This is a genomic window from Mycobacterium sp., from assembly GCF_047975165.1.
In the GTDB taxonomy this organism is placed as follows: domain Bacteria; phylum Actinomycetota; class Actinomycetes; order Mycobacteriales; family Mycobacteriaceae; genus Mycobacterium.
Map to the genome: position 1 here is coordinate 1 of NZ_JBKECZ010000095.1, position 57,671 is coordinate 57,671.

A 57,671-nucleotide genomic window follows, 5' to 3' on the forward strand; every position below is an offset into this window, starting at 1 on the left:
CGCAGGTGTGGCTGGAGAGGGTGCGGAGGCTGGAGAGGCTGCGGAGGCTGGGGAGGCTGGAGAGGATGGAGAGGCTGGAGAGGAGAGGGTCGGCGCAGACGACACCGCCGACGACACCGCCGATGCAGGTGAGGACGCCGCCGACGCCGAAGACACCACCGATACCGAAGGCACCGCCGATACCGACGACACCACCGATACCAAGCGCACCAAGCGCCCCTGGGGCAAATATCTGCGTCGCAGCATTATGCCGCTGCTGTTGGCCGCTTCCCTTGCGGTTTCGGGGTTCCTCGGCTGGCGGCAGTGGCAGGATCATCAGGTCAAACTCGCCGGCCGGGAAGCCCGGCAAGCGGCGATCGACTACGCGCAGGTCTTGACGAGCATCGACTCCAACGATGTCGACGAGAACTTCCGGCAGGTGCTCGACGGTGCCACCGGTGAATTCAAGGACATGTACACCCAGTCCAGCGTGCAACTTCGCCAACTGCTGATCGACAACAAGGCCACCGCGCACGGGGTCGTGGTGGATTCGGCAATCTCCTCGGAATCCAAGGACGAGGTCGTCGTCCTGGTCTTCATCGACCAGACCATCACCAACATGGCCGTGCCCGATCCGCGGATCGACCGCAGCAGGATCAAGATGACCATGCAGAAGGTCGACGGCCGCTGGCGCGCCGGCAAAGTCGAACTGCTCTGAGTCGAATGCCGCCGCCCATGCTCCGCAGAATCATCGGGACAACGCTGTTGGTTGCCGCGACCGGCCTGGCCGGAACGTTCCGCCCACCACTGGCCCACGCGTCCGCCGAGTCGTTCTGCGGCGAACTGGGCGGCGGGTGGGACGGGCAATACTGCCACACCACAGTGACTTCCCAGCGCGACGCCGTGCGGGACATCAAAGTCGCGGTCCCCGGTGACCTGGTCGACAACCCGGCCACCGGCCCGGCGATCCGCGACTACCTGCACACCCTGGTCGACAACTGGCGAAGCGCCAACGCACTGATGGCCGCGGACAGCTACGGCGAAGAGAACTTCGAGGTGTTCCGGCACGGCAACCTGCTCAGCGCGGTATTCCACGAGGACTACCACGCGGACGGGCCCAAACCGAACAACGCCTACCGCACCTTCACCTTCGACATGGCGACCGGACGGCGGGTACAACTGGCCGACCTGGCAAACGGCAACCCACTGGATCAGATCCCGCCCCTGGCACAGCCGTTCATCCAGACCGCACTGGATCAGGCGGCTCCACCGCACGCCCCCGGAACCTACCCATTCGTGATCGAGCGGTGGACTCCCGACAAGGTCTATTCCGGCGGATACCGAGCCTGGGCGTTGACACCCGACGAACTGATCCTCTACATGCCCGACTATCCGGTGGCACATGATCAGCCGGTCAATTTCTCCCCGGGCCTGCGGCAGTGGTTCATCGACGGCGGCGCCGTCGAGGCGCACATCCCGCTGTCGGCACTGGGTTCGGTCCTGCGTCTCTAGCCGCCGGCGCGCTCAACTACGAAGATCAGGTTCGGGCGAACGCCTCCAACCGCGAGCCTCGGCGGTTGATCCTGCGTCCACGGCGTAGCCCACTCGCACTTTTGCGCCATGGGCGCAGAATCAGCGCAACTACCCAACCCCCCGAGGATTCATCCTGCGTCCACGGCGTAGCCCACTCGCACTTTTGCGCCATGGGCGCAGAATCAGCGGGGGGGGTGACCGCACCACCAGCGCAGAGTCAGCGGGGCTGCTCCCCCCGCCCAACGCGTTGCCGACCCACGCTCCTGGTCCTTGGCGTTACCCGCGGTCCTTGGCGTTACCCGCACGCCATTGCGCCCAAGGGATGTTCCAGTCCCCGAGCCCTTCGGTACCCGGCAAGGGGCCGCCCACCGTATTTATGACCTCGACGATGTCGCCGCGCTTGACGTGGTCGTAGAACCACTGGGCGTCGCTCGGACTGACATTGAGGCAGCCGTGACTGGTGTTGTAGTACCCCTGTGCACCGACCGACCACGGTGCGGAATGCACGAAGATGCCGCTGTAGGAGATCTGCGTGGCCCAGTCGACATCGGTCCGATACCCGTTGGGCGAGTTCACCGGAACTCCGTAGGTCGAGGAATCCATGATGATGTGCTGGAAACGCGCTCCGACGGTATAGATGCCATTGTCGGTCGGGGTGCTGTCCTTGCCCATGGATGTCGGCATGGACCGGACGACTTCACCGTTGACGCGTACCGTCACCACCTTGGTCTTGTCGTCGGCGGTCGCGATCAACTCGTCGCCGATGGTGAAGTGCGTGTGGGCGTTGTCCTCGCCGAACATCCCGTTGCCGAGGTCCACACCGTAGGTGTTGACCGCCACATCGACGGCAGTACCGGGTTTCCAGTAATGCTCTGGGCGCCAACGTACTTCATGGTTGTTCAACCAGTAGAAGGCGCCGACGACCGGCGGGTCGGTGGTGATCTTGATGACTTTTTCGGCGGCGACCCGGTCGGCGATGTTCTCATCGAAGGTGATCGCCACGGGTTGGCCGACACCCACCACCTCGCCGTCGCTGGGAACGAGATAGGGCATCGTCATATTCGCCGGCGAACTGGTCTGGAAGGCCATCTGCCGGCTTGCCGCGCCCCCCATCCCCCGCGCCTTGACGTCAACGATGTACCGGCGGTTGTAACCCAGTTGCTCCGAGGTTTGCCAATGCAGGCCGTCCGGACTGAGCTGTCCGACGATCGTCTTGCCGTTGTCGTTGACCATGTTCACCGACGCGAGAACACCGTCGGACACGCTCACCGTAACCGGGGAGTCCACCGTGACACCGACGGCACCGTCCTTGACCGACGCGGTGAGTTTGGGAACCAGCAGATCAGCGAACGGCGTGCCCTTGTTCTCAATTACGTTGGCCGCAACCGGCGCCTTGGCACCGCTGCCGCAGCCAACGACGCACGTCGCCACCAGGGCCATGACCAGCACCGACCATGGCCCACACCTGCGTAGCCTGCGCAACGGCATCATCTAAGGAGCCTTCTCCATCTTGCCCGCTTGTTCCGGTCACGACTGAACCAGGGAATGTTTCCAGCATTGTAGTGGCTCGAGACGCACTCCAATCGCGGGTTCCACGATAAGAGTGCCCCGGCCACCGTTATCTTGCCCACATCCAATCGCCGACCACCTCTGGTAATCCGTCAGAACCTACTGCTATCGTCGGCGGACTGCCTTTGCCGCCCACCGCCCACCGGCCACTGGCCACCGGAGGAAATGTCGATGACCGATGTCGAGCTGACCGAGCTTGAAGCTCGGCGTTCGGCGATCGGCGAGATATTCGCCTGGTTTCGCCGGTATCTGCAGAATCACCCGCTGCTGTCTCTGAACACCGTCGGTGCCCAGTTCGTTCTGGGCGTCCAGGCCATCAAGTATCTGTTCGTCGATATCGCGACCCGCAAGTTCATGGTGGGCGAGTTCATCGAGCAGGCCTGGTTCATGACCAGCACATCGTTCATCCCCACAGTTTTGGTGACCATTCCGATCGGCGTCACCCTGTCGATCCAGTTCAGTTTGCTGGCCGGGCAGGTCGGCGCGGCCTCACTGTCCGGTGCCGCCGACGGCCTGGTGATCATCCGGCAGGGGGCGCCGCTGGTAGCGGCACTCATCATGGCTGCGGCGGTGGGCTCGGCGGTCTGCGCGGACCTCGGAGCCCGTACGATGCGGGAAGAGATCGCGGCCATGGAGGTCATGGGGGTATCGCCGCTGCGACGCATGGTGGTTCCGCGGCTGGCAGCAGTGGTCCTTATCGGGATCGCATTGACCGGTACGACGATGTTCGTCGGCTATCTGGCGGGCTACGCCTTCAATGTGTACATGCAGGACGGTGCTCCCGGGTCGTTCATTGCCACGTTCTCCTCATTCGCGACCGTCGACGATCTCGTGCTGGCGGTGATCAAGGCGGTCGTCTACGGCGTGATCGTGGCGATCGTGGCCTGTCAGAAGGGACTCTCCACCCACGGCGGACCGGCCGGCGTGGCGAACTCGGTGAACGCAGCTGTCGTCGAGTCCGTCCTGCTGTTGATGATTGTGAACGTTCTGATGAGCCAGATGTGGCTCCTCATTTTCCCGAGACAGACCATATAGCCGTGGCTACCACGAACGCGTTGCGACTTCCCAGCAAGAGCCAGCTGCTCGATGCAGCCGGTTCGATGACCACCGGGATCGGCCGTGCCGGCCACATGGTGTATTTCTTCGGCAAGATCCTCACCTCAATTCCCGGCACAGTGAAAAATTTCCGCAAGGAACTGTTGCGCTTGGTGGCGGACATCTCCTGGGGTAACGGCTCGATCGTGGTGGGCGGCGGCACCGTCAACGTCGCAGCGGTGCTGGGGATCACGGCCGGCGCCTTGGTGGCCGTCGAAGGGTACAACGCGCTGAACCTACTCGGCCTTGGGCCGGGGACCGGCCTGATCTCGTCGTTTGCCACCACGCGCGAACTCGCGCCGGTCATGATCGCCATGGCGTTCATCGCCCAGGCGGGCTGCCGGTTCACCGCACAGCTGGGGGCGATGCGGATCAACGAGGAGATCGACGCCATGGAGGTCCTTGGCCTCGATTCCGTCGGCTATCTGGTGGTGACCCGGGTGACGGCGACCATCATCGCGGTCATTCCGCTGTTCCTGACCGCCCTGGGCCTGACCTATCTGTCCTGCCAACTGGTCAGCATGGCGGCCGGCCAGGCCCCGGGCTCCTATCTCCACTATTTTTCGGTGGGCCTCAGCGGTCGCGATGTGGTGTACGCGACGATCAAGGCCGTCGTCTTTGTCTTCATCTCCTCCACGATGCAGTGCTACTACGGGTACTTCGCCACCGGCGGACCAGCCGGCGTCGGGGTTGCCGCCGGTCGCGCGATGCGTTCGAGCGTCACCGTCGTCGTCATCGTCAACATGCTGCTGACCATGGCGTTGTGGGGCGTCAATTCCGGGGCTCGGTTCGGGGGCTAGCAAATGCCAAACTCATACGACTTCGATCCCCGCAGCCCCTCCAATCGGAGCCTTGTCGTCGTGGGTATGTGCTTCGCGGTCATCGCGGCGCTTCTCGGGGTAGCCATGGTGATGAAATCCCAGGGCACGTTCGACAAGCTGGTTAAGGTCGATGTCGAGTTGTTCAACATCGGCGACGGCCTGCCGGAACGCTCGGACGTGAAGTTCCGGGGGGTAATAGTGGGGATGGTGGCCGATGTGACCCCGTCTCGCAACGGGCAGGCCAACGTCGTCCACGTCGATCTCACACCCGAGTACGCAGCCCGCATCCCCAACACCGTCACCGCGCGGGTGGTCCCGGCCAACCTGTTTGCGGTGTCGGCGGTGCAACTGGTCGACAACGGGGAAGCACCGCCGCTACAGACCGGCTCCGTGGTCTACGAGGACAAGACCCTGCCGACAGTGCTGTTCCAGAACGTGTTGGCCAAGCTCCACGAAGTGCTCGACGTGGTAGCGCATCGTCCCGACGACCATACGGTCGGCATACTCGAGGCACTCGGTGACGCGACCGACGGCAAGGGCAAACAGCTCACCGACGCCGGCCACGATCTCAACGAGATATCCGCGCAACTGGACGCGGTGATCGCCAGTGACGACACCGGCCCATCCACGCTGGCAGCGTTGACCGCCGCCGCGGAAGGACTCCGCGACGCGTCCCCCGACCTCTTCGACGCACTGGACAACGCCGTCCGCCCAATGCGGACCTTTGCCGAGAAGCGGGTGGAATTGACCAACTTGCTCTCCGGAGGGCTGAACACCGTCGGCACCCTCGGCGACGCCTTCGACCACCAGACCGACCGGATGGTGACCATCAGCACCCAGCTGGCGCCGGCCCTGGGAGTGCTCGGCGATCACGCCGGCGACATGCACGGCATCGCCACCCGCCTGAAGACATTCGCGAACAAGTTTTACGACAACGCCTGGGATCCCGACCGGAACCTCCTCACCATCAAGATCATCGCCGCACTCACCCCCAGCCGCCGCTACGTCCGCGCCGACTGCCCCCGCTACGGGGACCTGGCAGGCCCCAGCTGTCAAACAGCACCGGAAGGCCCGACGGCACCGGACCTGTACCCGGCGCTGGGATCGATGGACATCACTCCCCCGCCCTACGTGACCGACAACCGCCCCAATGTGACCCCGCCGCGGGAATCCATGCCCGGCAAGCCGCAAGGGCCACCGGCACCTCCCCCGAACCCGCGCCAGCTGCCACCGCTACCACCCGGTGCGGCCCAATTGGGCGGCGGTCCGGGAGAACCGTTGCCGGCCGAAGCCCCACCGCCGGCGCCGGGCCTGGCTTCGGTAGTCGCGCCGGCGGCACAGTTCGGCGGCAACGTAGGGCCCGTCGGCAGCCAGCAGGAAAAGGACCAGCTCGGCCAGATCGTGGGCAGCGGGTCGGCAAATGCCGCCGACGAGCTGTTGCTGGGACCGGTTGTGCGCGGCACCACGGTGCACATCACATGGCCGTCGGAGGACAGTCAAGTCGCGCCGGAGGACGGTCAAGTGGCGTCGGAGGACGGTCAAGTGGCGTCGGAGGACGGTCAATGAGCTACCGCAAGCCACTGATCGGCACCACCCTCTTCCTGATTTTCTCGGTGGCCATCACCTGGATGGTCTTCGGTACCATGCGGCGCGAAATTTCCGGCGCTACGCACTCCTACTCGGCAATGTTCACCGATGTGTCCGGACTCAAGACCGGCGATGACGTCCGTGCGGCCGGGGTCCGGGTCGGCCGGGTGGACGACATCGACCTCGTCGGCAAGTCGGCAAAAGTCACTTTCCGGGTGCAACGCGACCAGACCCTCTACACCGACACCCACGCCTCGGTGACCTACCAGAACATCATCGGCCAGCGCTACCTGGGGCTGTCCCCCGGCTCCGACGGCGACCACAAACCGCTGCACAACAAGGGGCAGATACCCCTGGAACACACCAACCCGTCACTCGACATCAGCTATGTGCTCAACGGATTCGAACCGCTGCTCACCCAATTGGATTCGACGCAGGTGGACAATCTGACCAAGGCGGTGATTCAAGCCTTCCAAGGTGATTCGAGTTCGGTTCTGGTGCTGACAACCCAGGCCTCGACCCTGGCGGAGACCCTGGCCGGCCCGGATCAGGTCTTGGGCGACCTGATCGGCAACCTCGACGAACTGATGGTCAGCCTGGCCAAGCAGAACAACAGCCTGCAGACGATGATCAGCCAAACCCGGGGCGTCATGACCGAACTTGCCGACCGCCGGGGCGAACTGGTCGATTCGGTTGGGTCGATCAACCACACGGTCGGCAGGCTGGGGACGATCGTCGACAACATCACCCCCGACGCGCAACAGTTCGTCAATCGCCAGCCCGGGCTACTCGACTACACCGTGCACGAGGGGCGGCAGCGCATGGGCTATATGGCGGCCAACCTTCCGGGCATGCTCAAGTCCCTCGCCCGTGCCAGCCAGTCCGGGGGCTATCTGGACATCTACGCGTGCGACATCGACTTCGGCCTGTGGCGCGGCCTATTCCACTGGTTCCGGGCGTTCGTCGCCTCGGCAACCCCGGGTGACGGCGTCACTCCGGGCTTCCTCAACAAGATCAAGCACTCACCGGTGTGCAGGTGACCACGATGCTCAAGCGATTCAAGCGCCCCCTCGACTCCTACAACCAGACCTGGCTGGGATTCGTCGGGGTGATCCTCATCGCCGCCATGCTGGGGGCGGTGCTACTGGTGGGCAAGCTCAACCTGGGCACCAGGAGCTACCAGGGCGAGTTCGCGCAATCCGCGCAGCTCGGCAAGGGCAACATGGTGACCATCGCCGGCATTCAGGTGGGCACCGTCGACAGCGTCAAGCTCGCCGGCGATCACGTACAGATCGGGTTCAACGTACGCAAGGACGTACACCTGGGCGCCGACACGCAGGCCTCGATCAAGATGACCACGATCCTGGGATCGCGCTACCTGGCGCTGTATCCCGCCGGAGCCGGCGACCTCGACCACCGTACGATCCGGCTGGCCAACACCGAGGTCCCCTTCGACCTGCAGGAAACCCTCGCCAGTGCGACAAGCACTTTCGGTGCGGTGGACGCCGACCGCATCGTCTCCTCGGTGAAGACGATGACCGACACCCTGCAGGGACTGCCCGAGGCGCTGCCGGCAGCGTTAACCAACCTGGAGTCGCTGGCCGGCGTCATCGCCAGCCGGCGCGGTCAACTCGGGACACTGCTCAACAACGCCGACACCTTGACCACGATGCTGCGCAACCAGCGGGCGGATCTTGGCGCTCTGGTGCTGCAGGGGCGCGATCTGCTCTCCGAGATCGCCACCCGCCGCGCCCAAGTGGAACGGCTGTTCGCCAGCGCCACCACCCTGGTCGACCGAGCGCAGACGATCATGGCCGACGAACCGGCACTCGACAAGCTGCTCTCCGACACCGAAGAGTTCGCCAAGCTGATGTCCGACAACGACGCGTTGCTACGCAGCATTTTGCAGGCGATGCCCATCACCGTGCGCAACCTCGCCAACGCCACCGGCAGCGGCAACTCGATCGACGTCAATCTGCCGGCCGGCATACTCGTCGACTCGTGGATGTGCGCGATCAGCGGGCGGGCCCGACAGTTCAACCTGGTCGAGTACTTCAAGGACTGCGAATGAGCCGACAGGTCAAGATATTGCTCGCGGCGGCAGTGGCCGCCGCCCTGCTGGTCGTCGCCGCGGCCGTCGTGCTGCTTCCCCGATTCGTCCACCGGCACATCGAGGTGACAGCGGAATTCGAGGACACCGTCGGGTTGTACGTCGGCAACGACGTCGACGTGCTGGGAATGCCGGTGGGCAAGGTGACCAGCATCGAAGCCAAGGAAACCTACGTCCAGGTCAAGCTGGCGATCGACTCCGACATCGATATTCCCGCCGATGTGCAGGCCGTGACCATGTCGAACTCCATCCTGACCGACCGTCATGTCGAACTGACCCCGCCCTACCGGGGCGGGCCCAAGCTCAAGAACGGCGACGTACTGGGCTTGGCGCGCACCCGCACCCCGGTCGAGATCGACCGAACCTTCGCCATGATGGACAAACTGGGCAAGGCCCTGCACGGCGACGACCACGGCAAGGGGCCACTCGGCGACCTGGTCAACCTCGGCGGCCAGATCTCCTCAGCCAACAGCGCCAACATCAAGGCGACCCTGAGCAAGCTGTCAGAGGCCCTTCGGGTGGGCTCCGACAAGGGCGCACACAGCAAGAAGAACATCCAGGCGATCGTCGACAGCATGGCCGAATTGACCCAGGCGGCCGCCGACAACGACACCGCCATACGCGAGTTCGGATCCAACCTGCACCAGCTGAGCTCCATCCTGGCCGATGAGGATCTCGGCAGCGGCAGCACCGGGGCCAAACTCAACGAGATCCTAGCCGAGACCTCCCGGCTGCTTGAGGGCCACCGCGAGGGTCTCACCACAACGTTCGTCGATCTGCAGACCGTGACGAACACGATCAACGACAACCAGCGGGAGCTGCAGGAAACACTCGACGTCGCACCGCTGACCGTTGACAACCTGTACAACATCATCGACCCCGTCGGTGGCAGTGCCCGGGTCCACGGGCTCCCCGACAAGTTCATCCTCAACGGTCAGTTCGGCAAGGAATTCTGCAACCTGATGGGGCTCAAACAGTTGGATTGTGCGACTGGGACGCTGCGGGACTACCAACCGGACTTCGGTTTGGGCCGCATGTTCGACCTGATGTCGGACGGGATCAGTGAGATGCCATGACATTCATGCGGACGGTACGGCGCGGATCACGAGGTGCCCTGATTGCCGCCTTGGCGACGGTCCTGGCGGGTTGCGGTGTCGACCTTTCCCTACTGCCGCTACCGGCCCCGGGAGGCAGCGGCAAGACCTACGGGCTGACAGCGGTGTTCTCCAACGCGCTGAACCTACCGTCGAAGGCCAAAGTGCGGCTCCTCGGGGCCGACGTCGGCGAAGTGGAGTCGATCCACGCCAAGGATTTCACCGCGCACGTGTACATGCTTGTTCGCGCCAATGTTCCGCTGCACCAGGGCGCAACCGCCGAACTTCGCCAGGCCACCCCGCTCGGCGACGTCTTCCTGCAGATCCGGCCCTCCCCGAACCAGGACGCCCCACTGCTCCGCGACGGCGACACCATCGGGCTGAAGTCCACCAGTGCCGCGCCGAGCATAGAAGACCTGTTGAGCTCGTTGGCGCTGCTGGTCAATGGTGGCGCCGCGCGCCACCTCATGCAGATCGCCAACGGCGCCGGCCGGGCAGTCGGCGGACGCGGTGAGAAGCTCCGTGAGCTCATGGACGGAACGAAAGCAGTGCTGTCCAAGCTGACGGCCCGCTCGACGCAGTTGGATACGTCGCTGCGCCGCACCTCGGAGTTGGCGGCCACCATGGCCGCACGCCGGCAGACTCTCGACGAATCACTGGTTGCCGCCGCACCGGCCATGTCCGTCATCGCCGACAACACCACTCGGATAGCCGACCTGGCCGACGGCGTGGCCCGTATCACCAACCAGTTGTCCAAGTTCCCATCCATTCAGGGCACCGACAGCCGCAGCACAATGGCCGACATCAACCGTCTGGCCGGCTCCTTCAACGACATCGCCGTCGATCCCGACCTGTCGTTGTACCCGTTCAACCGGGCAATCGGGGTGATCCTGCGCTCCTTCAGCTCCAACGCCCTGCACGGTGTCGGTGAAGTATCGAAGTTGTCGCTGGTACCGTGGCCGGACCTGAACTACCCCGGCGACCCCGGATTCCACTGGCCGGACGGCACCGACTGGCATCTGATGATCGGCAGCATCCGATACGAGTGGAACCTGCTGCTGGACAAGATCTACGGGCCGGCCCGAGGATAACCATGACGCTCAACCCACTGGAACGTGCCGCGCGCGTTTTCGTCGACACGATAAAAGCGCTGGCCGCACGACGAAGCCTGATGTCGATCATCGGCCTGGCGGTCATCCTGCTGATCGCCTTCAGCTACGTCATGATCGGCGGCCTACGGGTCAACCCGGTCCGCAAGATGATGTCGATCCGGGTGATGCTGCCGGAGTCGGGCGGCCTCCTGGTCAACCAGGACGTCACCCTGCGCGGCATACCGATCGGCCGTGTCAGAGAGCTCAACCTCACCAAGGACGCGGTGGAGGCGGTGGTCTCGATCGACGCCCGCAACCGGATTCCATCCGACACCCCGGTTCGGGTGTCGGGCCTGTCGGCGGCAGGCGAGCAATATGTCGACTTCCGTCCCGAGCACGCCAACGGCCCGTACCTGACCGACGGCGCGGTGATCAGCGAACAGCAGACCACGATCCCGATATCGCTGCCGCACATCATCGACGACAGCCGCGGTGCGCTGGCCCAATTGGACAGCGACCAGCTCTCGGCTCTCTTCGGTGAATTGCGCGTGAGTCCCCAGGGGCCGGAAAAGCTCGCGGCGATCTTCGACGGCGCGATCTTCTTGTCCTCCACGATGGCCGGGGTACTCCCGCAAACCGTCAGCCTGCTACGCAACACCCAGGTCGTGTTCGGCACACTCGGTGACGTGGCGCCGGGGCTGCGCCAGACGACGGGCGACCTGGAGAACGTTCTCGGCGGTGTGAACGTTATGGATGGCGGATTCCGCACCCTGGTCGATAGCGGGCCAGGACAGCTCGCCGACGTCGACAACCTGGTCGCCGACAACCGCCAGACCGTTGTGCAGTTGCTCGGGAACCTGACCACGCTTTCGCAGCTGCTGTACCTGCGGGTCCCGGCGCTGGAGAATCTCTGGCGCCCCGACCACGACTCACTGCTCGACCGGCTGACCACCATTGCGCACGACAACGGGATCTGGGCGATCGCAGAGTTCTATCCCAAGTACAGCTGCGACTACAACCTGCCGCATTCCCCGCTCTCGCAACCCGACTACCCGGAGCCGTATCTCTACACGTACTGCAACAACCCCGACCCGTCGGTGCTGATCCGGGGCGCCCGCAACGCACCGCGGCCACCTGGTGACGACACCGCGGGCCCACCGCCGGGATACGACCCGACAGCGCAAACCGACCCGGCACCGCAGATCCCGCCGTACACCTTGCAAACACCGTTTGGTGGGACTCCGATGCCACCGTGGATTCCGGACTAGAGGTAGCGCGGAGACCGGGTGTCCAAGCAAGCATCAGCCAAGAGTATTTTCGACCGCGTCGCCGACCTGGACGAAGCACAGGACGTCCAAGATCGGGAACAATCCGGCGAGGCGGGTGACCCCGACGAATCGGGCGGAGACGACTGCGCACAATCCGGCACGCAGGCCTCCGACGGCCGAGATCCTGACCAGGCCGACGCCAGCGCTGACGCCGACGGCCAGGCCGAGTCCGACGCCGCTCTCGCCGGCACCTCCGGAGAGGATGCCGCCGCAGGGCCGCCGGGGCAGCGGCGGCGGCGCCTGCTGACCGTCGCCGTCGGCACGCTGCTGATCACGGCACTGGGACTGTCGAGCTTCCTGGGCTGGCGACTCATGGCGCTCAGAGACACCGCCGCGGCCGGCCAGGCCGCCATGGAGGCCGCGCGCAACTATGCGGTCGTCTTGACCACTCTGGATACCAAAGACATCGACAAGAACTACCGGGAGGCGCTCGACGGGGCCACCGGGGAGTTCAAGGATCAGTACAGCCAGGGCTCCGCGCAGCTGCGCCAGATCCTGATCGACAACGGTGCCGCGGGCAAGGGCATCGTCATCGACTCGGCGATCAAGTCCGCGACCAAGACCAAAGTCGAGGTGCTACTGTTCGTCGACCAATCGGTCACCAACGCGGTCCGGACCAGCCCGCGAATCGATCGCGACCGGGTGTTGATGACCATGGAACTGATCGACCATCGGTGGTTGGCAAGCAAAGTCGAGATGCTCTAGCGAGCACCGTAAAAGGTATGGGATCTGTGGAAGCGACGGTAGAGACCGACGAAGTTCCCGAGGCGGCCGAGCAGGACAGTGTCGGGGCCGAGCAGGACAGTGTCGGGGCCGAGCAGGACGACTCCGGTACTGATGGCGAGAGTGCCGCCGCCGAGCAGGACGACGCCGGTACTGATGGCGAGAGTGCCGCCGCCGAGCAGGACGACGCCGGCCGGGGGCGCCGGTGGCGTCGCGCCGCTCGGGCCGCCGCTGCTCCGCGCCGCGGGATCAATCACGCGATTCGCGGCGTCGTCGTACTCGCAGCCGGGGCCGTCGTCGCCTGGGCCGGCTACGCCGGCTGGCTGCAGTACCAGCAGCACCGTACCGACATGGCCGCCGCGCAGGCACTGGAGGCCGCAAAGGCATTCGCCGTCACACTCACCAGCACCGACCCCGGGGCGGTCGACAAGAACTTCGACGACATCCTCAACGGCGCAACCGGCGAGTTCAAGGACCAGTATTCCAAGGCCGGTTCAGTGCTGCGAAAAGCGATGATCGACAACAAGGTTGCGACGAAGGGCACCGTCCTGGAATCGGCGGTCAAATCGGCGAATCCCAGAAAGGTCGAGGTGCTGCTGTTCGTCGAGCAGACAGTCACCAACTCCACGACCCCGCAGCCGGGGGTCGACGTCAACGCAATAGCAATCACGATGGACAAAGTCGGCGGCCGATGGCTGGCCGGCAAGGTTGAACTACCCGGACAACGGCGGTGAACACCATGAAGTTGACAACGAATCTGATGGCGACGATAGCCGCGGCGGCCACCGCGGCGACACTGGTGGCGACCGCACCGGTCGCCGGCGCGTCACCGGACCAGTTCTGCGCCGAACTCGGCGGAAACTGGGACGGCACCTCGTGCACGACGGTGGTTGTCTCACACCTCAAGGCCGAGCGGTTGATATCCCTCGACCTACCACAACCGATGCTCGACAACCCCACATCGGGTCCCGTTGTCGGCGGCTTTTACCACAAACTGATGGACGGCTGGCGAAACAGCGGCACGCAGGCACCGCGCGACAGCAGTGCCACCGCCACCTACGAGCTGTTCACCGGGCCCGGCGCTGTACAGTCGCTGGTCGTTCACGAGGACTTCGAGCCGTTCGGCCTCCAGTCCAACAACGCCTACCGGACTTTCGTCTTCGACATGGCCCAGGGGCATCGACTCATGCTGGCCGACCTGTTCAAGCCGGGCGTCGACCCGATCGCCGCGATCGCAGAGGCCGCCGGACCGTTCCTGCCCGCGGCGCTCGATGCCGGAGCCCCGCCGCACGCACCCAACACCAATCCCTACATGATCGGCCAATGGACACCCGGCCCCGACGGCCCAGGCTTCACCGGAGGCTACCGGGCCTTCGCGTTGACCCAGGACGACCTGATCATCCACATGCCCGACGTCCCGTCGGCCCAAGACTCCCAAGCGGCCAATTACGCGTGGTCGATGGACGGCGGAGCGGTCACCCTCCAGGTGCCGCTGGCCGCGCTTGCCGGCCCGCTGCGCCCCGAATACGGCGGCGTGTAAGCGACTTCGCGACGCGGCCCAGCGCCACACGGACGGGCAACAGGCGGCTGGCAGGCGGCGGGAAGGCCGTCGGCGCCGCGTTTCAGCCTGAACTGTAGATCGACCACAAACAGTAACGCTGCGCCGCCAGCAGGTGACTGCGCGCCGCGGTGAGGTCCGCGGTCAGCCAGCGTTGGTCGGAGCCGATCTGAGCGTAGCGATTGTCGTGATCCAGTTTGGAGGCCAGGATGTCAGCCCAGTTCCGCAGGTCCACCGCCGTCGCGGTGCCCAGGTTGTACAACGGCGCGTTGGCCTGACGAATCTGATCTGCGACGCCCGGCGGTGTGAAACCATCCGGTTCGACCTGATCGAAAATGGGTCCGAGCTGATCACCCACCGGAAGGATGGTGTCACAGTCCGGGTCGTGGGCCGCAGCCACCGGCGCCGTCAACAAACACACAATTGCGCCGGCGACCACCTGGGCCACCAGCACACCACGCGCAGCCCTACTAAACATGCCAAGGACTCTACAAGGCCGGGTCCCCCGGTGAAAGAACTCCGCCGGCATCAACCGAGGCGGCGAGGGGAGATTTCCGTCCGCGGCGGGAGTCCTGTTATTGTCGGTAGCCGGCTTCTGGCCGGTGCGGCGCCGTTAGCTCAGTTGGTAGAGCAGCTGACTCTTAATCAGCGGGTCCGGGGTTCGAAACCCTGACGGCGCACAGTCTTCCGAGCGGCCTCCGTCACCGCCGGAGGCATTCTCCAGGCGGCTCACCGCCCGAGGAAACACCCTTCCGGACCACCCGGGACGTCAGCGACGCCTGATCCGGTGCACCGCCACCACGAAGGCGAGCACCGCAGCCCCGGTCAGCGACACCGTCACGATCGGACGGTTGAGTACCTCGATCGCCTTCGCCTTGACGTCATCGGCCAGCCGACGGGGATTGGCACGCTGCGTCAGCGAATCGACGGTCATCGCCAGTTCCTGGCGGGCTTGGTCGATCTCCTGCTTGATGGTGTCGGGATCGCGGTCCGCCACGTATCTGTCCTCCGAGTCAGGCTAGTGCGCTCACGAACTACCCTAGAGCAGCCGGTGCGGGCTCCGACGCCGCGGTGAACTGAAAGGAATCTCACGAATGACCCAGACACCCCGGCTGGCGCCGGGCGATACAGCGCCCGCTTTCCGCCTGCCCGACGCCGACGGCAACCAGGTGTCACTGTCGGACTATCGGGGACGCCGCGTCGTCGTGTACTTCTACCCGGCCGCCTCGACACCCGGCTGCACCAAGCAGGCCTGCGACTTCCGGGACAGCCTGGGCGAACTCAACGGCGCGGGTATCGACGTCGTCGGCATCTCCCCCGACAAACCGGAAAAGCTGGCGAAATTCCGCGACATCGAGAACCTGACGTTCCCGTTGCTGTCCGACCCCGACCGCGCCGTGTTGGCGGCCTACGGGGCCTTCGGCGAGAAAAAGCTGTACGGAAAGACGGTCACCGGAGTGATTCGCTCGACCTTCCTGATCGACGAGCAGGGCAGGATCGCGGTCGCGCAGTACAACGTGAAGGCGACCGGCCACGTCGCCAAGCTGCGCCGCGACCTGTCCGTATAGCCCCCGCGTTGACCCTGCGCTCACGGCGCGGCCTACCCGCACTTCCGCGCCACCGGCGCAGAGTCAACCTTCAGGGGGCCGGGCAGTGGCGTTGACCCTGCGCTCACGGCGCGGCCTACCCGCACTTCCGCGCCACAGGCGCAGAGTCAACACCGATCACGGCTACGGCGTCTCCAGGATCGCTACCGCGGCGGCCATGTCGCCCTCGTGCGTCAGCGACACGTGGATGGTCACCTCGGCCAGATGCCTGGCGATCTCACCGCTCAACCGGACCCGCGGCCGGCCCCACATATCGGTGACCACCTCGATGTCGCGGTGAATGCCCTCCGGCAGCACCGGTCGCTGCGCGAACCGGGAACCCGACCAGGCCTTGATCACGGCCTCCTTGGCCGCCCAGCGGGCGGCCAGGTGCCGCGCCGCGGACGAACTCTTGTCCGAGGCGTCGCGCCGTTCACCCGGGGTGAAGGTTTCGGCGAACACCGTTCCCGGTTGGTCCACCTGCTCGGCGAAATCGGGAATAGCGACGAGATCGATCCCGATTCCGACGATGCCCATGGCTGGCCAGGTTAACCGATGCGCGGACTCAACCCGCGGAGGCCTGGTAGGCGTCATCGCCACCCAGCCGGGCCTCGGGGCTCAGCAGCATCGACGCCTCCTGGGCCTTCTCCGGACCCTCATGGCCGAACCGGCGACCCGGCGGCCGCTGGTACATCGGCTCACCCCCGGCGATGGCCGAGGCCAGCCGGCGTTGGCCGGCCACCAGCCGGGCATCGGCGCGACGCCGGTAATCCTCCCGCTGACCAGGCTCCAGGGAGGCGATGAACGCCTGCGGGTGCACCAGTGCGACCAGCCCCGACACGTGGCCGAATCCCAGGCTGGTCAGCATTGCGGCCTTGAGGGGGAACTTCCCGCCCAGCCGCAGGGTGTCGCGGACCCACACGAAGTGGGTCGAGCCGGCCAATTCCTCGTCGACACAGTCCAGGCTCCGGTTCGGCGGGATCACGCCGTCGCGCAGCATCTGGCACAGCCCCATCATCTGGAACACCGCCGCGCCGCCCTTCGCGTGGCCGGTGAGGTTCTTCTGCGAGACCACGAACAGCGGGGCGCCGGCGGAGCGGCCCATCGAGTCGGCAAGCCGCTCGTGCAACTCGGTCTCGTTGGGATCGTTCGCCAGCGTAGAGGTGTCGTGCTTGGAGATCACCGCGATGTCGTCGGGGGCCACCCCGAGCGAGGCCAGCGCGCGCGACAGCGGCGAGCCGTCACCGCCACGGGCCGCACCGAGCGCACCCAGGCCGGGTGCCGGGATAGAGGTGTGCACCCCGTCCCCAAAGGACTGCGCGTAGGCGACGACGGCCAGCACCGGCAGCCCCATCTTCAGCGCCAGATCGCCGCGCGCCAGCAGAATGGTGCCGCCGCCCTGGGCCTCGACGAAGCCCAGCCGGCGCCGGTCGTTCGGCCGGGAGAACCTGGCATCGTCGATGCCGCGGCCACGCATCATGGCGGTGTCAGCCGTGGCCGCCATGTCACCGAAGCCGATGATGCCTTCCAGCGTCAGGTCGTCGATCCCGCCGGCCACCACCATCTCGGCCTTGCCGAGCCGGATCTTGTCGACGCCCTCCTCGACCGAGACCGCGGCCGTCGCACACGCCGCGACCGGGTGGATCATCGCTCCGTAGCTGCCGATATAGGACTGAACCACATGGGCGGCAACGATATTGGGCAGCACTTCCTGGAATATGTCGTTCGGCTTGTTGCGGCCCAACAGGTTTCCGTGGTACATCGTCTGCATCGAGGTCCCGCCGCCCATGCCGGTGCCCATGGTGTTGGCCACCAGACTCGGGTGCACGTAGCGCATCACTTCGGCAGGGCTGAAGCCGGCCGTCAGGAACGCATCCACCGTGGCCACGATGTTCCACACCGCCAGCCGGTCGATGGAGCCGGCCATGTCCGCGCTGATGCCCCACACCGTCGGATCGAATCCGGTCGGCACCTGCCCGCCGACGACGCGGGACAGCTTGGTCTTGCGCGGCACCCGGACCTCGGTGCCCGCCCTGCGGATGACCTGCCAGTCGCTGGAATCCGGGACCGGTGAGATGACGGTGTGCTCGGGATCGAATTCGGCGAACGAGCGGGCATCGGCCTCCGAGGACACCGCGAAGGAGAAGTCCCTGTCCAGGAACACCGACACCAGCAGCGGGGAGGCGTGTTCGGGATCGATGGCGCCGTCGTCGACGAACTCGCGGATCCCGCAGCGCTGGACCACCGCGTCGTGGTAGCGCTCGACCAGCTCGGCCTCGTCGACCAGGTCGCCGGATTGCGTGTCGTACCATCCCGGTTGCGGGTCGTCCTCCCAGCGGATCAGCCCGGTGGTCCAGGCCAGCTCGAGCACGCCGGCGGCGGACAGTTCGTTCTCGACTTCCATCTCGAAGCGGGTCCGCGAGGACCCGTACGGCCCGATTTCCGCGCCACCGACTATCACCACCAGGTCGGCGGGATCGACAGCGAGGTCGTCCCATTCCGGCGGTGGCGCCGGGGTATATCCGCGCGGCGGCGAGGGCAGCGCGGCGATCGCGTCTTCGGCCGCCTCCTCGTCGTCTTCGGTCGATTCCGCCGACATCTCCTCGCGGGCCTTGGCGGCCAATTCGGCCATGTCGAGTTCGGCCTCGCCGAGGCCGCCGGTGAGGTCCGCTTCGATCGGGGACGCGGCCGCGGCAACTTTGGATTCCACGTCGCACAGCCCGAGCAGCATCGCTGCCATCTCATCGGTCGAGTAGGTGGTGACGCCGGCTTCTTCGACGGCAGCCACTATCGCATCGTTGTGCCCCATCAGGCCGGTGCCCCGGGTCCAGCCGATCAGCGCGTGCGCCAGACTCACCCGTGCGGCCCACGACGATTCGGCCCGCCAGCGGCTCACCACGGCGTCCAGGGCGGACTTGGCTTCCCCGTAGGCGCCGTCTCCGCCGAAGGATCCGCGGTTGGGCGATCCCGGCAGGACCACGTGCAGTCGCGACGCGATGTCGCGCTCGGCACCGATCTTCGACAGTCCGCTGATGAGCCGTTCCGCGGCCCACAGCAGCACCTTCATCTCCATCTCCGAGCGGGCACCGACCTCGGAGAGGTCTCCGGCCACTCGCGGTGCCGCGAACGGGAACAGCAGTGTCGGGTTCTGCGCATCCTTGATGTGAATGGACTGTGGTCCAAGGCTTTCGGACTGTTCACTACCGATCCAGTCGACCAGTCCGTCGATGTCGGAGTAGGACGCCATATTGACGGGCACCACCCACAGCGTCGCGTCGTACCGGGCATTGTCGCGGTACAGTGCGCGATAGAACGCCAGACGTTCGCCATCGAGCTTCGAGGTGGTTGCGATCACGGTGCCGCCGCCGTCGAGCAGGCGTGCGGCCACCGACGCGGCTATCGAGCCTTTGGAGGCCCCCGTCACCACGGCGATTTCGCCGCTGAAAGGACCGGGGTTCGGGTTCTCGGCGCCGGCGGCGATCCTGCCGTACAGCGAGGCATGGATCTGCCGGCCGGCAGCCAGCGCCCTACCCTGCCACCAGCCGGCCTGTGTCGCGACGACGTGCCCGGCGCCCTCGAAGCGCTCCGAGTGCCGCAGCCAGTCGGCATCGATCTCACCCTCGTCGGTCAGCCACAGCTTGACGAGGTCTTCGCGGGCACTGGCCCACCGGTCGTCGAACACGACCGCCTTCTTGGCGTCGAACACCGGGGCCACCAAACGTGGCCATTCCGAACCCAATTCGGCCGTAACGAGGTCGACGAGCTCTGCGTCGGTCGCCGCCGGTATTGCCGAGACGGGATCGTCCAATCCCAGTTGCCCCAGCACCAAACGGGCTGCGGAGGCCAGGACGCCGTCGCGGCCGGTGATCGCATCGGTGAATTCGCTCAGCGCGGCCGCGTCGACGGTGGCACCACCGCCGCCACCGGCCGACGGCAGCGCAACGGCGACGCCGTGCCGATCTGCCACTGCGGCAACCGCCGCATCGATCACCTTGTCCACCGATGCGGCGTCGGCCAGGGCACCGTCGTGCAGGTGCCCCATGGCGTCTCCGCGAACACTGGTACCTTCCCGGGTGCCCAGCGCCACCTCGACGGTGACGTGCCGGACCCAACCCTCTCCGAGCTCCCAGGTCTTCTTCACCCGTTCGGCAATGCAACCGGGCCGCTTCCCCGATGGGCCCAGGACGGTGCGCAACTGGTCGTTGATCGCATCGGAAAGCACTGGACCGTACGGCTTGTAGGTTCGTGCGAGCTTGGTGACCTGTGCCCGCAAGCCGGAAAGGTCGGCTTCGGCCGCGCCGTCGATGGCACCGAGGTTCAACTCCGAGCCGAGGTCGACCAGCAGCTGGTTGCGTCGTGACGACGCGCCGTCGGTGATGGACTCGATGGAGTCCAGCTCCTCGATCTGATCGATGCGCATCTTCGCCGAGATCGCAATCAGCGCGAGGGTGGCGTCTGCCGCATCGAAGGTGAGGTCGTCCGGCCGCGGCGCGCCGGAGACAGCCGCGGCGGCAGCCGGCGCCGCAGCCGGTACCGGTGCTGCGTCCGCTCCGGTGGACTCACCGGCCGCCTCCTCGATCTCCGGTTCCGGTTCGGGGTCGGTGTCGGTGGCGAACAGCACCGCGGCGTCGCGCTCGATATTGAGTACTTCCACTGTGCTGTGGGCATATTCGGGCAACTTCAAGGTGTTGGTGGCCAGGCCCGCGACGGTCGGCGCCGTCTTCACGCCTATCTCGACGAACCGCTCCACCCCCAGCCCGCCTGCGGCCTCCTCGATGAACAGCAGGTCCTGCGTCTCGATCCAGCGGACCGGGCTGGCGAACTGCCACGCCAGCAGTTCGATGAACACCGTGCGGGTCATGTCCCGCGGGCGCTCGCGGCGCCAGGTGTCGTAGTCGGCCAGGATCTCGTCGAGCGGCTCGGCGGGTACCAGATCCCTGATCTCCTGGATGAAGTCTCGGTCCAGCGTGAACGGCCGGGGCACCAGGTTGGGGATGTAGCGTCCGATGATCAGGTCGGGGTCCTTGCCGTGCGGCATGAGCCGTTCCAGCGACCGCCGGAACTCGTTCACGCCGACGCGCAGCACCCTGGAGTGGAACGGCACGTCGATGCCCGGGACCAGGATGAAGGACCGCTTGCCGCCGGTGATCTCGCGGCGCCGTTCCACCTCCTCCTCCAGGGCTCGAAGGCCCCGCACCGTGCCGGCGATCGCATACTGCGAACCGCGCAGGTTGTAGTTGACGATCTCCAGAAACTCCCCGGTATCCGAAGCTATCCCTGCCACGAAGTCCTTGACCTCGTCGTCCGGCAGGTCTATCTGGGAGGGCCGGATTGCCGCCAGCCGGTAGTTGGACCGGCCCAGCTCGTCGCGCGGGACGATGTCGTGCATCTTCGATCCGCGGTGAAACACCGCCTCCAGCAGCGCGTCCAGTTCGAAGACGCCGCTGACACATGCCAGCGCGGTGTACTCACCCACGGAGTGACCGCAGGCGATGGCGTCTTCGACGAAGGCACCCTGCTCGCGCATCTCGGCGACCTGGGCAGCCGCCACCGTCGCCATCGCCACCTGGGTGAATTGCGTCAGGAACAGCACGCCGTCGGGATGCTGATAGTGCACACCGCTGGCGATGATGCTGGTCGGGTTGTCCCGCACCACATGCAGCACCGAGAACCCCAGGGTGTCGCGGGTGAACCTGTCCGCCTCGTCCCACACCTTGCGGGCCGCCTTCGACCGGGACCGGACGTCCATGCCCATGCCCTTGTGCTGAATGCCCTGGCCGGGGAACGCATAGGCGGTCTTCGGCGAGGCCAGTCGTGCCGTCGCCGACATGACCAGCTCCGAGCCGATCCGTGCGGCGACCTCGATGACCTCTGCGCCCCGGTCGATCCCCACGCGCTCGACGCGGAAATCGACCTCATCGCCGGGACGCACCATACCCAGGAAGCGGGCCGTCCAGCCGACGAGTCGCGCAGGCGGGCGGGCCCGGCCGTCGGTGGCGGTCGCCGCGTGCTGCGCAGCGGCCGACAACCACATGCCGTGCACGATCGGCGACGGCAGGCCGGCCAGCAGCGCGGCGGCCTTGTCGGTGTGAATGGGATTGTGGTCACCGGACACCACGGCGAACGGCCGCATGTCAGCCGGTGCGTCCACCGTCACGTCGCGCCGACGCCGGCGGGGCGTGTCGGTGGCGTTCTCCGATACCGCGCCACCGGCTCTTTCGGGATCCTCGAGGCCGGCGGTTCCGGTACGTCCGAGGATCGCGAACCGTTCGGTCATGGTGGCGACGAGGTCTCCGTCGGCTGTCGTCACCGTGACCGCAACCGGTACAACGCGGCCCATGTCGGTATCCGTCGCATCCGCGGCCGTTGCGACAACCGTCAATTCGGTGCGGATAGTGGGCAGCTGCCGGGACAGCCGGACCGCGTGGTCCAAGTGGACCAGACTGAGCAGGCCCTCCACCACGGGCACCCCGCCATCGGTTTCAGCGGCCCCAATCGCCGCGAAGACCGCCGGCCAGCAGCGCCCGACGAGCGCATCGGGAACGGTGGTGAGGCTGGGAGCCAGCGGCTCGCCGAAAATCGCTGTGACACCGGTGTGGTCGGCGACGCGCTCGGGATCCCAGTCCACGGTCACCGTCGCGGTTCCGTTGTGGACGGCCGGGAGCGCTTCGGGTCCGTCGACGCCCGCGGCAATCGCGAGCACCGTGCGCATGGCGGCGATGGCGTCCTCGGTAGCAACGACCGGCATACCGCCGTCCGCGGTGTTTACCGCCAGAGTCAGCGGGATGTCGATCCAGGAGCCGGAGATCGGCACGCTGAGCACCACGTTGCGGCCGTCGCGGGCGACCTGAAGCCTGGACCCGGTCGACGTGTGCGTGGCGGTGCGATTTTCGTTCACCTGCCAGTCGCCGGGCGCCGCGATCCGGTGCGCCGGGTTTTCCGTGGCCCGCCCGGCCCACAGCACATCGGGTGCGTCCAGCACGACGGCCAGCGGCCCCCGCACATCGGTTCGACCGACCCGGCGCGAGGTGACGTCCGCGGGCTCCGAACCGCCGCGGAGCACCTCGTCGACCGCTGCCTGTTCGAATCGGTCGAGCAGTTCGCCGACCGGTTCGTCGGCCCGGGTGATTCCGGCCACCGCCGCCGGACCGGGGATGATGCAGACCTGATCCGCGTCGTAGCGGGCATCGTGGGCCTGCCACAGCGAGTCGCTGCGCCACCAGCGCCGCACGTCCTTGTCGATCACCGGTACGAAGTTGACCGGCTTGCCCATGGTCTTGCACAGGGTGACGAAGAACGGCACATCCGCCGGATGCAGGTGCACGGTCTCGGCGTCAGGGTAGGACGCGAGCAGTGTCGCGATAGCTCGTTGCGGATCCTCCACCAGGCCGGTGTCGGCAAAGGCCGTCTGGATCCGACCGGATTCCCGGGTATGCAAACGCGCCTCGGCACGCATGAGCATCTTCTGGAACCGTTCCCGCCAGGTGTCCGCCAGCCAGGGGCTACCCGGTGCCGCCGTGTCGGCTGTGGTGTCCCCTTCGCCGATGGTCAATTCCACGTAGCGCTGCAGCCACTGCAGGTAGGTCATTTCCCCGGCGTCGCCGAAGTACGGCTTGGCGGTCCGGGCCATCGCGGCGATGATCTCGTCACGGCGCCGCGCGACCGCGTCGGCGTCGCCGGCCACTTCGTCGAGCAATTGCCCGCATCGCGAAGCGCTGTTGTCGATCTCGTGGATGTCCGCACCGAGCTGACTGCGGCTGGAGGCCATCCCGCCCTGCGCCTTTCCGGCGCTGATCCACTGGTCGGTGCCGCCGGTCTCGACCAGCATCTGTTTCACCGAGGGCGAGGTGGTCGATTCCAGTGTCGCCATGGCAGCGGTGCCGACCAGGATGCCGTCGATGGGCATCAGCGGGAAGCCGTGGTCCTGTGCCCAACGGCCGGAGAGGTACTCGGCTGCCCGCTCCGGCGTACCGATACCGCCGCCTACGCAGATGGTGATGTTGGAGCGTGCCCGTAACTCGGAGTAGGTGGCCAGCAGCAGGTCGTCGAGGTCCTCCCAGGAGTGGTGGCCACCGGCTCGCCCGCCCTCGACGTGCATGATCACCGGCTTGGTGGGCACCTCGGTGGCGATGCGAATCACCGAGCGGATCTGTTCGACGGTGCCGGGTTTGAACACCACGTGGCTGATCCCGAGGTCGTTGAGTTCGTCGATCAGTTCGACCGCTTCTTCGAGTTCGGGGATGCCGGCGCTGACCACCACGCCGTCGATTGCCGCGCCGGACTGGCGGGCCTTCTGCACCAGGCGCTTGGCACCAAGTTGCAGCTTCCACAGGTAGGGGTCCAGGAACAGGGCGTTGAACTGATAGGTCCGGCCCGGCTCGAGCAGGCCGGACAGCTCTGCGATGCGGGCGGCGAATACCTCCTCGGTGACCTGTCCGCCACCGGCCAGCTCGGCCCAGTGTCCGGCGTTGGCGGCCGCCGCAACGATCCCGGCGTCGACGGTGGTCGGGGTCATGCCCGCCAGCAGGATCGGCGACCGCCCGGTCAGCCGGGTGAATTTGGTCGACAACTTCACCCGGCCATCGGGCAGCCGGACGACGGTCGGCGCGTAGCTCGACCACGCTTGCGCCACCTCCGGGATGGCGCCGACGGTGAACAGATTGCGCTGCCCGCCGCGGGTGGCGGCCGGCACGATGCCGATCCCCAAGCCGCGGATCACCGGCCCGGTCACCCGGGTCAGGATGTCACCGGGCCCCAGATCCAGGATCCACCGCGCACCGGAGTCGTGCACCTTGGCGATCTCGTCCACCCAGTCGACCTTGGCCACCAGAATCGCTTCGGTCAGCGTGCGGGCCAGCGCCACGTCCAAGCCCACCTGCTGGGCCCATCGGCCCACGATGTCGATGCCGTCGGCCAGCCGAGGGGTATGGAATCCCACCTCGACCCGGACCGGATCGAAAACCGGCGCGAACACATCGCCGCCCCGCACCTTGCTCTTGCGCTCGGCCTCCTCCCGATCCGAGATCTGCTTGCAGTAGAGCTCGAACCGCGACAGCTGTTCGGGGGTGCCGGTGATGACCACCGACCGGCGGCCGTTGCGAATCGACAGCACCGGTGGCAGCACGGTGCGAACATCTTGGGCGAACTCGTCGAGCAATCGCCCGATCCGTTCCGGGTCGGCGTTGTTCACCGAGACCATCGGCGGCCGGTCGCCGAGGACGGAGATTCCGCGCCGGCGGGCGACCAGCGTCCCGGCGGCCCCGATCAGCTGGGCCAGCGCCAGCAAGTCCACATCGCGCGCGCCGGCGGACTTGAGCGCCTCTACGGCCAGCACGCCCTGAGAGTGTCCCGCAAGAGCCACCGGCGGGGTCTCGACCAGATCCATCCCCTGGCGCGCCAACGCGCGGATGGCCGCGATCTGGGTCAGCAGTACGCCCGGCAGCGAAACGGCCGCCGACGTCAGATGCCTTTCGGAGGGGACGGGGTCCTGCGCCGCCAGCTCCCGCACCCAACGCAGCGGTTCGAAACCGATCGGGCGCACCACGATCAGCTCTCGGGCAACCGGTTCGAGCAACAGCTCCACTTCGCCGACGAGCGTCGTCAGCTCGGATTCGATACCGGCCCCGGAAACCAGTTCCTCGAGCGTCTCCAGCCACGCACTGCCCTGCCCGCCGAACGCCACCGCGTACGGCTCGCCGGCGGTCAGGCGATCTACCAGCACATGGGCACTGGACGGGTCACCGCCGTCACGGTCTGCGGACACCCGGTCGTGCTCGTGGATGGTCACCCTAGATTCTCCCTGTATGCGTATGCGTTGTCTCGGTCCAATCGGTCGGCCCCAGGGCCGGTCCCCCGTTGCGGGATCGACTCCGCGGCGATTCTGCGTCGAACCGCAGCCGGAGCGCCTGTGGCCGGTGCCCGTCACCGTTCAATCGGGGTGGCAATCGCAAGTCGCGCGACGACCCCCGGAAGAACCGCTTTGGCCTGCATCGGTTGCACTAAGCGTGTCATAAGAATGGGTCCGGCATTGGCCTATCGATTGGTTACTGGCGAGTTCTACGCGCGGGTAACCGTGGCGCGGGTAACACCGCGGGAAACCGATGCCGCGGGCCAGCTCGACAAACGTCCTGCATGCAGGTGGTTACGGTCGAGTAGCTATAACGGCGCTGTTCAGCGCAGTACCGTTATCAAATCGTTATGTAAATAATTTTGACGTCAGCCTCCCCCGATTGACGCTTTCGCAGCGTTCGTACCGACGGGGAAACGGCGCCGGCAGCCGAATCTGAGCGAACGAGTGTTTGCTGGAGTCAGAGTTCCAGTGTCCTAATCCCTTCTCAGGATTCGGCCGGAACTCCGGGCCCCGAGGTTAGGCCCACTGGCCGAACTGCGGCTTGAGGATGTCGTTGATGTCCACACCCACCCCGCCGACCGAGCGTTTGTCTATCTCCACCTGGTGCAGATTCGCCGCCGGGTGCGCGTACCCGTTGGGCGATCCCCAGTTGTGCTGCCAGAAGTAACTGCCCAGACCGTCGTGCAGCGCCCAGTCGATGGTTTTCGAGTTGGCGTACACACCCGTTCGCTGGTGCCCGATGACCGCCTCCCAGGACCGCAGATACGGGGCTATCCGGTTCTTGTACTGCTCGTAGCTCGGGTTGTCGTCGATCGAGGCATAGATGGGGGCGCCCGGCGGGCCTCCGGCGGCCGCGTGCAACTCCATGCCGCGCCTGGCATGTTGCACACCCGCGGCAGCGCCGCCCAGCCAATCGGAGGTGCTGCCCTTGCCGAATTGGTAGCACGACACGATCTTCAGGCCGCTGCCGTAGAGATCGCGCGCCTCGGCGAGTTGGATCGGCTTGCCGAGCATCCAGGCACCCCCTGGCCGCCGGTCGGAAACGTACCGGATCGCACCGACGGCACCAGAGGCTCTGATATCGCCGGCGGGGATGACGCCGGCCGAGTAGTCCAGCAGCGTGCCCAGTGACCGCGCGGATGCCGGAGCAGCACTCAACGACGCCGCACCGAGACCCAGGCCCAGCAGGGCCGGCGTCGCCGCCGCGCATTTGAGCACGTCGCGCCGAGATACCCACATATGCCACAGGGTACGACACAAACCTCACCAGCCTCGTAAACAACGCACGTCACATCTACATCAGGGGTGTGGCGGCGGGGCCGTGCTGGCGGTGGTACCCGGACAGCGGGCGGCGGGGAACGTTCAGCGGGCGGCCGGGAGCAGTTGACGGGAGACGGGCAGCGTGCGGCCGGGGGCCGGGCCGATACCGGGGCCGAGGCTGCGGCCGGCTGCCGGCGGGCCGCGCGGATTCAGCGCTGGTCGTAGTTGTCGAAAAGGCTCAACTTCAGCCGCTTGACGACCTCGGCAACGCCGTACCACCCGCGCACACTGTTGCCCGCCTTGTTCAGGCGCGGAGAGAAAGCCGCCACCGCCAGCCGTCCGGGCACCACCGCCAGCACGGCCCCGGCGACACCGCTCTTGGCGGGCACTCCGACCGTGTAGGCCCAGTCGCCGGACTGTGTGTACATGCCTTCGGTCACCATTTCCGCCAGCAGGCAGGAGACGTTTGAATGCGTCATCACCCGAAGACCGGTGCGCGGATTGACCCCGCCGGCCGCCAGTGTGGCGCCCATAACGGCCAGGTCGACGGTGGTCAGCATCGTCGAACATTGCCGGGTGTACACCGCGCAGGCTTCCATCGGGTCGCAGGACAGTGTTCCGGCACTGTGCATCAGCCAGGCAATGGCCTTGTTGTGACCGTTGGTGGCCTGCTCGGAGGCGTTGATCTCCGCACTCATCGACAACGGCCGCCCAGCGAATGCGCTCTGTATGTCCATGATCTTCCGCCACCGCTCGGCCGCATCGGCGGCTCTCACCAGCCCGGTGGCGGCAATGGCGCCCGCGTTGACCATCGGCGACGTCGGTTTATCGTGATGGCGCTCCAGTGCCAGCACCGAATCGAAGGCGCCCCCGGTCGCATTGGCGCCGAGCGTGGCCCGCACCGCGCGCTGCCCCCGCTCCTCCAGGACCAGGGCCAGCGTGAAGACCTTCGATACGGACTCGATGGCGAACTCGTGCTCGACGTCTCCAGCGGTTGAGGCGTGCCCGTCGGGAGTCATCGCGCATACCGCGAACAGGTCCGGATCGGCGCCGGCAAGTGCCGGAATATAGCTGGCGTTGCGCCCCCGGGCGTTGTTTCGGTGCAGGGAATGCGCACGTGTCACGGCCGCATCGATAGCGGCCGGATCCAGCGGCGCAATTGCCATGTCGACGGCTCCGGGTCAGGCCGACTGCGCGGGCAGGCACGTACCAGCCAGGATCGCGCGTCGGCTGCCGTCGATCCCACGAACACGCCGCAGCGACGCGTCTTCGACGAGAAGCGCTTGCGTGTTCGCACCGAAGGGTATCTTTTCGGGAGAGTCGACAGCAATCGTGATCGCGGCGATGGATTGCCCCGGAGGGCTTTCCGTCGCCGCACCGTGGAAGCCGGGAGGATTACCCAGGTGGCGGACAAAGCGAAAGCCGATGCGCTCGCGCTCGAGGAGGCCGAAGCCGAGGTGGCCGAGGCCGAAGCGCTGGCCGCCGCGGCGCGGGCCAAGGCCCGCGCGGTCAGGCTGCGGCGCGAGGCGCTCGCCGCCGCGGCCGGCGACGACGAATCCGGCCGGGACGGCGATTACAGCGAGGACGACGGGGACTACAGCGATGACGACGAGGACGAGGACTACGAAGACGAGGCCTATGACGACGGGGACTACGAAGACGAGGACTAAGACGACGGGGACTACGAAGACGAGGACTATGACGACGGGGACTACGAGGACGGGGAGGGGGACTACGGCGAGACCGAGGGTATTGACGCAGCGGAGAAGTTAGACGCGACGGAAAAGTCGGACACGCCCGAAGATCTCGACGCGACCGAACACATCGAAGGCACCGGCGCCTCCGACCGGCCGCGCATCCGCAAACGGTTTCGGCGGGTTTCGCCGGGGAGACGCCCGCAATGGACCAGCTTGCGCAATTCGATCCGCGCGCCGAAACCGGCCACGATCGCCATGGCCGTCGCGGTACTTCTCATCGCCGCCTTCTCGGTGGCCAGCGGGCTTCTCCTGTGGTGGCACCACCAAGCCGTCCACAGGCAACAGCAGGAAGCGGCATTCATCGCCGGCGCCAAGACCGGCGTGGTCAACATGACATCCCTGGACTTCAACAACGCCAAAGAAGACGTCCAGCGGGTCATCGACAGTTCCACCGGTGATTTCCGGGCCGATTTCCAGCAGCGGGCAGCCGACTTCACCAAGGTGGTCGAGGAGTCGAAAGTGGTGACCGAGGGGACCGTGAACGCTGCTGCCCTCGAATCGATTGACGGGCACTCCGCGCAGGTATTGGTCTCGGCAACCTCGCACGTCACCAATTCGGAGAACACCAAGGACGCACCCCGCACCTGGCGGTTGCGGGTCACCGTCACCGAGGAGGACGGCCAGTACAAGATGTCCAAAGTCGAGTTCGTACCGTGAGCGCCGACGCGCTCGAAGATGACCCGACCGAGACGGACCCCGCCGAGCAATCCGAAACCGCCGAGATCGACGCCACCGGCGGCGAAACCACCGAGGCCGAATCGGATCACGACATCGGCGAAGACGCCGACGCACCCGACGAACCCGATGCACCCGATGCACCCGATGCACCCGATGCACCCGATGCACCCGACGCGGAATCCGGCGACGTAGAACCCCGTGATGCCGATTCCGGCGAGTCGACCGACGAGGTACCCCCGGACGAATCCGGCGAGGCGACCGACGAGGTATCCCCGGAGGGCTCCACCGACGCTTCCGGCGTTCCCGACCGCAATGGGCGAAGCAGGCTATGGCGCCGCCAATTCACGGTGAAACCCCTCCCGGCAATCCTGGTGACGCTGCTGCTGCTCAGCGCAGGGGTCGCGACCTGGCTGTACTTCCAGTACTACCGAACCGACCAGCAAACGGGCCCGAGCGTCGCCCGCGCCGCCATCGCCGCGGCCTCCGACGGAGCGGTCGCCGTGCTGTCGTACTCACCGGACACCCTCGACCAGGACCTCGCTGCCGCCAAATCCCACCTGTCCGGGGATTTCCTGTCCTATTACGAGCAGTTCACCGAGCAGTTCGTAACGCCGGCGGCCAAGGAGAAGGCGCTGACCACCACCGCCCACGTGGTGTGCGCGGGGCTAAGGGAGTTGCACCCGAGGTCGGCCGTCGTGCTGCTCTTCGTCGATCAGAGCACCACCAGCAAAGAACGCCCCGAGCCGGCGATGGCGGCCAGCAGCGTGCTGGTGAACCTAACTCTCATCGACGGCGAGTGGCTGATCACGAAGTTCACCCCCGTATAGGACGCGAGGAGTAAATAATCACTGCCACACCACAATTCACGGTCCCATCCGTCCTGGCTGCGGTCGCGGCCGTGGTACCGGACCGCGACCTGGTCATCCAGGGCGACCGGCGATTCAGCTACGCGCAGATCCACGATCGATCCAACCGCCTGGCCAACTACCTGCATTCCCGCGGCCTCGGATGTCACACCGAGCGCCCGGGATTGGCGGGCCACGCCGCCGGGCAGGATCTGCTCGGCATCTACGCCTACAACGGCAGCGAGTTCATCGAGACGCTGCTCGGCTCTTTCGCCGCCCGGGTGGCGCCGTTCAACGTCAACTACCGCTACGTCAAACAGGAGCTGCAGTACCTGCTGGCAGACGCCGGCGCCACCGCGCTGGTGTACCACGCCGTGTTCGCCCCCAGCGTCGCAGAAATCCTGCCCGGCCTCCCCCAGTTGCGAGTGCTGATCCAGATAGCCGACGACTCCGGCAACGAATTGCTTGACGGCGCCGTCGATTACGAAGACGCACTGGCCTCGGCCGGCCCCGAAGCGCCACCGGTGCAACCCTCACCCGATGACCTTTACGTCCTCTACACCGGCGGCACCACCGGCATGCCCAAGGGGGTGCTGTGGCGCCAGGCCGACATCTTCATGACATCCTTCGGCGGCCGCGATCTGGTCACCGGCAACCCGGTCGCATCCATCGACGACATATCGGCCCGGGTGACCGCCGGTCCGGGAGTCAAGCTGATGGTGCTGCCGCCGCTGATGCACGGCGCCGCGCAGTGGAGTGTGATGACCGCGCTCACCGGAGGACAAACGGTGGTGTTCCCGTCGGTCGTCGACCGGCTGGATGCCGATGAGGTGGTGCGCACCATCGAACGCGAAAAAGTCATGGCGGTCACCGTGGTGGGCGACGCGATCGCCCGGCCCCTGGTCACCGCCATCGAGAAGGGCACCGCAGACGTGTCGTCGCTGGCCGTGGTCGCCAACGGCGGAGCACTGTTGACTCCCCACGTCAAGCAACGACTCGTCGACGCATTGCCCAACGCCATGATCGTCGACGCCGTCGGCTCCTCGGAGACCGGTGCGCAGATGCATCATCTGTCCACATCGGGCGCGGTGTCGACGGGCACCTTCAACCCCGGCCCGGACACCGTCGTGGCCGCCGAGGATCTTTCGGCGATCCACTCGCCGGGCCACGACGGGCTCGGGTGGCTGGCGCAACGGGGCTACGTTCCGCTGGGCTACAAGGGGGACGCGGCAAAAACCGCGGCTACCTTCCCGGTCATCGACGGCATCCGGTACGCGATCCCCGGTGACCGGGCCCGCCACCACGCCGCCGGCCACATCGAGTTGCTCGGCCGCGACTCGGCGACCATCAACTCCGGCGGCGAGAAGATCTTCGCCGAGGAAGTCGAGACCGCCCTGGCCTCCCACCCCGCAGTGGTCGACGTGGTGGTTGCCGGACGACCCAGCGACAGGTGGGGCCAGGAAGTCGTGGCCGTGGTCGCCCTCGACGACGGTGCCGTCGCCGAGGCCGATGACCTGATAGCGCACGCGGCGAATTCGCTTGCCCGCTATAAACTTCCGAAGGCCATCGTCTTTCGCGACGTCATCCAGCGCAGCCCGTCCGGCAAGGCGGACTATCGCTGGGCGCGGGCTCAGGCGGAAGCGGATTGACCGTCGGTGGACGGCGCATCGAGGACAACCCCGCGCGCGATGAGGTGTTCGATCAGCGGGATCGAACTCGCGGCGAGGTGTTGCGCCATCGCCGTGCGCGCCGACTTCTCGTCGTGCGCGGCAAGCGCGGTCAGAACGCGACGGTGGTCCCGGACGGCATGGTCGGGCCAGTGGGAGATCGTCGGGAACACCGATTCGGGTACGTACCGGGTGATCTGTGACATCACCTGAGCCAGCTTCGGTGAGTCCGCGACGATATTGATCGCGCGGTGGAACTCATGATTGAGCCGAACCGTCCGCTCGTCATCGTCCTCGGTATAGGCCTTGTCGAGCTTCGCCTGGATCTGTTCGAGTTCCGTCAGCTGCTCGTCGGTGATGTTCCGCGCGGCCCGCGCGGCGAGTTCACCGCCGACGTGGGCCTGCACATCGGCCACGTCGGTGAGGTCCCGCCGCGTCATCGGCAACACCACGAAGCCCCGACGGGGCTGCTGGGCAACCAGACCCTCGGCGCGCAACGCAAACAATGCCTCGCGCACCGGGGTGACGCTGATCCCCAACTCGGCAGCCAGCTGGTCGAGCCGAATGTACTCACCCGATGCGTAGGCGCCCTCGAAGATCCTCCTGCGCACCAGGGCCGCGACGTCCTCGGACAGTTGAGGGCGAACCGCGAAATCCGGACCCGTCATCGCCTCACATCCGATACTCGTCGAGCAGGCGCTTGCTGATGATCTGCTTCTGGATTTCGCTGGTGCCCTCGCCGATGAGCAGGAACGGCGCATCGCGCATCAGCCGTTCGACCTCGTATTCCTTGGAGTAGCCGTACCCGCCGTGAATCCGGAAGCTCTGCTGGGTCACTTCCGAACAGAATTCGCTGGCAAGATATTTCGCCATACCGGCGGCCACGTCGTTGCGCTCACCGGAGTCCTTCAGCCGCGCCGCGTTGACCATCATCAAGTGTGCGGCTTCGACCTTGGTGGCCATCTCGGCAAGCTGGAACGCGATGGCCTGATGCTCTGCTATCGGCTTGCCGAAGGTTCGACGCTGCTGGGCATAGCGCACCGCCAGCTCGAAAGCCCTGATTCCCACGCCGCAGGCACGCGCCGAAACGTTGACCCGGCCAACCTCGATACCGTCCATCATCTGGAAGAAGCCCTGCCCGGTCTTGCCGCCCAGGACGTCATCGGCGCTGGCCCGGTAGCCGTCGAAGATCAGCTCCGTGGTGTCGATCCCCTTGTAGCCCAGCTTGTCGATCTTGCCGGGGATAACCAGGCCCGGCACCACTTCGCCGAACCCGGTTGGCTTCTCGATCAGAAACGCGGTGAGGTTGCGGTGCGGCTTGTCGGCGCCTTCGTCGGTACGCACCAGAGCAGCCACCAACGTGGAGCTGCCGCCGTTGGTCACCCACATCTTCTGGCCGTCGATGGTGTAGGCGCCGTCGGTGCCACGGGTTGCCCGGGTACGTACCGCGGCCACATCGGAGCCCAGCTCCGGCTCCGACATCGAGAAGGCGCCACGGGTCGCACCGGTGGCCATTGCCGGCAGGAATCGCTGCTGCTGCTCGCCGGTACCGTGCTGGCGCACCATGTAGGCGACGATGAAATGGGTGTTGAGCACCCCCGAGACGCTCATCCAGCCGCGCGCGAGTTCCTCCACGCACAGCGCATAGGTCAGCAGCGATTCCCCCAACCCGCCGTACTCCTGCGGGATCATCAGGCCGAACAGACCCATCGCGCGCAGGCCGTCGACGATCTCTTGCGGGTAGGCGTCGGCCCGTTCCAGCTGGGCGGCGTTGGGAATGATCTCCTTGTCGACGAATTGCCGTACCGCCGCCACGATCTCGGTCTGGATCTCGGTCAGGCCGAGAGTTTGGGCGAGTCTGGTCATCGGATTTCCGTCGCTATCGTGTTCGCAGCTGCCAGCCGCGCGATGTCGTCCCGGGTCAGTCCCAGGTAGGCCATGAGCACGTCGACGGTGTCGGACCCCAGTGCCGGCGCCGCGACCGCCGCCGGGTGCACACCGTCTAGTGCCACCGGTAGTCCGGCTGCCAGGTATTCGCCGACGCCGGGCTGTGCCAACCGGGAAAATAGTTGGTTGTCAGTAACTTTCGGGCTGTCGGCAACCTGGGAGAAGGTGCGGTAGCGTTCGAACAGCACGGTGGTGGGCGACAGTGCCGCATCGATCTCGGCGGCGGAGTGGTCGGCGAACCAGGTGCCGAACAGCCCCGAGATGACGTCGCGGTACCGAAACCGCTCGCCCTCGGCGCCGAAGTCCGCGCCCAGCGCTTCGGCGAGCGCCGTCATCGCCGCACCCGTACCCGTCACCTCGACCAGGTCGCGAAAGTGGCGCCGCGTCAGGAGGACAACCATGAACTCGACGCCATCGGAGCTTTCGAAGTCCTGGCCGTACTGGCCGTAGACGGAGTTGCCCAGCCGTGCTCGCTGCGTCCCGTTCACCTGCGGCTCGGTCAGCAGGCCCAGGTTTCCCGCGGTGGCCAGCGCGACGTCTTCGAGAGCCAGGCTGACCCGCGTCCCGGCACCGGTTCGCCCGCGGCGCAGCACCGCGGCGACGACGCTGAGAGCGGCGTAGAGCCCACAACTGATGTCCCAGGCCGGCAGCACATGGTTGATCGGCCCCGCGTGGTCGGCCGGACCGGTCACGTAGGGAAATCCGACCGCGGCGTTGACGGTGTAGTCCACCCCGGTAGTGCCGTCACCGCGGCCGAGCAGCTGAACGTGAATGACGTCGGGCCGCCGGGCCGCCAGTTCCTCGTACCCGAGCCGGGGCAGACCGGCGGCGTTGGTGACCAGGATGCCGTCGCCTTCCAACACCAGTCGCTGAACCAGTTCCTGTCCCTGTGCTGACCGCAGATCGATGGCGATCGAGCGCTTTCCCTTGTTCAGGCCGGTCCAGTAGATGGACGTGCCGTCGCGGGCCAGCGGCCAGCGTCGGGTATCCGAAGCGCCGCCGAGAGGGTCGATCCGGATCACCTCCGCACCCAGTTGGCTCAGCGTCATGCCGCACAGCGGTGCGGCGACGAAACTGGACACCTCGACGATGCGGGTGCCCGCCAGCGGCAACGCGGAAACGCTCATCATCACCCGATCCGTTCGAAGACGGCCGCCAGTCCCTGGCCGCCGCCGATACACATGGTCAGCAGCCCGTAGCGGCCGCTTCGCCGGTTGAGTTCACGCGCCAGGGTGGCCAGCATCCGGCCGCCGGTCGCGGCCACCGGGTGGCCAAGGGAAATACCCGAACCCAGCACATTGGTCCGATCATGGTCGGCGGCACCGAAATTCCACTCCCTCATCACCGCCAGCGCCTGGGCGGCGAAGGCCTCGTTGAGCTCGATGAGGTCGACCTCGCTCAGGGTCAACCCCGCCTTGGCCAGGGCTGCCTCGGTCGCCGGCACCGGCCCGATCCCCATGACCTCCGGCGCCACGCCCGCAGACCCCCACGACACCAACCGCACCAGCGGTGTGAGTCCGAATTCGGCAGCCTTTTCCGGGGTGGTCACCACGCACATCGATGCCGCATCGTTCTGTCCGCTGGAGTTTCCGGCGGTGACGGTGGCCTCTGGATCATCCTTGCCCAGAATGGGTTTGAGCCTGCTCAGCGACTCCACCGTGGCGTCGGCACGCGGATGTTCGTCGGTGCCGATCAGTTCTTCGCCGTGCCGGGTGCCCACGGCAACGGGCACGATCTCGTCTGCCAGCAGTCCGTCGCTCTGCGCGGCCACCGCACGCCGGTGCGAGCGCACCGCGAGCTCATCCTGTTCGATCCGCGAAATGTCGTACCGGCGCCGCAAGTTCTCCGCCGTCTGCAGCATCCCGCCGGGCACCGGGTGATGACGACCACCGGCGGTGGTGCGGCCGCGGGCCAGGCCGTCGTGCACGCGGACACCGGTGCGCGCACCGCCCCAACGCATGTCGGTGGAATAGAAGGCGACGTTGCTCATGCTTTCGCAGCCACCGGCCACAACCAGATCATCGTTGCCGGTGCCGACTTGCAAACTCGCCTGGATCACCGCCTGCAGGCCCGACCCGCAGCGGCGGTCGACCTGCATCCCCGGAACCGTCACCGGCAGGCCGGCGTCCAGGGCGACCACCCGCCCGATCGCCGGCGCTTCGCTGTTGGGATAGCAGTGCCCGAGGATGACGTCCCCCACCGCGTCCGGCGCGATGCCGGTGCGGTCCAGCAGTCCCTTCAACGCCGCCACGCCGAGGTCAACCGCGCTCAGCGAGGTGAACATGCCGCCGTAGCGGCCGATCGGGGTCCGCACCGGTTCGCAGATCACCACCTGGCGGGTCACAGGTGCCGGCCTCCGGTGATCTCCATGACGGTGCCGGTCATGTACGACGCCAGGTCGGAGGCCAGGAACGCCGCCACGCCGGCCACCTCGCTCGGCTCACCGGCTCTCCCCATCGGGACCTCGGCGACCTTGGCATCCCAGATCCGCTGCGGCATCGCCTCGGTCATCGCCGACCGGATCAGCCCCGGTGCGATCGCGTTGACTCGGACACCAAGGTAGGCAAGCTCTTTGGCGGCGGCCTTGGTCATCCCCACGATGCCGGCCTTGGCGGCCGAGTAGTTGGTCTGGCCGATCATCCCGACCTTGCCCGAAATAGAGGACATATTGATGATCGCGCCACGCTTGTTCTCCCGCATGACCGCGGCCGCCAGTCGGGTGCCGTTCCAGGTGCCCTTCAGGTGCACGTCGATCACCTGATCGAACTGCTCTTCGGTCATCTTGCGCATGGTCGCGTCCCGGGTGATGCCGGCGTTGTTGACCATGATGTCCAGCCTGCCGAAACGCTCGATGGCGGTTTCTATCAGCTTCTGCACCTCGCCGGATCGCGTGACGTCGCAGCGCTGCGCAACAGCGATCCGCTCGCCGCCCAGCTTTTCGGCGGCCGCCCGCGTCGCGTCAAGATTCACATCGCCGAGGACCACCCGGGCCCCCTCGGCGACGAACCGCTCGGCAATGGCCAAGCCCAGACCCTGGGCCCCGCCGGTGATCACCGCCGTCTGACCGTCCAGCAATGGCATCTGCTCTCACGCATCCTTCCGGTCGAACCCGCGCAAGCCGCCACGACCGCGCCCAGTTTCGAATATGATATTTCATATATAATATTGGTCAATATTGCCATGGCCCCGATCCGGGCACTCCCTGCAACTGCAACGAGGAGCATCAACCGATGACCGCTGCCGAGGGCACCCACGATGCTCAGGTCACCGATGCCGATTTCCGCGAAATACTTTTGCAGACACGTCATTTCGTCCGCACCGCCGTCGTTCCTCGGGAACCGGAGATCCTCGACGACGATCGGGTCCCCGACGATCTGCGCGACCAGGCCAAGGCGATGGGCCTGTTCGGCTACGCCATCCCGCAGCAGTGGGGCGGACTCGGGCTGAACCTGATGCAGGACGTCGAGCTGGCGATGGAGCTGGGCTACACCTCGCTTGCCCTGCGGTCGATGTTCGGCACCAACAACGGCATCGCCGGTCAGGTTCTCGTCGGCTTCGGCACCGAAGAACAGAAATCGCGTTGGCTCGCCCCTATCGCCGCCGGAGATGTGGTTGCCTCCTTCGCGCTCACCGAGTCCGGCGCCGGATCCAACCCGGCCGGATTGAAGACCAAAGCCGTGCGCCGGGGGCAAACCTGGACGATCAACGGCCACAAGCGCTTCATCACCAACGCCCCGGTCGCGGGCCTGTTCATCGTCTTCGCCCGCACCCGCGCCGCCGATGACACCAGTTCCGACGGCCCCGGCATCGCCGTGTTCCTGGTCCCCGCCGACACACCGGGGGTCGAAGTAGGCCCCAAGGACGCCAAAATGGGCCAGGAAGGCGCCTGGACCGCCGACGTCGGCTTCACCGACGTTGTCGTCGATGACGGCACATTGATCGGTGGCAGCGAAGAGATCGGCTATCGCGCGGCCCTGACCTCGCTGGCCCGTGGCCGGGTGCACATTGCCGCACTGGCCGTGGGTGCGGCCCAGCGCGCCCTGGACGAATCGGTCGGCTACGCCGCGACGGCGACTCAGGGCGGCACCCCGATCGGGGACTTCCAGCTGGTGCAGGCGATGCTCGCCGAACAGCAGACCGCCGTGCTGGCCGGCAGGGCGCTGGTCCGCGACGCCGCGCGGCTGTGGGTCACCGATGAGGACCGGCGGATCGCCCCCTCGGCGGCTAAACTGTTCTGCACCGAAATGGCCGGCCGGGTGGCCGATCTGGCGGTCCAGGTGCACGGCGGCAGCGGCTATATGCGCGGCGTTCCCGTCGAACGCATCTATCGCGATGTCCGACTGCTGCGGCTCTACGAGGGCACCAGCGAGATCCAGAAACTGATCATCGGTTCGAACCTGGTGAAGGCCGCGCGGCGCTGAGCCGATAGCCGGCGGGCGGCCGAATATCCCCATCCGCGACGGTCACCCACGGGAATATCGTGAGCCATCGCGGCCAACCTCGTTCACCCCAGCAGCTCCAATGTGCCCAGCTCCCGGATCGCCCGGCAGCCCCGGGCCAGCATGGTCAGCACCATGTCGTCGCCCCGCTCTGTAGAGGCGGCGAAGGCGAACCCCAGCGCGGAGATCAGCGGCGCCTGCACCACCCCGAGCCGGTAGTCACGTCGGCACGTTTCGCGGTCGTATCCGGTGACGCCATAGCCCAGCAGCGTCCGGTGGTATTCATCGACCAGGTCTTGCTCGAGCGCCGCCCGCAGTGCCGGGTCCAGGCTGGTCGCGGTGAAGTACGCCAGATCCCTGGCCGGCAGGCCCACGCCGAGCGTCTGCCAGTCCACGATGCTGATTCGAGTCCGCCCCGGATCGAACAGCATGTTGTCCAGCCGGTAGTCACCGTGCAGCAAGGCAAAGCGATCGTGCTCGGCCATCAGCCAGGGTGCGACCACACCCATTGCCGCGCTGAAGGTGTCGCGGTCTTCGGCGCTCATCCGGTCGCCGAGCCGCGCCAGGGTGACATCGGCGCTCCTCGCGGCAACCTCGGCCATGCCCCGGGCGCCGGCCTCGTCCGGGCGCGCGAACACGATCCCGGGAAAGTCCAGCCACATCGGATCGCACCAACTGGGTGCGTGCAGGCCGGCCAATGCGGTAGCGGCCAGTCGCGCTTCCCGGTCGCCGCAACCGGCAAGCTGATCGCCCTGCTCCGCTGGCGCCTGATCAGCTAGCAGCAGCGCGAAATTCATTGCGTCATCGCTTATTTCACAGTAAAAACACTGCGGCGTCGGCACCCGCACGCGGGTGACAACCGAAGCATAGAAGGCGCATTCGCTTCGATAGCTCAGAGCCACGCGATCGCGAACAGCCTCGTCTCCGGCCGGTAGTTTGATCACGAAGCTCCGCGGCAGATCGCCCCGATCCGGGGCGTAGCCGGCCGTCACCCGATACGTAGCACCGGTCTGGCCGGTACCGACCGGCCGCACATCGACATCGGACACCCGCACAGGTGTGCCCCGTCGGCTCAATACCGTCGACAACCACTGCGAGGTCACGTCGGCCGGATACCGCGGAATCGGCGGCACAGCACCCAAAGCACGCCTCCGCCCGCCGGTGGGACAACAAGACTCCCCCGACTGTAGCGATACCGGATCGCCTGGTGCGGGCGGAGGGATTCGAACCCACACGCTCTTTCGAGCAATGGCACCTAAAGCCATCGCGTCTGCCATTTCGCCACGCCCGCGCGCCTAGCGATCCTACGCCGCACCGGCGTAGGAACCGGGCGGCGGTGACGCTCCCCGAAAATCACCCGCGGTGCCCTCCGTCAATGCGGGAAGCACCCGCATCCCGACCCGGCGACCACAAGAAAGACCGGTGCGCGCGGTACCGTCGAAGGGTGTCCACCGATGCCCGCCCCAGGCGCCGTCACCGGCCCGCCCTGATCGCGCTGGTGATCGTCGCGGCCGGCGGGTGCCTGGCGCTGGGCTGGTGGCAGTGGACGAGGTTCGAGTCGCTGTCGGGGGGCTACCAGAATCTCGGCTATGCGCTGCAGTGGCCGGCGTTCGCCTGGTTCTGCGTCTACGCCTACCGCAACTTCGTCCGCTACGAGGAGACCCCGCCGCAGCCGCGCCATCACGGCGCCCCCACCGAAATACCCGCCGGGCTGCTGCCCGAACGGCCCAAACCGGCGCCGGCGCCACCGCAGGACCCGGCCCTGCGCGAATACAACGCCTACCTTGCCGAACTCGCAGGCAACGACGCCCGGCAACGCGATACCCCGGACCGCGACGCCCAGGACAGCGGCGCCCGACAACAGAACAGGACAACCGCATGAGCAACCCCCAGACACCCGAGGCCGAGCGCACCGCGGCGGTGTTCAGCGTCGAAAAGATCCGAACCGCGTTGCTCGCCTACCGGATCATGGCGTGGGCCACGGGCATCTGGCTCATCGCGTTGTGCGGCGAGGTCATCTCGCATCTGGTCTATCACCACGAGATCCGGTGGATCGAGGTTGTGCACGGCTGGATGTACTTCGTCTACCTGCTGGCCGCGTTCAATCTGGCGATCAAGGTCCGCTGGCCGATCGGCAAGACCGTCGGCGTGCTGCTGGCCGGCACCATCCCGCTGCTGGGCATCATCGTCGAGCACCGGCAGACCCAGCAGGTCAAGGCGCAATTCCCGGTCTGACGGGCCCCCGCGCCGGCTGCTACCCCCGCTGGACCAGCGACCGAAACGCCGGCAGCAGCAGCGTCAGCGCGCGTCCGCGGTGCGACACCGCATCCTTCTCGGCCGGGCTCAACTGTGCCGCGGTGCGGCCGCGCAAGCCGGCATCGTCCGGGATGAACACCGGGTCGTAGCCGAACCCGCCGTCACCGCGGGACTCCCGGGCGATCGTGCCGGTCCATTCCCCCCGCACGACGGCCTCGTCGGCCCCATCGACCAGGGCGCACGCCGACACGAACGCCGCCGTGCGGCGGCCGTCGGGCACATCGCGCAACTGCGCGAGCAGCAGTGCCGTGTTGGCGGCGTCGTCGCCGTGGGTTCCCGACCACCTGGCCGACAACACCCCGGGCATGCCGTTGAGTGCGGCAACCCGCAGGCCGGAGTCGTCGGCGACACTGGGCAGCCCGGTCGCGGCAGCCGCATCCCGGGCCTTGGCCAGTGCGTTCTCCTCGAACGTCGCACCGTCCTCCGGCGCTTCGTCGAACGGCGCGACGTCGGCCAGCGACACCAGGGTGAGGCCGGTCAGGCTCGCGCCATCGAGCACCCGCTGAAGTTCGGCCAGCTTCTTGCGGTTGCGGCTGGCCACCAGCAGCCGGGTCAGCTTCCGAACGCCTTCGGCTGGGCCGGACCTTCCGGCAATTCGCCCGGATAGGGCAGCGCCAGCGCCTCACGCTGCATGGCGAACAGGGTGTCGCAGGCTCCCAGCGCCATGTCGAGAAGCTTGTCCAGCGTGGACCGCGGGAACGTCGCGCCCTCGCCGGTTCCCTGCACTTCGACCAGGGTTCCGGTGTCGGTGGCGACGACGTTCATGTCGACTTCGGCGCGCGAATCCTCCTCGTACGGCAGATCCGCGCGAATCCTGCCGTCGACCACTCCGACGCTGATCCCGGCGATGGCACACGACAGCGGCCGCGGGTCGGACAACTTGCCGTGCGCGGACAGGTAGGTCACCGCATCGGCCAGCGCCACGTAGGCTCCGGTGATCGCCGCGGTGCGGGTTCCGCCGTCGGCCTGCAGCACGTCGCAGTCGATGGCGATGGTGTTCTCTCCCAGCGCACCCAGGTCGATACACGCCCGCAGCGACCGGCCGACCAGCCGGCTGATCTCCTGGGTGCGGCCGCTGGGCCGCCCCTTGACCGAGTCGCGGCCGGATCTGGTGTGGGTCGCCGAAGGCAGCATGGCGTATTCGGCCGTGAGCCAGCCCAGCCCGGATCCCTTGCGCCAGCGGGGAACGCCTTCGGTGACGCTGGCGGTGCACAGCACCTTGGTTCGCCCGAATTCGATGAGCACCGAACCGGCTGGGTTCTCGGTGAATCCCCTGGTGATGACTACCGGGCGAAGTTCGTCGTCCGCGCGGCCGTCTTCTCGTTTGGACACCAGGCCACCCTAGCCGCACCGATCGGACATGCGTCGCGAGCGTAACCTCACGGCGATTTTCGCCGCACTTCTTCGCCGTGACGTTACGGTCGCGACTACGCGCAACGGATTTCGAAGGTCTCGCCCGGTACCACCGCGCGCACGGGGCCGTCGAACTCGGCCTTGGCCTCCCGCAACACATCTTCGCGCGAGGTCCACGGCGGGATGTGGGTCAGGGCCAACTCCCGCACGCCGGCCGCAGCCGCGGCCCTGCCCGCTTCGGTGCCCGACAGGTGCAACGCGGGCGGATTGTCCGGCGAGTGCGTCCAGGATGCTTCGCAGAGGAAGACGTCGGCTCCGCGGGCCAGGTCGACAAGCTGGTCGCACTCAGCGGTATCGCCGCTGTAGACCAGCGTCGCCCCGCTGGGGTCGGTGAAGCGCATGCCGAACGATTCGGTCGGATGCTGCACCGCCCGCGGCACCACCGTGAGTGCGCCGATGGTGACCGGCTCGCCGTCGGCCCAGTGGTGGACGTCGAAGATGTCGCAGCAGTCGTCGATCTCGCCGCCGTGCGGTGACGACGCCGCACCCAGCCGCGACCAGGTGTCGCTGGGGCCGTAGATCGTCGCCTTGCCGGTAGGCCGGGCTGTCGGGTGGTACCGGCGCCACACGAAAAGCCCCGGCAGATCCAGGCAGTGGTCGGCGTGCAGATGTGACAGCAACACATGCACCGCGCCGGGGTCGACGTAACGCTGCAGCGCTCCGAGCACTCCCCCGCCGAAGTCGATGACGAGCGGCACGGTGTCCGGAGCCTCTAACAGATACCCCGACGCCGGCGAGTCCGGCCCCGTGACGCTGCCGGAGCATCCGAGCACGGTTAGTCGCACGAACTCCACTGTGCCATGCCCGGCACTGCAGTGGGGAACACAACACCGCATTGCCCGAGTCGAAACCTCGGCCCGGCTAGCCGACGCTGCCGTGGCGAGCGGGTTGGACTCCTGTTACGACCGGCCCCAGAAAACGTGCCGCCAGTCGGGTGAACGCCTCGGGGTCGCCGGTGGCTTCGAAGACACGGGACGGCGGCTCCGCGCCGGGGCCGTCCGGATGCGGTCGCAGCAGATCCGACTCCGTCAGCACGCGCAACACCTGTTTCGCGGTCTCTTCGGCGCTGGACACCAGGGTCACGCTCTGACCCATCACCAATTGGATGAGTCCGGACAGCAACGGATAGTGCGTACATCCGAGCACCAGGGTGTCGACGCCGGCGCGCTGCAGCGGCTCCAGGTAGCCCTCTGCCAGGCCGAGCACCTGGCGTCCGTTGGTGACGCCGCGCTCAACGAAGTCCACGAAGCGGGGGCACGCGACGGCGGTGATCTCGGTGTCGCGGGCAGCGGCGAACGCATCCTGGTAGGCGTGCGAGGCGATGGTCGCCCGGGTGCCGATCACGCCGATCCGACCGTTGCGCGTGGCGGCGACGGCACGGCGCACGGCCGGCAGGATCACTTCGACCACCGGTACGCCGTACCGTTCACGCGCATCGCGCAGGCAGGCCGCGGACGCCGAGTTGCAGGCGATGACCAACACCTTGACGCCCCGGGCGACCAGGTCGTCGCCGATGGCCAGCGCGTGTGCGCGGATGTCGGGAATCGGCAGCGGCCCGTACGGACCGTTGGCGGTGTCCCCGACGTAGATGACGTCTTCGTCGGGCAGCTGGTCGATGATCGCCCGGGTCACCGTCAGTCCTCCGACGCCGGAGTCGAAAATTCCGACGGGCGCCAGCGCTGAACTCATCCGGCGGTCCGCCGGGCATAGCCCTTTTTGGACGCCTTCCTGGACGCCTTCCTGGACGCACGGTCCCTGCGCTCCGGACCGGACAGCACGTAGGCCGCCAGCACGCCGGCCACCGCCCCGCACAGATGCCCCTGCCAGGACACCTGTCCGCACTGGTCCAGGACGGGCACGGCATTGAGCAGAAGGCCGCCGTAGGCGAACAGCACCACCAGGCCGGTGACGATATCCCAGAACCTGCGCACGAATATCCCGAAGACCAGCAGGAACGTCAGCCAGCCGAAGATCAGGCCGGACGCGCCGATGTGGTCGGACTCCATGTGACAGCCGCCCCAGTTGCCGATGATCCAGGTCCCGAAGCCTCCCACCACCCACACGATCACCGTCGCCCAGACGAACCGGGACATGCCCGCCAGGGTCACCAGGTACCCCAGCACCAGGGCGGGCACGGTGTTGGCGAGCAGGTGTGTCCAGCTGGCGTGCAGGACGGGCGCCCAGATGATGCCCCACAGTCCGGGGGCTTCCAGCGGCCTGATGCCGTGCTGGTCCAGCGAATGGCCGGTCAGCTGGTCGATGAGCTCGATGAGGTACAGCAGCGCCACGAAGGTGAGGATCGTGGCTCCGCCGACCATCCACCGGGGCCGCTCCTTGGCCTCCGTCGTCCGCGTCGATTCCTCACCCGAGCGCGTCATACCCATAGCTGCCCTGTGCCCTTCCCGAGCGATTTCGGCGTCGTCCAGGCTACCCGAGCGCATTGCCGGCCGCCCCGACCAGCCACGAGTCGGCCGTCGTCACCCGAACGCGCCGGGCACCACGTCCCGGTACCCCGGTATTCCGGCCACCGGCTCGGCGGCGATCACCCCGCCGATCACCGCACGGGCCAGGCAGTCGGCTGCGGCCGCGCCCATCTCGGTGAGCAACGCGGTCTCCGGGGACAGCGCATCCGGGACGCCCGGGAACGGCGGCACCTCGACCGCACCGGTGGCCAGTGCGAACACCGTGTCGCCGTCCAGCGGGGTGTGTGCCGGCCGAAGGGTGCGAGCCAGGCCGTCGTGGGCGGCGATAGCCACGCGCCGGCATGCCGCCGGGCTCAGCGCGGCGTCGGTGGCCACCACGGCGATCGTGGTATTCAGGGCACTCAGTGGCGACGGCAGCTGCCGCAGCGCGTCGATCTGGTCCGGCGGGGGCGGCCGCAGCTCGAATTCACCGATCAACTTCGCCATCCACGGCAGGCCGGTCGCCGGGTCGACGGCTTCGCCGGACGCGTTGACCACCACCAGCGCACCGACGGTCACCCCGGACGGCAAGGTTGCCGACGCCGTTCCCACCCCACCTTTGAGCCTGCCGACACGCGCCCCCACTCCGGCACCGGCCGTCCCCGTCTCCACCGCCGCCGCGTCGCCCGAGGCATCGGCCGCCGCACAGGCGGCGTAGCCGAAGTCCGCGGTCGGCCGGCAGTCCCACCCGCCGACCGGCAGGTCGAACACCACCGCACCCGGCACGATCGGAACCACACCCGCGCCCATGTCCACCCCGCGCCGGTGTTCCTCCAGCCACGCCATGACGCCGTCGGCGGCAGCCAGGCCGTAGGCGCTGCCACCGGAGAGCAGCACCGCGTCCACGTAGCGCACACTGTTGACCGGGTCCAGCAGGTCGGTCTCCCGTGTTCCGGGTGCGCCGCCGCGGCAGTCGACGGCGCCAACGGTTCCCGGCGGCGTCAGGACCACCGTGGCGCCGCTGGCCCATCCGCTGCCCAGCGAGGCATTGGCATCCAGCCGGTGGTGGTGGCCGACGCGGATCCCGGCAATGTCGGTTATCGCGTTCAGCCGGTCGCCACCGGAACTCACGTGGATCCCATGAGGGCCAGGACCAGATATTCCTGCAGCACGGTCAGCCACTGGTAGACATCGGAGTGCGGGGCCAGCGGATTATCGGCCGGCAACCGTTCCGGGCCCTCCGGGCCGACATCGAGCATGACGCCCAGCGTCAGCCGCAGGTCGTTGACGGCCGCCACCCAGGCGTTGGCGGCGTCGGCGGACAATTCCAACCGGCCCCCCGCGGCGGGAAGAGTGTCCAGCAGCGTCTGTGCGGCAGCGCGTTTGGCGTCGATGATCGCCGGTTCATGCACGCTTCGCAGCGCCGAGTTGAGGGATTCGGCGGCATCGTCGGCCAGCGGATCGGCATCGTCGGGACGGTAGAAATCCGGCAGCAGCCGGCCCAACGTCGGGTCTCCGGGGCGTTGTGAATGTCCGGTCTGGATGCCGGTGATCGCTTCGAGTTCGTCGGTCGGCGAGGTGGATTGACGATCGTCGAGCAGGCTGATCATCGCGCCGATCATGTTCTTGAGCAGTGCCACCTCGTGCGGGGCCAGCGACGACCGGAAGCGGGGGCCGCTGCGGGTGTCGACCCGCTTCCATCTGCGCACGATGTGGTCCGGATACCCTCGGAGCTCACCGGTCCTGCTGCAGCGTCGCCCACAAACCGGCGGCATGCAGCTTGGACACGTCGACTTCCATGGATTCTCTGCTGCCGGCAGACACCACGGCCTTGCCTTCGTTGTGTACCTGCAGCATCAGTTTGGTGGCGTGCGGTTCGCTGTATCCGAACAACTTCTGGAACACATAGGTCACGTAGGTCATCAGGTTCACCGGGTCGTCCCAGACGATGGTCACCCACGGACTCGTCGTAGCCTCGACCGGCGCCGCCTCCTTCAGCCCGGTGCTGCCCGGCTTGGCCGACGCCATCGCTACAACCATGACCCAAGGATACCGAGAACGGGGCCGGGCCCATAGCCGACAACGTTCCTCACCGCGATGTCGACGGTGTCGACTTTCGTTTCGGCGAGGCCCGCGCGGCCAAGGTCGGCTACGTCGACAGGTCGGCCACGAAGTCCCCCGACGCCGTCGTCCACTTGTCGGCGATGCTGAATGTGCCGCACACCCGATTGCCATCTACGACAAGCCGGGCCGTGCCCTTCGGGTTCGATAGCTGCACGGTGGTTCGGTCCGTCACTTTGATGGCCAGTTTGACGTTGTTGGGGTCTTTGGCCCGCGGCGAGGCTGTGTAGTCACCGGACTCCGCGTTCTGGGAGCCGTTGGTGAACTTGAGCCTCAAGGCCGCCTCCCCGGGAGCCAGCTCGAGTTTGCGGCTGGACAGCTCCGACACCGGCCGATTCGTGGTGCTGATGAACACCACAATCGACCTGCCGTCGCCGCCGAGGCCAGCGATTTGCCGCTTCGCCACCGAGTAGACGGTGGACCAGTTTAGGTCGTCGGGGTAGCCACCGTTCGTGGACTCGACAGTTGCCGAGGGGGACGCGGGGCAGTCTCCGCCACCGGCCTGAGCCGTCGCCGAGGTGGAGCTTTGGCCCGACGTGGTCTGAGCTGTCGAGGATCCGGGAGAGCTGGGCTCATCCGACCCGCATCCAACCGCGGCGGCACCCGGGATCAACAGCAATGCGGCCGTCGCGGCCCGCGTCAACACAGAACGCATATCTTCTCCTCACACCGGGCACCCCCGATGGCATGTCGAACAGTGGCATATCTGCCGACGAATCGGCCGATCATCGGGTCGACCACTCCCCTGGCCGGAGATGTAAAGCACGGCGGGCGTCGCACGGTGTAAACGTGCAGGCGTCTCCCATCGCTGCCTCAACGAAAGCGCTGCGGCCGAAACCGCAGCGGGGCGCGGCCAAGTCGGCGTGCGCGCACCTGGCCCAGCCTCAACGAAAGCGCTGCGGCCGAAACCCCACGTGTGTAGGGCCCGCGAGCCCGTCGCATACCAGCGCCTTCCATGGAACCCTGCCGCTTCGCTCGACTTTCATCGCAGACAACGCGGCCGCTACCGTGACACCGTGACCGACTCCGCATTGGCCGGCCTGCTGACCGACAGATACGAGCTGACGATGCTGTCGGCGGCACTGCGCGACGGCACCGCCCACCGCCGCACCACCTGGGACGTGTTCGCTCGCGAGCTGCCGCCGGGGCGGCGGTACGGGGTGGTGGCCGGAACGGGCCGGCTGCTGGAAACCTTGCCGCAGTTCAGGTTCGACGACAGCGCGTGCGACCTGCTGGCCGGATTCCTGGACGCCGACACGGTGGATTTTCTGCGCGATTTCCAGTTCACCGGCGACATCGACGGCTATCCGGAGGGCGAGCTCTACTTCCCCGACTCCCCGGTGCTGTCGGTGCACGGCAGCTTCGCCGAATGCATGCTGCTCGAAACCCTGGTGCTGTCGATCTTCAACCACGACACCGCGATCGCCTCGGGAGCCGCGCGCATGGTCAGCGCCGCGGGAGGCCGCCGGTTGATCGACATGGGTTCGCGGCGTACCCACGAGCGCGCCGCGGTGGCGGCGGCCCGGGCCGCCTACCTCGCCGGTTTCGCCGGTACGTCCAACCTTCAGGCCCAGTGGCAATACGGTGTCCCGGCCGAGGGCACCGCGGCCCATTCCTTCACCATGGTGCACACCACCGAGGACCGCCCCGACGAGCTGTCCGCGTTCTGCGCGCAGGTCACCGCGTTCGGCCCGGGCACCACCCTGCTGGTGGACACCTACGACGTGCCGACGGGCGTGGCCCACGCCGTGTCGGCCGCCGGTCCGACCCTCGGTGCGGTCCGGATCGACTCCGGCGATCTCGGCGTGCTGGCCAAACAGGTACGCCACCAACTCGACGAACTGGGGATGACCGAGACGGCCATCCTGGCCTCGGGAGACCTCGACGAGTTCGCCATCGCCCGACTCGCCAAGGCGCCGATCGACACCTACGGTGTGGGCACGTCACTGGTCACCGGATCGGGTGCACCGACGGCCGGCATGGTCTACAAACTGGTGGAGGTGGACGGTATCCCCGTGCGGAAGGACAGCGTCAACAAGGAATCCCACGGCGGGCGCAAGGCCGCTACCCGGTTGGCGCGCCCCAACGGAACCATCATCGAGGAGCTCGTGCACCCCTTCGGCCGCACGCCGGCCCACGACATCTCCTACCGGGTGCTGACGACGCCGCTGGTGCGCAAGGGTGAGGTCCTGTCCGACGCCGACACCGACACCGACACCGACGCCGACGCCGACCCGGACACCGACACCGGCTCCGACACCCGCTCCAGCACCGGCGCCGGCTCCAACGCCCCGAACGACCTGGTCGCCGCCCGGGAACGGGTGGCTGCGGGACTGCGGAGCCTCCCCCAGCATGGATTGAATCTGGCGCCCGGCGAACCGGCCATCCCGACCCGGATCGTCCGAGGCTGACAGCCGGCGCGGTGTCCGATCCCGAATCCCGGTCGCAATCCGTCGAGGCATTGCTGGCCACAGCGGTGGCCGCGCTCGGCGGCAGCCGGCGCGATGGCCAGGTGCAGATGGCGGCCGCTGTCGCGCGGGCATTCGACACCGGCGAGCACCTGGTGGTGCAGGCCGGCACCGGCACCGGCAAGTCGCTGGCATATTTGATCCCGTCGATCCTGCACGCGATCGAAGACGACCACCCGGTCGTGGTCTCCACCGCCACCATCGCTCTGCAACGGCAGCTGGTCGACCGCGACCTGCCCCGGCTGACCGAGGCGATCACCGGCGCCCTGCCCCGCAGCCCGGAGTTCGCATTGCTCAAAGGCCGCCGAAACTATCTGTGCCTGAACAAAATCCACGGTTCCACCCCCGAAGACTCCGACGAACCCCCACCGGAAGCGCTCTTCGACCCGATGGCGGTCAGCGCACTGGGTCGCGACGTGCAACGGCTCACCGAGTGGGCGTCGACGACGGATTCCGGCGACCGCGACGACCTCAAACCCGGTGTGCCGGACCGATCCTGGTCCCAGGTCAGCGTCTCCGCGCGGGAGTGCATCGGGGTGGCCCGCTGCCCGTTCGGCGCCGAATGCTTCTCCGAACTGGCCCGCGCACGGGCCGGCAACGCCGACGTCGTCGTCACCAACCACGCGTTGCTGGCCATCGACGCGGTAGCCGATTCGGCGGTGCTGCCCGAGCACGAGTTGCTGGTCATCGACGAAGCCCACGAGCTGGCCGACCGGGTCACCTCGGTGGCCACCGCCGAATTGACCTCCGCGGCCCTGGGAGTCGCCGCGCGAAGGATCACCCGCCTGGTCGGCCCGGAACTCCTACAGCGAATGGAGGCGGCCTCGGCCACCTTCGCCTCGGCGATCCACGATGGTCGGCCCGGCCGGATGGATTACCTGGACGACGAACTCGCGACCTACCTCGCGGCGTTGCGCGACGCCGCCGGGGCAGCCCGCTCGGCGATCGAGGCCACCGGCGATGCGCACGCGGCCGCGGCACGCGCGGAGGCCGGCTCCGCTCTGGCCGAGATCGCCGACACCGCGGCACGTATTCTCGCATCGTTCGGCCCCGCCATCCCGGACCGCACCGACATCGTCTGGCTGGATCACGAGGACAACCGCGGTTCACCCAGAGCGGTACTGCGGGTGGCGCCGCTGGCGGTGGCCGAGCTGCTGGCCACCCACGTTTTCTCCCGTTCGACCACCGTGCTGACCTCGGCCACACTGACCGTCGGCGGCACGTTCGAGGCGATGGCCACCGCCTGGGGCCTGTCCGGCACAGCGGAGCCCGACCCCGCACAAAGCTGGCGCGGCCTCGACGTGGGATCGCCGTTCCACCACGAGAAGTCCGGAATCCTTTATGTCGCAGCGCATCTGCCGGCACCCGGGCGCGACGGTTCCGGCTCGGCCGAGCAGTTGACCGAGATCGCCGAGCTCATAACCGCGGCCGGCGGGCGGACACTGGGCCTGTTCTCGTCGATGCGAGCGGCCCGTGCCGCCACCGAGGAGATGCGCGAGCGGCTCGACACCCCGATGCTGTGCCAGGGCGAGGACGGCACCGCCGCGCTGGTGGAGCAATTCCGCGAGGATCCGGCGGCCTCGCTGTTCGGCACACTGTCGCTGTGGCAGGGGGTGGATGTTCCCGGGCCCTCGCTGTCACTGGTGCTGATCGACCGAATCCCGTTCCCGCGGCCCGACGATCCGCTGCTCAGTGCCCGCCAGCGCGCCGTGGCCGCGCGCGGCGGCAACGGCTTCATGACGGTCGCGGCCGGCCACGCGGCCCTGCTGCTTGCCCAGGGGGCGGGCCGGCTGCTGCGACGCGCCGACGATCGCGGTGTGGTTGCCGTGCTGGACTCGCGCATGGCCACCGCCCGGTACGGCCGGTACCTGCGCGCCTCGCTGCCGCCGTTCTGGCCGACCACCGACCCCGCGCAGGTCCGCGGAGCGTTGCAGCGTCTGGCGGCCGACGTCGGCGAGCCGGTCAAGCCAGGGTGACCAGTCCGAGTTCACCGTCTCCGGCCAGCATCGGGTGGCGCGGCAGCACCCGCAGGGTGTATCCGAGGGTGCCCGCCAGCGGAAGCGGCATCGTCGTCGAGAACACCTGATCGCCGCCGGCGGCGCCCCCGGTGTGGGTCATCTCGACGGTATGGGGATCCATCAGTTCGTCGCCGGAATCGAGCCTGCCCAACACCGCCTGCACCACCACGTCGTCCGGTGTCAGCCCCGCGAGCCCGACGGTAGCGCTCAGGGTGAGCTTCGAGCCGAGGATCGGGACGTCCGGCAATCCGGTGCTGTCGACATCGCCGATGCGGACTGCCGGCCAGGCCTCGACCACCCGGCGGCGGTAGGCGGCCAGCTCACGGGCCGCGTCGAAGGCCGCGCCGCCTTCCGGCGCCGCGACAATTGCGCGTCGCGATCGCGCCGCCGGGATGTAGTACTGCTCGACGTAGTCGGTCACCATCCGCGATGCCAGCACTTTCGGGCCCAGCGTCTGCAGGGTGTGGCGCACCATCTCGATCCAGCGCGGCGGTGTGCCGTGTTCGTCCCGCTCGTAGAACGTCGGCGCCACCGAGTCCTCCAGCAGGCCGTAGAGCGCGGTGGCCTCCAGGTCGTCGCGACGGTCCTCATCGGCCACCCCGTCGGCCGACGGTATCTCCCAGCCGTTCTGACCGTCGTACCATTCGTCCCACCAACCGTCGCGGATCGACAGGTTCAGGCCGCCGTTGAGGGCGCTCTTCATTCCCGAGGTGCCGCAGGCCTCCAGTGGACGCAGCGGATTGTTGAGCCACACATCGCAACCCCAGTACAGCAACCGGGCCATCGACATGTCGTAGTTGGGCAGGAAAGCGATCCGGTGGCGCACCTCCGGGCGGTCCGCAAAACGCACGATCTGCTGAATCAGCGCCTTGCCACCGTCGTCGGCCGGGTGCGACTTGCCCGCGACGATCAGCTGGATCGGCCGCCGCTGGTCGAGCAGCAACCGCTCCAGCCGGTCCGGGTCGCGCAGCATCAGGGTCAGCCGCTTGTAGGTCGGCACTCGCCGGGCAAATCCCATGGTGAGCACGGTTGGATCGAATGCCGTTGCAATCCAGCCTAATTCAGCCTCGGAAGCACCGCGTTCCAGCCATGACGCACGTAGCCGGGCCCGGATGTCCTCGATGAGCAGCGCCCGCAGTTGCGAACGGATCGACCACAGCTTGGCGGCGTCCACCTGCTGCACCCGCAGCCATACCGCGGGCATGCTGAACGAATCGGAGCCGGCCAGCTCACGTCCCAGTTGCAGCCAGGGCGGCGCGGCCCAGGTGCGGGCGTGAACTCCGTTGGTGATCGAGCCGATCGGCACCTCGTTCGAGTCGAATCCGGGCCACAGCCCGTTGAACATCGCGCGGCTGACCCGGCCGTGCAACTGCGAGACACCGTTGGCCCGCTGAGCCAGCCGCAGCCCCATGTGGGCCATGTTGAACGTGGCCGGATCCTCCTCAGCGCCCAGCGCCAGCACCCGGTCGACGGCCACCCCGGGAAGCAATCTCGATGAGTCGTCGCCGGCGCCCTCGAGGTACTCGCGCACCAACTCCAGCGGGAACCGGTCGATGCCCGCCGGCACCGGGGTGTGCGTGGTGAACACGGTGCTGGAGCGAACCACCGCCAGCGCGGTGTCGAAGTCCAGTCCCGCATCGGTGACCAGCTCCCGGATGCGTTCGATTCCGAGGAACCCGGCGTGCCCCTCGTTCATGTGGAACACCTCGGGCGCCGGACAGCTTTCGATGGCGGTGAAGGCACGGATGGCACGCACCCCGCCGATTCCGGCCAGCAGCTCTTGCCTGATGCGGTGTTCCTGGTCCCCGCCGTAGAGCCGGTCGGTCACGCGGCGCAGGTCGTGCCGATTCTCCGGGACGTCGGCGTCCAGCAGCAGCAACGGCACCCTGCCGACCTGCGCGACCCAGATCCGCGCCCGCAGCCGTACGGAATCCGACAGCGTCAGCTCGACGACCGCCGGATCGCCCGCGGCGTCGGCGAGCAGTCGCAACGGCAAGCCCTGCGGGTCGAGCGACGGGTACGTCTCGTGCTGCCAGCCGTCGGCGGTCAGCGACTGCCGAAAGTAGCCGGAGCGGTAGTACAGCCCGACGCCGATCAACGGCAATCCCAGATCCGAGGCGGCCTTGAGATGATCGCCCGCCAGGATCCCGAGCCCGCCCGAATAGTTGGGAATGGCCTGGGTGACACCGAATTCCATGGAGAAGTACGCGATCCCGGCGGGCATCGCTACACCGGCGCCTTCCTGCTGCTGATACCACATCGGCCGGCTCAGGTAGTCGTCCAAGTCGGCGGCACGTTCGTCGAGCCGGTGCAGAAACTCCTCATCGAGCGCCAACTCGTCGAGCCGCAGCGGTGTCACCGCCCCCAGCAGCGCGACCGGATCCTGGCCGCAGGTAGACCACAGGTCTGAGTCGATGCTGGCAAACAGGTCCCGTGTCGGGGTATCCCACGACCATCGAAGGTTGGCCGACAGCCGATCCAGCGCACTCAGACGAGCGGGTAGCTGGGCACGCACGGTAAAGCGGCGGAGGGCCTTCACACGTCGGTAGCCTACTGGGGTCCGGGCCGGCCGTGCCGTTGCCCGGACCCGGTTCGGCAACACCGGAATCGCCACGAGTCGGGCGCCCGGGGGGACGGCCGGCCACTAGGGTGAGGACGGGCCGCAGCGAACCGGAGAGGACGGAGGATCGGTGCCCGGTCGTATCGAGATCGATGATGTCTCACCCGTCGTATCCTGCGGTAGGTATCCAGCCAAAGCCGTGGTCGGCGAGGTGATCCCGGTCCGGGCATCGGTGTGGCGCGAGGGGCACGAGGCGGTGGCAGCCACCCTGGCGGTCCGGTACATCGGGAGGCAGTATCCGCGGGCGGCAGGGGCCGAATCGACCCCCGCCCCATCGACCCCGGCCGCATCGACCCCCGAGCAGGGCCGGGACATCCGCCACGAGGGTTCCGAAGAGTTGCGTCTTCCGATGACGATGGGCCCGGAACCATACGTCTTCCACGGCCGGTTCGCACCGGACCGGGTCGGCCTGTGGATGCTTCGCATCGACGGCTGGGGCGACCCGGTACACACCTGGCGCCACGGCCTGGTCGCCAAACTCGATGCGGGACAGGGCGAGCAGGAGCTGTCCAACGACCTGCTCATCGGCGCAGACCTGTTCGACCGCGCGGCGGCGGGGGCGCCGCGCCGCCGCCGCCGGACATTGCTCGAAGCCGCTGCGGCGCTGCGCACTCCGGGCGATCCGGCACCCCGCTGCGCGCTCGCACTGGCACCCGGTATCGAGCGGTTGCTCGCGGAGTTTCCCTTGCGGGAACTGGTCACCCAGGGCGAACCGTTCACTGTCTGGGCGGATCGTCCTGCGGCCCACTTCGGTTCCTGGTACGAGCTGTTTCCCCGGTCGACCGGCGGTTGGGACGCCAACGGGAACCCGGCGCACGGCACGTTCGCCACCGCAGCCGCGGCGCTACCCAGGATCGCCGGGATGGGCTTCGACGTGGTCTATCTGCCGCCGATCCATCCGATCGGCAGGCTGCACCGCAAGGGCCGCAACAACAACCCCGTCGCCACCGTCTCCGATGTCGGGTCGCCGTGGGCGATCGGCAGCGACGACGGCGGCCACGACGCCGTCCACCCGCGGCTGGGCACCATCGACGACTTCGACGACTTCGTTGCCACCGCCCGCGGCCTCGGGATGGAGGTGGCCCTGGATCTGGCACTGCAGTGCGCCCCGGATCACCCCTGGGCCCGCAAACACCGCAACTGGTTCACCGAGCTGCCCGACGGCACCATCGCCTACGCGGAGAACCCACCCAAGAAATACCAGGACATATATCCGCTCAACTTCGACCGCGATCCCGCCGGCCTCTACGCCGAAGTGCTGCGGGTGGTGCTTCATTGGGTCGGCCACGGCGTTCGGTTTTTCCGGGTCGACAATCCGCACACCAAACCCCCCGATTTCTGGGTCTGGCTGATCGGCGCGGTGAAGTCCATCGACCCCGATGTGCTGTTCCTGGCCGAGGCATTCACGCCACCGGTGCGGCAGTACGGGCTTGCCAAACTGGGTTTCACCCAGTCCTACAGCTACTTCACCTGGCGCACGGCCAAATGGGAGCTCACCGAATTCGGCCGGGAAATAGCACGATTCGCCGACTTTCGCACGCCGAACCTGTTCGTCAACACACCCGACATCCTGCACGCGATCCTGCAGCACAACGGCCCGGCGATGTTCGCCGTCCGCGCGGTCCTGGCGGCCACCATGAGCCCGTCCTGGGGTATGTACTCCGGCTACGAGCTGTTCGAAAGGCGCGCGGTCGGCGACGGGAGCGAGGAATACCTGAATTCGGAGAAATACGAACTGCGCCCCCGCGACTTCGCCGGCGCACTCGCCGCAGGGGAGTCCCTGGAGCCGTTCATCGCGGCGCTCAACACCATTCGACGGCTGCACCCGGCATTGCGGCAGCTGCGCACCATCGAGTTCCACCATGTGGACAACGATGCCCTGCTGGCCTACAGCAAGTTCGACCCGGAAACCGGCGACTGTGTGCTCATCGTGGTGACGCTCAACGTGTCCGATGCCCAGGAAGCAACGCTGCGGCTGGACATGGCTGCGTTGGGCATGCAGGACGAGGACCGGTTCTGGGTCCGCGACGAAATCACCGGCGAGGAGTACCAATGGGGGCAGGCCAACTATGTCCGCATCGACCCGGACCGTGCCGTCGCGCACATCGTCAATATGCCGTTGATACCCGAAGAATCCCGAATCGGCCTGCTGTGCGGGCAATGAGCGCCGATGAATCACTCTGACCGCCGCAGCACCGGAAACCTGCTACCTCCCGCCGCCGATGTGGCGCTGCTGATCTGCGGCACCCATCGCGATCCGCACGCCGTTCTGGGAGCCCACGAGTACGGCGACCATACGGTCATCCGGGTGTTCCGTCCGAAGGCGAACAGGGTGGTCGCGCTCGTAGGCGACGAACGATTTCCGCTGCGGCACTTGGATTCCGGCCTGTTTGCCGTTGCACTACCGTTCGTCGACCTCGTCGACTACCGGCTCGAAATATGTACCGACGGCACCGGGCCCCAGGTTGTCGCCGACGGCTACCGGTTCCTGCCCACGCTGGGCGAGATCGACCTGCACCTGTTCGCCGAGGGCCGCCATGAACAACTCTGGGATGTCCTGGGCGCCCACCGACGTAGCTTCACCACACCCGACGGCACGGTCACCGGGGTGTCATTCGCCGTGTGGGCACCCAACGCGACCGGCGTCGGCCTGATCGGTGAGTTCAATGGGTGGAACGGCAACGACGCTCCGATGCGCATGCTCGGTTCCTCGGGGGTGTGGGAGTTGTTCCGGCCCGGCTTTCCCACCGACGGTCTCTACAAATTCCAGGTGCACGGCGCCGACGGGTCGGTTTCAGACCGAGCCGACCCGTTCGCGTTCGCCACCCAGATACCGCCGCAGACGGCGTCGAGGGTGACGGTCAGCGACTACGACTGGGGCGACTCCGCCTGGATCGCCCAACGCGGGCAGCGTAACCCGGTGTTGGAGCCGATGAGCACCTACGAGGTGCACCTGGGCTCCTGGCGACCCGGGCTCAGCTATCTGCAACTGGCCGAAGAGTTGACCGAATACGTTGTCGAACAAGGATTCACCCATGTCGAACTGCTACCGGTCGCTGAGCACCCCTTCGGCGGCTCGTGGGGATACCAGGTCACCTCCTACTACGCACCGTCCTCCCGGTTCGGCACACCGGATGAGTTCCGCGCGCTGGTGGACGCCCTGCACCGAGGGGGAATCGGCGTGATCGCCGACTGGGTTCCCGCGCACTTCCCCAAAGACGCCTGGGCCCTGGGCCGCTTTGACGGCACACCGCTGTACGAACATGCCGACCCCAATCGAGGAGAGCAACCCGATTGGGGCACATACGTATTCGACTTCGGACGACCGGAGGTAAGGAACTTCCTGGTGGCCAACGCACTGTATTGGATCCTGGAATTCCACATCGACGGCCTGCGGGTGGACGCGGTGGCATCGATGCTCTACCTGGACTATTCGCGGCCGGAAGGCGGCTGGACACCGAACGTCCACGGCGGGCGGGAAAACCTGGAAGCCGTTGAGTTCCTTCAGGAGATGAACGCGACCGCCCACAAAGCCGCACCCGGCATCGTCACCATCGCCGAGGAATCGACCTCGTGGCCGGGAGTCACCCGGCCGACGAACCTCGGCGGCCTAGGTTTTTCGATGAAATGGAATATGGGCTGGATGCACGACACCCTCGACTACATCGGCCGCGATCCCATCTACCGCAGCTACCACCATCACGAGATGACGTTCTCGGTGGTCTACGCCTTCAGCGAGAACTACGTGCTGCCGCTGAGCCACGACGAGGTCGTGCACGGCAAAGGCACGCTGTGG

46 protein-coding genes, 2 tRNA genes and 1 pseudogene (1 of these 49 running past the window's edge) are annotated in these 57,671 nt (G+C 67.1%); 25 read left to right on the forward strand and 24 right to left on the reverse strand.

Annotation, left to right across the window (positions count from 1 at the left end; genetic code table 11):
- The first annotated feature begins 7 nt into the window (after nucleotides 1-7).
- Together ACK5M9_RS09745 and ACK5M9_RS09750 are read left to right on the forward strand one after the other, a co-directional pair.
- Nucleotides 8-697, forward strand: a complete 690-nt coding sequence (locus ACK5M9_RS09745) for a DUF3329 domain-containing protein (protein ID WP_416893013.1) — start codon at nucleotides 8-10, stop codon at nucleotides 695-697.
- A gap of 17 nt (nucleotides 698-714) precedes the next feature.
- The gene (locus ACK5M9_RS09750) at nucleotides 715-1,491 is read left to right on the forward strand and encodes a mannan-binding family protein (RefSeq protein ID WP_416892970.1); all 777 of its coding nucleotides are present in this window, start codon (nucleotides 715-717) and stop codon (nucleotides 1,489-1,491) included.
- Nucleotides 1,492-1,788: 297 nt separating this feature from the next.
- Here ACK5M9_RS09750 and ACK5M9_RS09755 read toward each other — a convergent pair whose 3' ends face one another.
- Nucleotides 1,789-2,952: a L,D-transpeptidase gene (locus ACK5M9_RS09755; protein WP_416893014.1), complete on the reverse strand. Its 1,164-nt coding sequence runs from the start codon at nucleotides 2,950-2,952 to the stop codon at nucleotides 1,789-1,791.
- Nucleotides 2,953-3,252: 300 nt separating this feature from the next.
- On the opposite strand from ACK5M9_RS09755, the gene ACK5M9_RS09760 reads away from it, so the two are divergent.
- From ACK5M9_RS09760 to ACK5M9_RS09810, 11 genes are all read left to right on the forward strand, one after another.
- Nucleotides 3,253-4,116 (forward strand): MlaE family ABC transporter permease, encoded by an 864-nt coding sequence (locus tag ACK5M9_RS09760; protein ID WP_416892971.1) that lies wholly within the window; start codon nucleotides 3,253-3,255, stop codon nucleotides 4,114-4,116.
- Nucleotides 4,117-4,181: 65 nt separating this feature from the next.
- Nucleotides 4,182-4,976 carry an ABC transporter permease gene (locus ACK5M9_RS09765; RefSeq protein WP_416893015.1) on the forward strand — a complete coding sequence of 265 codons (795 nt, stop codon included), beginning with the start codon at nucleotides 4,182-4,184 and terminating at the stop codon, nucleotides 4,974-4,976.
- Between the two features lie 3 nt (nucleotides 4,977-4,979).
- Entirely contained in the window at nucleotides 4,980-6,563 is a 1,584-nt protein-coding gene (locus ACK5M9_RS09770) for an MlaD family protein (protein WP_416892972.1), read from the forward strand.
- Nucleotides 6,560-7,624 carry an MlaD family protein gene (locus ACK5M9_RS09775; protein WP_416892973.1) on the forward strand — a complete coding sequence of 355 codons (1,065 nt, stop codon included), beginning with the start codon at nucleotides 6,560-6,562 and terminating at the stop codon, nucleotides 7,622-7,624. Before ACK5M9_RS09770 ends, ACK5M9_RS09775 begins: the two co-directional genes overlap by 4 nt.
- Nucleotides 7,625-7,629: 5 nt before the next feature.
- Entirely contained in the window at nucleotides 7,630-8,655 is a 1,026-nt protein-coding gene (locus ACK5M9_RS09780; protein WP_416892974.1) for an MlaD family protein, read from the forward strand.
- A complete protein-coding gene (locus tag ACK5M9_RS09785) occupies nucleotides 8,652-9,770 on the forward strand; it encodes an MCE family protein (protein ID WP_416892975.1) in 1,119 nt (372 codons plus the stop codon). Before ACK5M9_RS09780 ends, ACK5M9_RS09785 begins: the two co-directional genes overlap by 4 nt.
- 5 nt (nucleotides 9,771-9,775) lie before the next feature.
- On the forward strand, nucleotides 9,776-10,879 hold the full coding sequence (locus tag ACK5M9_RS09790; RefSeq protein WP_416892976.1) for an MlaD family protein: 1,104 nt from the start codon (nucleotides 9,776-9,778) through the stop codon (nucleotides 10,877-10,879).
- 2 nt (nucleotides 10,880-10,881) lie between these two features.
- Entirely contained in the window at nucleotides 10,882-12,147 is a 1,266-nt protein-coding gene (locus tag ACK5M9_RS09795) for an MlaD family protein (protein ID WP_416892977.1), read from the forward strand.
- An 18-nt stretch (nucleotides 12,148-12,165) separates the two neighbouring features.
- Complete coding sequence (locus ACK5M9_RS09800; RefSeq protein WP_416892978.1) at nucleotides 12,166-12,912, forward strand: Mce protein; 747 nt, start codon at nucleotides 12,166-12,168, stop codon at nucleotides 12,910-12,912.
- Nucleotides 12,913-12,929: 17 nt separating this feature from the next.
- On the forward strand, nucleotides 12,930-13,664 hold the full coding sequence (locus ACK5M9_RS09805; protein ID WP_416892979.1) for a hypothetical protein: 735 nt from the start codon (nucleotides 12,930-12,932) through the stop codon (nucleotides 13,662-13,664).
- A gap of 5 nt (nucleotides 13,665-13,669) precedes the next feature.
- Nucleotides 13,670-14,470: a hypothetical protein gene (locus ACK5M9_RS09810; protein WP_416893016.1), complete on the forward strand. Its 801-nt coding sequence runs from the start codon at nucleotides 13,670-13,672 to the stop codon at nucleotides 14,468-14,470.
- An 82-nt stretch (nucleotides 14,471-14,552) separates the two neighbouring features.
- Here ACK5M9_RS09810 and ACK5M9_RS09815 read toward each other — a convergent pair whose 3' ends face one another.
- Nucleotides 14,553-14,966 (reverse strand): hypothetical protein, encoded by a 414-nt coding sequence (locus ACK5M9_RS09815; protein WP_416892980.1) that lies wholly within the window; start codon nucleotides 14,964-14,966, stop codon nucleotides 14,553-14,555.
- 129 nt (nucleotides 14,967-15,095) lie between these two features.
- Here ACK5M9_RS09815 and ACK5M9_RS09820 point away from each other — a divergent pair.
- Nucleotides 15,096-15,168, forward strand: a tRNA-Lys gene (locus ACK5M9_RS09820).
- Between the two features lie 89 nt (nucleotides 15,169-15,257).
- Here ACK5M9_RS09820 and ACK5M9_RS09825 read toward each other — a convergent pair.
- On the reverse strand, nucleotides 15,258-15,485 hold the full coding sequence (locus ACK5M9_RS09825; RefSeq protein WP_416892981.1) for a DUF3618 domain-containing protein: 228 nt from the start codon (nucleotides 15,483-15,485) through the stop codon (nucleotides 15,258-15,260).
- Nucleotides 15,486-15,582: 97 nt separating this feature from the next.
- Between ACK5M9_RS09825 and bcp the strand changes: the two genes are divergently transcribed.
- Nucleotides 15,583-16,056, forward strand: coding sequence for a thioredoxin-dependent thiol peroxidase (bcp, locus tag ACK5M9_RS09830; RefSeq protein ID WP_416892982.1), 474 nt, complete (start codon nucleotides 15,583-15,585; stop codon nucleotides 16,054-16,056).
- 162 nt (nucleotides 16,057-16,218) lie between these two features.
- Here bcp and ACK5M9_RS09835 read toward each other — a convergent pair whose 3' ends face one another.
- The 4 genes from ACK5M9_RS09835 to glsA all read right to left on the reverse strand — a co-directional run bounded on the left by ACK5M9_RS09835 (nucleotide 16,219) and on the right by glsA (nucleotide 28,350).
- The gene (locus ACK5M9_RS09835) at nucleotides 16,219-16,611 is read right to left on the reverse strand and encodes a holo-ACP synthase (RefSeq protein WP_416892983.1); all 393 of its coding nucleotides are present in this window, start codon (nucleotides 16,609-16,611) and stop codon (nucleotides 16,219-16,221) included.
- A 28-nt stretch (nucleotides 16,612-16,639) separates the two neighbouring features.
- Nucleotides 16,640-25,861 (reverse strand): fatty acid synthase subunit beta domain-containing protein, encoded by a 9,222-nt coding sequence (locus ACK5M9_RS09840; RefSeq protein WP_416892984.1) that lies wholly within the window; start codon nucleotides 25,859-25,861, stop codon nucleotides 16,640-16,642.
- A gap of 579 nt (nucleotides 25,862-26,440) precedes the next feature.
- Nucleotides 26,441-27,163 carry a DUF1906 domain-containing protein gene (locus tag ACK5M9_RS09845; protein WP_416892985.1) on the reverse strand — a complete coding sequence of 241 codons (723 nt, stop codon included), beginning with the start codon at nucleotides 27,161-27,163 and terminating at the stop codon, nucleotides 26,441-26,443.
- Between the two features lie 230 nt (nucleotides 27,164-27,393).
- Nucleotides 27,394-28,350: a glutaminase A gene (gene glsA / locus ACK5M9_RS09850; protein ID WP_416892986.1), complete on the reverse strand. Its 957-nt coding sequence runs from the start codon at nucleotides 28,348-28,350 to the stop codon at nucleotides 27,394-27,396.
- 228 nt (nucleotides 28,351-28,578) lie between these two features.
- Between glsA and ACK5M9_RS09855 the strand changes: the two are divergent.
- From ACK5M9_RS09855 to ACK5M9_RS09865, 3 genes and pseudogenes are all read left to right on the forward strand, one after another.
- Nucleotides 28,579-29,598 (forward strand): annotated as a pseudogene (locus tag ACK5M9_RS09855) (hypothetical protein).
- Nucleotides 29,599-29,711: 113 nt separating this feature from the next.
- On the forward strand, nucleotides 29,712-30,446 hold the full coding sequence (locus ACK5M9_RS09860; RefSeq protein WP_416893017.1) for a hypothetical protein: 735 nt from the start codon (nucleotides 29,712-29,714) through the stop codon (nucleotides 30,444-30,446).
- A gap of 14 nt (nucleotides 30,447-30,460) precedes the next feature.
- Entirely contained in the window at nucleotides 30,461-32,113 is a 1,653-nt protein-coding gene (locus ACK5M9_RS09865) for an acyl-CoA synthetase (protein ID WP_416893018.1), read from the forward strand.
- Here the strand turns inward: ACK5M9_RS09865 and ACK5M9_RS09870 are convergent.
- Genes ACK5M9_RS09870 through fabG form a run of 5 tightly spaced genes read right to left on the reverse strand, consistent with a single transcriptional unit; the run spans nucleotide 32,095 to nucleotide 37,159 of the window.
- Nucleotides 32,095-32,799, reverse strand: a complete 705-nt coding sequence (locus tag ACK5M9_RS09870) for a GntR family transcriptional regulator (RefSeq protein ID WP_416892987.1) — start codon at nucleotides 32,797-32,799, stop codon at nucleotides 32,095-32,097. The genes ACK5M9_RS09865 and ACK5M9_RS09870 overlap by 19 nt on opposite strands.
- A gap of 4 nt (nucleotides 32,800-32,803) precedes the next feature.
- Nucleotides 32,804-33,997 carry an acyl-CoA dehydrogenase family protein gene (locus tag ACK5M9_RS09875; RefSeq protein WP_416892988.1) on the reverse strand — a complete coding sequence of 398 codons (1,194 nt, stop codon included), beginning with the start codon at nucleotides 33,995-33,997 and terminating at the stop codon, nucleotides 32,804-32,806.
- Nucleotides 33,994-35,205 (reverse strand): CoA transferase, encoded by a 1,212-nt coding sequence (locus ACK5M9_RS09880; RefSeq protein WP_416893019.1) that lies wholly within the window; start codon nucleotides 35,203-35,205, stop codon nucleotides 33,994-33,996. Before ACK5M9_RS09880 ends, ACK5M9_RS09875 begins: the two co-directional genes overlap by 4 nt.
- Before the next feature lie 2 nt (nucleotides 35,206-35,207).
- Entirely contained in the window at nucleotides 35,208-36,422 is a 1,215-nt protein-coding gene (locus ACK5M9_RS09885; RefSeq protein WP_416892989.1) for an acetyl-CoA C-acetyltransferase, read from the reverse strand.
- On the reverse strand, nucleotides 36,419-37,159 hold the full coding sequence (gene fabG, locus ACK5M9_RS09890) for a 3-oxoacyl-ACP reductase FabG (RefSeq protein WP_416892990.1): 741 nt from the start codon (nucleotides 37,157-37,159) through the stop codon (nucleotides 36,419-36,421). The genes ACK5M9_RS09885 and fabG overlap by 4 nt, the downstream gene beginning before the upstream one ends.
- A gap of 149 nt (nucleotides 37,160-37,308) precedes the next feature.
- Between fabG and ACK5M9_RS09895 the strand changes: the two genes are divergently transcribed.
- Nucleotides 37,309-38,499 carry an acyl-CoA dehydrogenase family protein gene (locus ACK5M9_RS09895; RefSeq protein WP_416892991.1) on the forward strand — a complete coding sequence of 397 codons (1,191 nt, stop codon included), beginning with the start codon at nucleotides 37,309-37,311 and terminating at the stop codon, nucleotides 38,497-38,499.
- An 83-nt stretch (nucleotides 38,500-38,582) separates the two neighbouring features.
- On the opposite strand, the gene ACK5M9_RS09900 is transcribed toward ACK5M9_RS09895, so the two are convergent.
- Together ACK5M9_RS09900 and ACK5M9_RS09905 are read right to left on the reverse strand one after the other, a co-directional pair.
- Nucleotides 38,583-39,752, reverse strand: coding sequence for a phosphotransferase family protein (locus ACK5M9_RS09900; RefSeq protein WP_416892992.1), 1,170 nt, complete (start codon nucleotides 39,750-39,752; stop codon nucleotides 38,583-38,585).
- Nucleotides 39,723-39,808, reverse strand: a tRNA-Leu gene (locus ACK5M9_RS09905). The genes ACK5M9_RS09900 and ACK5M9_RS09905 overlap by 30 nt, the downstream gene beginning before the upstream one ends.
- A 153-nt stretch (nucleotides 39,809-39,961) precedes the next feature.
- Here ACK5M9_RS09905 and ACK5M9_RS09910 point away from each other — a divergent pair.
- Together ACK5M9_RS09910 and ACK5M9_RS09915 are read left to right on the forward strand one after the other, a co-directional pair.
- Complete coding sequence (locus ACK5M9_RS09910; protein ID WP_416892993.1) at nucleotides 39,962-40,399, forward strand: hypothetical protein; 438 nt, start codon at nucleotides 39,962-39,964, stop codon at nucleotides 40,397-40,399.
- Entirely contained in the window at nucleotides 40,396-40,752 is a 357-nt protein-coding gene (locus ACK5M9_RS09915) for a DUF3817 domain-containing protein (RefSeq protein WP_416892994.1), read from the forward strand. The genes ACK5M9_RS09910 and ACK5M9_RS09915 overlap by 4 nt, the downstream gene beginning before the upstream one ends.
- A gap of 19 nt (nucleotides 40,753-40,771) precedes the next feature.
- Here the strand turns inward: ACK5M9_RS09915 and rdgB are convergent, their stop codons facing one another.
- From rdgB to ACK5M9_RS09960, 9 genes are all read right to left on the reverse strand, one after another.
- The gene (gene rdgB / locus ACK5M9_RS09920; RefSeq protein ID WP_416893020.1) at nucleotides 40,772-41,389 is read right to left on the reverse strand and encodes an RdgB/HAM1 family non-canonical purine NTP pyrophosphatase; all 618 of its coding nucleotides are present in this window, start codon (nucleotides 41,387-41,389) and stop codon (nucleotides 40,772-40,774) included.
- Entirely contained in the window at nucleotides 41,386-42,165 is a 780-nt protein-coding gene (gene rph, locus ACK5M9_RS09925) for a ribonuclease PH (protein ID WP_416892995.1), read from the reverse strand. Before rph ends, rdgB begins: the two co-directional genes overlap by 4 nt.
- Before the next feature lie 95 nt (nucleotides 42,166-42,260).
- Entirely contained in the window at nucleotides 42,261-43,082 is an 822-nt protein-coding gene (locus tag ACK5M9_RS09930) for a cyclic nucleotide-degrading phosphodiesterase (RefSeq protein WP_416892996.1), read from the reverse strand.
- Nucleotides 43,083-43,107: 25 nt separating this feature from the next.
- Nucleotides 43,108-43,935: a glutamate racemase gene (murI, locus tag ACK5M9_RS09935; RefSeq protein ID WP_416892997.1), complete on the reverse strand. Its 828-nt coding sequence runs from the start codon at nucleotides 43,933-43,935 to the stop codon at nucleotides 43,108-43,110.
- On the reverse strand, nucleotides 43,932-44,624 hold the full coding sequence (locus tag ACK5M9_RS09940) for a rhomboid family intramembrane serine protease (protein ID WP_416892998.1): 693 nt from the start codon (nucleotides 44,622-44,624) through the stop codon (nucleotides 43,932-43,934). Before ACK5M9_RS09940 ends, murI begins: the two co-directional genes overlap by 4 nt.
- Before the next feature lie 99 nt (nucleotides 44,625-44,723).
- Nucleotides 44,724-45,758 carry a P1 family peptidase gene (locus ACK5M9_RS09945; protein WP_416893021.1) on the reverse strand — a complete coding sequence of 345 codons (1,035 nt, stop codon included), beginning with the start codon at nucleotides 45,756-45,758 and terminating at the stop codon, nucleotides 44,724-44,726.
- A 17-nt stretch (nucleotides 45,759-45,775) separates the two neighbouring features.
- Nucleotides 45,776-46,357 carry a DUF2017 domain-containing protein gene (locus ACK5M9_RS09950; RefSeq protein ID WP_416892999.1) on the reverse strand — a complete coding sequence of 194 codons (582 nt, stop codon included), beginning with the start codon at nucleotides 46,355-46,357 and terminating at the stop codon, nucleotides 45,776-45,778.
- A gap of 25 nt (nucleotides 46,358-46,382) precedes the next feature.
- Nucleotides 46,383-46,688, reverse strand: coding sequence for an ATP-dependent Clp protease adapter ClpS (gene clpS / locus ACK5M9_RS09955; RefSeq protein ID WP_416893000.1), 306 nt, complete (start codon nucleotides 46,686-46,688; stop codon nucleotides 46,383-46,385).
- A 109-nt stretch (nucleotides 46,689-46,797) separates the two neighbouring features.
- The gene (locus ACK5M9_RS09960; protein ID WP_416893001.1) at nucleotides 46,798-47,424 is read right to left on the reverse strand and encodes a hypothetical protein; all 627 of its coding nucleotides are present in this window, start codon (nucleotides 47,422-47,424) and stop codon (nucleotides 46,798-46,800) included.
- A gap of 412 nt (nucleotides 47,425-47,836) precedes the next feature.
- Here ACK5M9_RS09960 and ACK5M9_RS09965 point away from each other — a divergent pair, with 412 nt between their 5' ends.
- A complete protein-coding gene (locus ACK5M9_RS09965) occupies nucleotides 47,837-49,180 on the forward strand; it encodes a nicotinate phosphoribosyltransferase (protein WP_416893022.1) in 1,344 nt (447 codons plus the stop codon).
- An 11-nt stretch (nucleotides 49,181-49,191) separates the two neighbouring features.
- Complete coding sequence (locus ACK5M9_RS09970; protein ID WP_416893002.1) at nucleotides 49,192-51,213, forward strand: ATP-dependent DNA helicase; 2,022 nt, start codon at nucleotides 49,192-49,194, stop codon at nucleotides 51,211-51,213.
- Here ACK5M9_RS09970 and glgP read toward each other — a convergent pair.
- Entirely contained in the window at nucleotides 51,200-53,794 is a 2,595-nt protein-coding gene (gene glgP, locus ACK5M9_RS09975; RefSeq protein ID WP_416893003.1) for an alpha-glucan family phosphorylase, read from the reverse strand. The two genes, ACK5M9_RS09970 and glgP, sit on opposite strands and share 14 nt — an antisense overlap.
- A 151-nt stretch (nucleotides 53,795-53,945) precedes the next feature.
- Between glgP and ACK5M9_RS09980 the strand changes: the two genes are divergently transcribed.
- A complete protein-coding gene (locus ACK5M9_RS09980) occupies nucleotides 53,946-56,039 on the forward strand; it encodes an alpha-1,4-glucan--maltose-1-phosphate maltosyltransferase (RefSeq protein WP_416893004.1) in 2,094 nt (697 codons plus the stop codon).
- A 6-nt stretch (nucleotides 56,040-56,045) separates the two neighbouring features.
- Nucleotides 56,046-57,671, forward strand: partial view of a 1,4-alpha-glucan branching protein GlgB gene (glgB, locus tag ACK5M9_RS09985; RefSeq protein ID WP_416893005.1) — the 5' portion only. Its footprint extends 570 nt past the window's final position; only the first 1,626 of its 2,196 coding nucleotides appear in the window; the start codon lies at nucleotides 56,046-56,048; its stop codon lies off the right edge, out of view.

Coding starts and splice junctions, on each gene's coding strand:
- ACK5M9_RS09750 (WP_416892970.1), top strand. CDS start 715: ATGCTCCGCAGAATCATCGGGACAACGCTGTTGGTTGCCGCGACCGGC.
- ACK5M9_RS09755 (WP_416893014.1), bottom strand. CDS start 2,952: ATGGCCCTGGTGGCGACGTGCGTCGTTGGCTGCGGCAGCGGTGCCAAG.
- ACK5M9_RS09760 (WP_416892971.1), top strand. CDS start 3,253: ATGACCGATGTCGAGCTGACCGAGCTTGAAGCTCGGCGTTCGGCGATC.
- ACK5M9_RS09765 (WP_416893015.1), top strand. CDS start 4,182: ATGACCACCGGGATCGGCCGTGCCGGCCACATGGTGTATTTCTTCGGC.
- ACK5M9_RS09770 (WP_416892972.1), top strand. CDS start 4,980: ATGCCAAACTCATACGACTTCGATCCCCGCAGCCCCTCCAATCGGAGC.
- ACK5M9_RS09775 (WP_416892973.1), top strand. CDS start 6,560: ATGAGCTACCGCAAGCCACTGATCGGCACCACCCTCTTCCTGATTTTC.
- ACK5M9_RS09780 (WP_416892974.1), top strand. CDS start 7,630: ATGCTCAAGCGATTCAAGCGCCCCCTCGACTCCTACAACCAGACCTGG.
- ACK5M9_RS09785 (WP_416892975.1), top strand. CDS start 8,652: ATGAGCCGACAGGTCAAGATATTGCTCGCGGCGGCAGTGGCCGCCGCC.
- ACK5M9_RS09790 (WP_416892976.1), top strand. CDS start 9,776: ATGCGGACGGTACGGCGCGGATCACGAGGTGCCCTGATTGCCGCCTTG.
- ACK5M9_RS09795 (WP_416892977.1), top strand. CDS start 10,882: ATGACGCTCAACCCACTGGAACGTGCCGCGCGCGTTTTCGTCGACACG.
- ACK5M9_RS09805 (WP_416892979.1), top strand. CDS start 12,930: ATGGGATCTGTGGAAGCGACGGTAGAGACCGACGAAGTTCCCGAGGCG.
- ACK5M9_RS09810 (WP_416893016.1), top strand. CDS start 13,670: ATGAAGTTGACAACGAATCTGATGGCGACGATAGCCGCGGCGGCCACC.
- ACK5M9_RS09815 (WP_416892980.1), bottom strand. CDS start 14,966: ATGTTTAGTAGGGCTGCGCGTGGTGTGCTGGTGGCCCAGGTGGTCGCC.
- bcp (WP_416892982.1), top strand. CDS start 15,583: ATGACCCAGACACCCCGGCTGGCGCCGGGCGATACAGCGCCCGCTTTC.
- ACK5M9_RS09835 (WP_416892983.1), bottom strand. CDS start 16,611: ATGGGCATCGTCGGAATCGGGATCGATCTCGTCGCTATTCCCGATTTC.
- ACK5M9_RS09845 (WP_416892985.1), bottom strand. CDS start 27,163: ATGTGGGTATCTCGGCGCGACGTGCTCAAATGCGCGGCGGCGACGCCG.
- glsA (WP_416892986.1), bottom strand. CDS start 28,350: ATGGCAATTGCGCCGCTGGATCCGGCCGCTATCGATGCGGCCGTGACA.
- ACK5M9_RS09870 (WP_416892987.1), bottom strand. CDS start 32,799: ATGACGGGTCCGGATTTCGCGGTTCGCCCTCAACTGTCCGAGGACGTC.
- ACK5M9_RS09875 (WP_416892988.1), bottom strand. CDS start 33,997: ATGACCAGACTCGCCCAAACTCTCGGCCTGACCGAGATCCAGACCGAG.
- ACK5M9_RS09880 (WP_416893019.1), bottom strand. CDS start 35,205: ATGAGCGTTTCCGCGTTGCCGCTGGCGGGCACCCGCATCGTCGAGGTG.
- fabG (WP_416892990.1), bottom strand. CDS start 37,159: ATGCCATTGCTGGACGGTCAGACGGCGGTGATCACCGGCGGGGCCCAG.
- ACK5M9_RS09895 (WP_416892991.1), top strand. CDS start 37,309: ATGACCGCTGCCGAGGGCACCCACGATGCTCAGGTCACCGATGCCGAT.
- ACK5M9_RS09915 (WP_416892994.1), top strand. CDS start 40,396: ATGAGCAACCCCCAGACACCCGAGGCCGAGCGCACCGCGGCGGTGTTC.
- ACK5M9_RS09930 (WP_416892996.1), bottom strand. CDS start 43,082: ATGCGGTGTTGTGTTCCCCACTGCAGTGCCGGGCATGGCACAGTGGAG.
- murI (WP_416892997.1), bottom strand. CDS start 43,935: ATGAGTTCAGCGCTGGCGCCCGTCGGAATTTTCGACTCCGGCGTCGGA.
- ACK5M9_RS09940 (WP_416892998.1), bottom strand. CDS start 44,624: ATGACGCGCTCGGGTGAGGAATCGACGCGGACGACGGAGGCCAAGGAG.
- clpS (WP_416893000.1), bottom strand. CDS start 46,688: ATGGTTGTAGCGATGGCGTCGGCCAAGCCGGGCAGCACCGGGCTGAAG.
- ACK5M9_RS09960 (WP_416893001.1), bottom strand. CDS start 47,424: ATGCGTTCTGTGTTGACGCGGGCCGCGACGGCCGCATTGCTGTTGATC.
- ACK5M9_RS09965 (WP_416893022.1), top strand. CDS start 47,837: ATGCTGTCGGCGGCACTGCGCGACGGCACCGCCCACCGCCGCACCACC.